The organism is Cellulosimicrobium sp. SL-1 (genome assembly GCF_011033075.1).
GTDB lineage: Bacteria > Actinomycetota > Actinomycetes > Actinomycetales > Cellulomonadaceae > Cellulosimicrobium > Cellulosimicrobium funkei.
In genome coordinates this window covers 171,089-226,332 of record NZ_JAACJC010000003.1, presented here as the reverse complement: position 1 = coordinate 226,332, position 55,244 = coordinate 171,089, and the positions used below count along the sequence as shown (strand labels likewise).

Here is a 55,244-nt window from a genome sequence, read left to right as displayed (position 1 = left end):
GTCGCCGACATCGCCGAGGAGACCCGCGTCTACCTCAGCGCCGCGCTCACCCCCAACCTCACCGCCGACGGCGTCCACCTCTACGCCCTCTGGGTCCTCGCCAGCGCCGCCAACGCACCCCTGCCCAAGTTTGATCACGCCGCGGCGCTCGCGACCGCTGCGCTGCGCGGCTGGGCCGAGCGGACCCGACTCGCCGGCGGTGCCCGATGACCGGCCCGACGACGCCGCCGCTCCGGCTCACCAAGGCCGAGCTCGACGCGCTCCCGCTCTACGCCGCCGTGCTCTGCGTCGACCAGAAGTACCGGCGCGTCTACCTCGCCCTCAAGGTCGGAAACCCGCCGGGCACCGGCGGGCACACCTGGCGCACGACCGACTACTCGACCATCCCGGACTCAGGCCGACTCGCGGCGGACTACGCCCTGCTCCTCGACCCCGGCCTCACCGCGGTCCTGCTCATGGGCTTCGCCCAGGACGCGGCGCTCGCCGCCACGTCCACCAAGGCGGACGCCTTGACCGAGCCGGATCAAGCCTCGAACGTCGTACATGTACGACGCGAGCCGGATGTCGTGCATTCCCGACACCACGCCCCGCGGGATATCCCGTCACCCTCGGTTGGACCTGCAACGACGCCCGCCCTGGCCCGCGCTGACGCGACGTACCGGGCGCACCGCGTGGTGGTTGACGAAGACGGCGCGGCACCCTCGTGCGCCGGGTGCGAGTTCGTCACCCCGCTCGCCGCCGACGGCCAGTGGGACCACCCGGCGTTCCACAGGCACCGCATCGCCGCGACCGTGTACGCCGCCCTGCGCGACCCCGACGACCCGGACGCGCTCGCGCGTGAGTACGTCGCCCGGCTCGCTCACGAGAGCTGGGACACGGGGTGCCAGCGAGTCTGCTTCCACGCCACGTGGGACGACATGACCGAACTCGACCGGAACGTAGTCCGCGCCCAGCTCGCCGCGATGACGTCCACGGTCCTCGGGCGTTCGTCATGAGCACCGTCGACCTTGTCCGCCCGCTGGGAGGACAACCTCGCGCCCCTGCGCCGCCCCGAGCCCGTCGTCATCGACCAGGCCCTGACCGACGAGCTCGTCGACCAGGCCAAGAAGGCGCTCGCGGCCGAGGCGGACCGCAAGGGCGTGAAGCTCACCGTCGTCCGCGTGGGCGACCCCAACCCGAAGGAGACCCGATGACCATCCCGACCAGCCCGTCCACGCCCCCGACACCGACGAAGTACCGCAAGAAGCCCGTTGAGGTCGAGGCGCTTCTCTTCGACGGGACGAACGGCGCCGAGGTCGCGCGCTGGTGCGGCGGTCAGTTCTTCGCCGAGTCGAAGGCGAGCGACCCGACCGACGTCTCCCAGGTCGTGAAGATCCCTACGCTCGAGGGGACGATGTTCGCGCGCGTGGGCGACTTCGTGATCCGCGGCGTGCAGGGCGAGTTCTACCCGTGCAAGCCCGAGGTCTTCGTGGCCACGTACACGCCCGTCCAGGAGACCTCGCCGGGGTACCTCGGTGACATGCGCCGCGACATGCTCGGGACGTTCCATGGGACTCCTGATGCCGCGGTCCACCGTGCCGAACGCGCCGACGCCCTCCTGCGCGCCGTAGAGACGATCAAGACGGCCGGGGGCGCGGTCCAGATCGCTGGCGTCCGAATCGAGCCGTGTGACACCTACGGGGCGACGGACACGACGCGCCGAGCCGACCGTGTCGGGGACGAGCTCCTCGCGCTCCAGGCCGCCGACCGTGGCGACGTGCGCACGTTCGAGCTCCACCGCGACGTCGACGTTTCCGGGATCTCCGGCACGGGCGTCGTCGCCGATGGCGCGGTGTTCCCCGACGCCACGACCGTCGTGCGCTGGCGCGACGTCGACGGCCCGGCAGCCGAGCGGGGCGTCCTCCCGACGACGGTCTTGTTCCCGTCCGTGGACGCCGTCGAGGCGCTCCACGGCCACGCCGGCGCGACCCGCCTCGTCTGGACGGGGGCCTCGGCATGAGCTTCACCGTCACCTCCCGCGAAGGCGCCCGCGCCCTCAAGCCCGGAACCGTCGCCCGATCTGCGGCCGGGACGATCGCCGGCCGCGTCGACTCCTGGCACGGCGCCGTACTCGGCGACGAGCGGTCCTTCCCCTGGGACCGCCTCGAGCTCCCGCTCACCGTGCTCTGGCCGCAGGAGTGCCCCACCTGCTCCTGGCCGCGGCGCGAGACCGTGAACATGGTCTGCCAGACGTGCGGCACCGACTACGCAGCCCCACCCACGCCCGAGCAGACCGCCCCCGCCGAGCTCGCCGAGCTCCGCGCGGCGGTCGCGAACGGCGAGGCGTCGGACGGCTTCCACACGCACGCCGAGCTGTACGCCTACCGGCGGGTCTACAACGCCGCACTCTTCAACGAGTGGCACCGCCTCGGCGAGTGGGACGTCGTGAAGTCGTGGCGGCACTCCGACGGCGAGCTCGCTTTCGGTGGCGGGTGGTTCATCGTCGTCGCGACCCTCCCCACGGGCCAGATCTCGAACCACTACCAGGCCGAGCACTGGAACCTCTTCCAGATCCCCGAGCGTGACCTCGCGCCCGACTACGACGGCCACACCCCGGCCGAGGCGCTCGAACGCCTACAGGAGTTCATCGGCCCCGAGACCTATGCCCGCGGGGGGATCGTCCCCGCAGGTGCCGAGCCCATCGATCCCGGCAACCTCGGCGGGTACCTCACGGCCTCCGCAGCCGCCGACTACGGCCGGCGGTTGCTCGCCGAGCTCAACTCGGCCGTCGTGAACCCGGACTGCAGAGACGGCAAGCACAGGGCCTGCTCCGGTGACGGATGGGATACCCGAACCGACCAGCCCGCGCCGTGCCCCTGCTGGTGCCACGCCACGACCCCCCACGCACCAGAGGCGGGCCGTGGGTAACACCAAGGACGCGCCGACGTCCGACCGCGTGCGGCTGTGGTGCCACGACTGCAAGGCGTTCGTCGAGCACCACGCGACATCCGTCGACGTCTCGCGCAAGCCGCACGTCCTCCACGTCAGCCCCGAGGCGCTCACGGCACACCGCGCGACCCACAAGTCCCCACCGACGCGGCCGCGCCCACGACGGCGCGGCCGCCGCGGTGGACGAGCCCGCGGCGGGCCGACCTAGTGCACGGCGCCCTCGACGGGTACCAGCTGCTCGAGTGCTCGATCTGCGGCGGCTGGTACACGACCCGGCCCGGCGCACGCGAAGCCCACCACAAGGCGATCGGCCACTGGCCGCGCCCGACCGTCCCTTCCCAACGACCCGCACCATCCCCCAACCGAAAGGAACCACCCACCTCGTGAAGCCCTACTACCAGGACGAGCTGATCACCCTGTACGTCGGCGACTGCCTGAAGATCCCCGCCTGGGCGAGCGCCGACGTACTCATCACCGACCCGCCCTACGGCGTGGGCGGCAACCTCACCACCACCTCAGCCGTCCAGGAGTGGGACAAGACCCTCGCCGTCCGCGACGCCGCGCTCGAGATGTTCCTCTCGGGCGGCGCTCGCGGCGACGAGCTCGACCGGCCCTACGCGATGTTCGCCTCGCCACGTCGTCTCGACGCCGCGGTGCCGTACCGGCAGACGCCTCTGGTGTGGGACAAGGGCGAGGGCGTCGGCATGGGCGACACCCGGTTCCCGTGGCGCCCGTCCTACGAGCTCATCTACGTCTCGGGCTCCGGCTGGTCCGGGCACCGCAGCTCGGCCGTGCTGCGCGTGCCGCTCGCGTCGAACGCCGCGACGAAGGCCGGCCACCCGACCCCGAAGCCGGTCGCGCTCATGCGGATGCTCATCGAGAAGGCCCCGGGCGGCGTGATCGCTGACCCGTTCGCCGGCACGGGCTCGACGCTCGTCGCCGCGAAGGAGCTCGGCCGCACCGCCGTCGGCGTCGAGCTCGACCCCACCTACGCCGCCCTGGCAGCCGACCGGCTCGCCCAGGACGCGCTGGACCTCGGCGGCATCTGACCGCCTCCCCGACACAACGACCCGAGGAGGACCCGCACCTCATGACGTGGCTGCGACTGACCGACACCTACGCGACACACCCGACGGTGCTCGCGGTGCTCGAGCACCCGGATGCTGACGAGCGTTCGGTCGACGAGGTGTGCGGGTTCATGACGCGCCTGTCGACGCAGGCGGCCCAGCACTTCACGGACTACGTCGTGTCGTTCGGGACCGCGGTGACGATGGCCGGCACCAGAGCGCGCGCCGAGAGGCTGCTGCTGCTCGCCGAGTTCGCCGGGTACGGCGTGCTCGAGCAGGACGACGAGACGGGACGGCGCCGCTTCAAGCTGGTCGACGACCCCGAGTTCGTTCACATGATCACGGCCGAGGAGTACGCCTGGCAGAAGCAGCGCAAGGCCGACAACGCGAAGCCGGAGATCATCGCGCCCGTGCGGTGCCGCGACGGCGACGTGTGCCGGTACTGCTGGAACGTCGTCAACTTCGAGATCAAGCGCGGCAAGAAGCGCGGCACCTACGATCACCGCCCGCCCGGCAAGCCCGGCTCGGCCGAGACGACGGTCGTCGCGTGCGGTGAGTGCAACGCCAAGCGCGGGAACCGGCCGCTCGCGGTGGCCGACCTGGAGCTCCCGCTCCTCGACGTCCCCGCGGAGCCGTACTACAACGCCAAGACGCGCGACTGGCTGCAGGGCTACGCGCAGATCCTTCGCCAGCACGGGATGGTCCCGCCGCCTTCGGCGCCGGACCAGAAGAACCTCGTCGCGGGCCGTCCTGCCCCTGGCGCGCCGGCAGCTCCTCGTGAGCGCCGCGCGACGGGCACCACGGCCCAGGCAGCAGCGGACACCGCACCCTCGCGTGTGCGACCCGCAGCGCCCGCGAAGGACGCGCGCACGGCCCCGCGCCGACCGCGTCCGGCAGAACCCGGCAGAAGCCCGCAGAAGTCCAGTCTCCAGGATCCGGATTCGCCGGGTCGGGTCGGGACGGGTCGGGACGGGTCTCTTCTGGATGGGTCTCCACCAACAACACCCCCAGCCGCCAGACCAGACCAGCCCACCGCCCGACCGAGTGCGAACCCCCAGCGTCGAAACCGCCGCGGCCGTCGAGGTGGACGCACGCGCACGCCCCAACGAGGAGACACCTGATGCCCACGCCCCAGCAGGCGATCGCCACCTGCACCGCCCACTCGTGGATCGAGACCACGACCTACGACGACGCCCGCCGCGTGTACGCCTGCACGGCCTGCCCCGAGACGACGACGGGGTGCCAGGACTGCGACCGTCCGCTCGTGGCGACCGCGCTCCTGATCTGCAAACGGTGCCTCGCCCGCGCCTACGGCCTGCTCGACGACATCGCGACCTACCTCGCTGAGATGACCGACGTCGCCAAGGTCGCCGTCGGCCTGCGTGCCGTCCGGTACGACCTCACCGGAACGTCCTCGGCCGTGAACACGGACCGGCTCCCGCACGGCCTCGACCCTGCGTACCGCGAGGATGCCTTCCGGTCCGGGCCGTCGTCGATCCGCACCCAGGACGGCGCGCTCGACCTGCTCGAGGCATGGGTCGATGACTGGTCCGAGAAGGTGGGCGACACCGAGGGCGCCTGGGACACGCTCGAGTACTTGCGCTCGCACACGGTCTGGGCCGCCCAGAACCACCCGGCGTGGCCTACGTACCTCGATGAGCTGCGCGCCACGCGCGCCGTGGTGCGCAGGCTCGCGGGCCTCGCCCCCGAGCGCGAGGCCGCCCCGTGTTTCCACTGCGGCGGCGCCATCGTGCGCGACTGGCACGTCGCCGAAGGCCTGTCCGACGTCGTGCGGTGCACGAGCTGCCGGCGCTCGTGGGCGAGCGAGGCGCACCTCGCGCTCGCAGCACGCTGGCACGTGCACGCGCTGCCTCACGAGCGTCCCGAGACGCTCGTCACGGCCGAGCAGGCGCGGACCATCTTCCCGGACCTGAACCCCTCGACGTGGCGGTCCTGGATGCGTCGCGACCGTGAAATGCCGGTCCCGTTCGCCCAACGCATCCCGGTGCGCGGCTTCGACGCCCGCGGTCGCGAGCTCTTCGCCGTCGCCGACATCGCGACCCGGGTCGAGGCGTCGCGGACATGAGTCGCGTGCCGCTCGCACGACAGGCCGACGACCGGCTATAGTCGCTGCAACGCTTCTGAGGTTCTCGCATGCCTCGGACCAGGACCGCCCGGTTGAGCATCCCGCTCCCGGGCGGTCTTTGCGTTCCCAGACACCCGGGGTTGGGGCTCCGGGCCGGCCGAGACCCGCCGCGCGCCTTCCTTCCCGCGCGGCCGTGGCAGGCCAGAGGCCGGCGGCGATCGAACGCACGCGATCGCCGCCGGCCCCACACTCTCCCCGCCGTCGCCCGGACCGTGCGGCACACAGACCACGGGATCTAGGCACGGGTCACCGGCGACGGCGGGGGAGGTACTCGGGTGCGGATCAGGCTCAGGCTGCAGGTCGACGTCACGCGGCGGACGAGCGCGCGACGAGCGCGCGACGGGGCCGAGGCGAGGGGGGTGTCCGAGCTGGACGCCCTGGTCGAGCATGCCGACCCTGCGCCCCGGCCCGAGTACCCGATCGGCTTCCGCCCGAACGACCGGGACGACGACTGATGCCGAGCCCTGGGCGCAAGCGCAACGGGCACCGGTGGCGGGAGGTCGAGAGGCGGGTCCTCGCGGAGGAGACCCGCTGTGCGCTGTGCGACGAGCCTGTCGACAAGACGCTCGACCGCACGCGTGACCGGCGTTCGGCGGCGATCGACCACGACGTGCCGCTCGACCGTGGTGGTCCCGAGTACGACAGGTGGAACGTTCGCCTGATGCACCGCGGCTGCAACCGGTGGAAGTCGACGATGACGTTGGAGGAGGCCCGGGCGAAGCGCGCGGGTCTCCTGGCGCGTCCCGCGATCGTCTCCTCGCCCGGTTGGTGACCCCGGGGGACACCCCCTCCCCCGTGGGGGGAGGCCACCCCGGGGGGATACGGCCGATCCCTCCCCCCGACGTTTTTTCCACACGATATGCCGTCTGACCTGGGAGGATGCCGTGAACCTGGCCGAAGCGCTCGCGCTCACGAAGAGCGGCAAGACCGTCGTCGTCGTCCACGAGACTCGGATCGCCGGCGTGCAGCTGCTCGAGCGCATGCCCGACGGCGTGCTCGACGGCGCAGCGCGCATTAACCGGACCAACGGGGACCAGTTCGTCCGGTTCGACGGCGGCGGCCTCCTCCGGTTCCTCAACGTCCACCAGGTCCGGACCGGCTACGCCCGCGGGATCTCGGCCGACGTCGTGCTCGTCGACGCGGCGGTGCCGCTCGACGGCCGCCTCGTGCTCGAGCTCGGGCCGGTGATCGGACCGGACGGCGCGTTCGCCGTCGGGCCGCTCAGCTGATGCCCACCCCGGGCGATCCCGTCGAGACGGCGGCCGAGGAGGAGAAGCCGGCGACGATCCTCGACGCCACGGAGAACGACGACTCGCTCGCGATGCTGATCGCGCTGCGCCGGCGCCTGGCCCGCGGCTGCGACGACGAGCGCACCTCACCGCGCGACCTGGCCGCGCTCTCTCGCCGCCTGGTCGAGGTCGACCGCGACATCAGGTCCCGCAAGGCGCAGGAGGAGGCCGAGAGCGGGCCGAAGGAGGGCGGCGACGGTGGCGGTGGCGACGAAGACGAGGGGTTCGACCCCGAAGCTGTCTGACGTCGCCCGGCACGTCGTCTACCCCGAAGGCATCGTCACCACCGCGTGGCCGCGCGTTGTCAAGAAGTGCGCCGAGCTCGGCGTCACGTTCGACGAGTGGCAGCACGGCATCGGGCGGATCTCGCTCGGCAAGCGCGCCGACGGGAAGTACGCCGCGACCGTGGGCGGCGTCGTGCTGTCCATCCCGCGCCAGGTCGGCAAGACGTTCCTCGTCGGCATGATCGTCATCGCACTGTGCCTGCTGAACCCGGGCCTGACGGTCCTGTGGTCCGCGCACCGCACGAAGACCTCGACGAAGACGTTCGGCTCGCTCAAGGGCATGACGTCGCGCCGCAAGATCAAGCCCCACATGCTCGAGCCCCGCAACACCAACGGCGAGCAGGAGATCCGGTTCCGCAACGGGTCGGTCATCATGTTCGGCGCGCGCGAGGGCGGCTTCGGCCGAGGCTTCGACGAGGTCGATATCGAGGTGTTCGACGAGGCGCAGATCCTCACGGAGAAGGCGCTCGAGGACATGATCGCCGCGACGAACCAGACCCGCCGGCCCGAGGGCGCGCTGCTGTTCTTCATGGGCACCCCGCCGCGACCCTCCGACCCTGGGCAGGAGTTCGCGAACCGGCGCAAGAAGGCGCTCGCGGGCAAGTCGAAGAACATGGTCTACGTCGAGTTCTCCGCGGACCCGCAGACCGGCAAGCCCGGCGGGCCGTCGCTCGACAACCACAAGCAGTGGAAGAAGGCCAACCCTTCCTTCCCGAACCGCACGCCGGTCGAGTCGATCGAGCGCCTGCGCGAGAACCTGACCAACGACGCGTCGTTCCGCCGCGAGGGGCTGGGCATCTGGGACGAGGACAACCCGTCCTCGCGCCTGATCACCTCCGACCAGTGGTACAACACGCGCGTCCGCAAGGCGCCGGACGGCATCAAGTCGTTCGGCGTCGCGTTCTCCCTCAACGGCGACCGCGTCGCGCTCGCGGGCGCGCGCAAGCACGCCGGCGGTGTGCACGTCGAACTCATCGACGCGATGTCGGGGGGCATCGACGACGGCATGGGCCCGCTCGCCGCGTGGCTCGCGGAGCGGTGGCGCCAGACGGCCGAGATCGTCATCTCCGGCCGGTCCGGCGCGGCCGCGCTCAAGGCCGCGCTGCGCAAGGCCGGCGTCCCCGAGCGCGTGATCCGCCTCGCGACGACCGAGCAGTACCTCACGGCGTGCTCGACGTTCCACGAGGCGATCCGGTCCGGCAACGCCACCCACCTCGACAGCGACGGCCAGGCCGCGCTCGACGACTCGATCGCCGTCTCGGACAAGAAGATGCGCGGCACCTCCGGCGCGTGGGGCTGGATGGCCACGACACCGGACGGTGACGAGACACCCGCCGAGGCCGTGAGCCTGGCGCACCACGGCGCGCTGACGACGAAGCGCAACCCGAATCGCAAGGCGAAGGCGGTGGTCATGTGACGACGGGCTCGGGCCTCGCGTTCTTCCCAGCGATGTGGGCGACCCCTCAGGTGCTCGGGCTCAACGCCGACACCCAGCAGGTCCTGAACGAGCTCGGTGAGCAGTGGGCCCGGTGCCTGCCGCGCAACATCGAGCGGATGATGTACCTCGACGCGAAGAACCGCCTCAAGGACCTCGCCGTCTCGATACCGCCGAACATCCTCGACAAGCTCGAGACCGTGCTCGGCTGGCCCGCGAAGGCGGTCTACGAGCTGTCGAACCGCATCGTGTTCGAGCGCGTCGCGGGCGTCGACGAGACCGACCGCGACCCGTTCGGGCTCGCGACGCTCCTCGAGGACAACCGGTTCGAGATCGAGTTCCCGCAGGCGGTGAGCAGCTCGCTCGCGCAGTCCGTCGCGTTCGTCTCGACGACCAACGGTGACACCGCCGCCGGCGAGCCCGACGTGCTCGTCGCGTTCCACTCCGCCCTGTGGGCCACCGGGCTGTGGAACCGTCGCACGCGCTCGCTTCGCGCCGGCATGCTCGTGAACGACGTCGACGAGCTCGGCGTCCCGACGATGCTCACCGTCATGGTTCCGGGCGAGACGATCGTCTGCCTCAAGGGCACGGCCGGCTGGTACGTCGCCGACGTCTACCGCAACCACCTGCGCGGGCGCATCCCGATGGAGGCGATGCCGTTCCGGCCCACGCTCGAGCGCCCCTTCGGCCGCTCGCGCATCGACCGGCCCGTCATGTCCGTGACCGACCGCGCGATGCGCGCCTCGGCCCGACTCGAGGTCCACTCCGAGCTGTTCTCCGCGCTCAAGCTCATCCTGCTCGGCGCGGACGAGAAGGCGTTCCAGAGCAGCGACGGCAAGAGCATCCCGCTCTGGTCGTTCTACATGGGTCGCCTCAACACGCTGTCCAAGGACGAGGACGGCGACCTGCCCAAGCTCGAGCAGATCGCCGCGCAGTCTCCCGAGCCGCACATCGCGGTCCTGCGCCAGCTCGCCGCGGAGTTCTCCGGACACACCGGCGTCCCGCTCGGCTCGCTCGGCATCGCGACCGACAACCCCGAGTCCGCCGGCGCGAAGCAGGAAGCCCGACAGGACATCGTCGGCGACGCCGAGAACCAGCACGTCGTCTACGGCGCCGCCCTCAAGCGCACCTTCGCCAACGCCGTCATGCTCCGCGACCGGCTCACCGAGCCGCCCGCCGGCATGCGCGACCTCAAGCTCCGGTTCCGGCCGCCGTCGAAGCCCACGCTCGCCGCGCTCGCGGACGCCGGGTCGAAGCAGCTCGCCGCGCTGCCCGAGCTCGCGCAGGACGAGGTCGGGCTCGAGCTCGCCGGCCTGGACTCCGGGCAGATCGAACGCGTGATGGCCGGACGTCGACGTCGTGCGGGACGCTCTGCGCTCGAGGCGGTCGCCGCGATCGGCGCCACCCGGGAGCAGGGCCAGCCCGCGGCCGCCACGGCGACCGAGGACGCGCAGCGGCTCAAGGTCCAGTTCGAGGCGCTCGGCCTCGGCGTGCGCGCCGGCGTCGACCCCGGCGAGGTCGCCGCCCGTGTCGGTCTCCCGGGGATCAAGTTCACGGGCGCGGTGCCGGTCTCGCTGCGCCAGCCCGAGGACGAGGCCCGCGGGCTCGAGGAGAAGTAGCCGATGGTCACCCAGGCCCAGGCCGGCGAGCTCCGCGACGCCCAGGCCGGCATCCTGACGCTGCTCTCGCGCGACCTCGGGGCGTTCTTCGCCTCGCTCGACCTGGACAAGCCCGAGCTCGCGCGCGACGCGCTGCTCGAGTACCTGCCGCTCCTGGTCGCGCAGTACGGCGAGGCGGGCGCGGCGGCCGCGGCCGACTGGTTCGACGAGGCCCGCTCCGAGGAGCGCGTCCCGGGCCGGTTCCGTGCCGAGGTTGCCGAGCCCGTCGCGCCGGAGATCGTCGAGGCGTCCGTCCGGTACTCCGCCGGGCACCTGTTCAGCGCGACGCCCGGGCTCACCCTTCCGTCGTTGCAGAGCGCGGCGAGCAAGCAGGTCCTCCTGCCCGCTCGCCAGACGATCGTCCAGGCGACCGGACGCGACCCTCGTGCCGTGGGCTGGCGGCGTGTGACCCGCGCCGGGTCGTGCGACTTCTGCCGGTTCCTCGCCCAAGGGGGCCGGTACTACAAGGAAGCGACAGCGCACTTCGCCTCGCACGGCGACTGCAACTGCGCCGCAGTCCCCTCCTGGGACCCCGACGCGCCCGAGGTCGACGTCGACGCCTACGTCGCCTCCCAGCGCATGGAGTCCGTGCGCCGCCGCGCGGCAGCCGGCGACGCCGCGGCCGCGAGGCAGCTCGAGGAGCACACCGCGCGCGTGCGCGACTACGTCGACGCGTTCGTCGCCGTCGACTGATCTTCCGGCCGCACGGCCGGGACACCACCCATCCACCACCGCGGAACCCGCACGGGTGCCGTGGCGATCCCGCACGGGAGGACAACCCCAGATGAGCACCGAGAGCGAGCCGCGCACGACGGCGAACGTCCTCGGCAAGTTCCGCAAGGAGCTGACCGAGAACGGCATCCCCGACGACGTCGCGGACGACCTCGTCCGCGAGGCCGGCATCACCGAGATCCGCAACGACGGCTGGAGCGTGAAGCGATGACCTTCCCTCCGACCCCGACCCCGGCCGCCCCGACCCCCCCCGAACCGGGCACGCCGACGCCGTCGGCACCGCCCGTGCCCACACCGCCGCCGGCTGCACAGGCTCCGGCGAACGCCCCCGCCCCGACCGACCCGCCGGCTCCTGCACAGGAGCCGGACTGGAAGACCGAGGCGCGCAAGTGGGAGGACCGCGCGAAGGCGAACAAGGCCGCGGCCGAGGAGCTCGAGCGGATCAAGGCCGAGAAGATGACCGACGAGCAGAAGGCCGCAAAGGCGCTCGCGGACGCGCAGTCCGAGCTCGCGCAGTACAAGACGCGCGAGCAGGTCGCGACGTGGTCGGCCGAGATCGTTCAGGGCTCGAGCGTGCCGGCGTCCGCGCTGCGCGGCTCGACCCGCGAGGAGCTCGAGGCGCACTTCGAGGAGCTCAAGGCGCTCATCACCCCCCAGCCGCCCGCGGCCCCACCGGTGCCGAGCGTCACGCAGACGCCGTCGACGCCGCCCGGGAACGTGCCGCTGCGTGACCAGATCGCGGCCGCGGAGGCGGCCGGGAACAAGGACCTGGTCGCGACGCTCAAGGCGATGCAGCTGGGGTCCGTCTCTCCGTAACCACGACCCCCAGGAAGGGGTGGCCTGATGGCCGGTATCACCGGGCAGGGAACGACGTTCAACCTGCCGAACTACGTCGGCGAGCTCTTCGCCGCGTCCCCCGAGGACACGCCGCTGCTCTCCTCGATCGGCGGACTCACCGGCGGCGAGTCCGTCGGCGCCACGCTGTTCGAGTGGCAGGGCTACGACCTGCGCGACGCGCAGAACAACCGCCAGCGGCTCGAGGGCGCCGACGCGCCGACGGGCGAGGCGCGAGTGCGCTACAACGCGCAGAACGTGGTCGAGATCCACCAGGAGGCCGTCTCGATTTCCTACACGAAGCAGGGCGCCACGAAGCAGCGCGGCGTCGGTGCGACTGCGGTCACGGTCGGCACGACGGTCATCCCGGCCGACGAGCTCGCGTGGCAGCTGCAGCAGCAGTTCAAGCAGATCGCGCGCGACGTCGAGCTGACCTTCTGGACGGGCACCTACGCCCGCCCGGCGGACAACACCGCGCCGCGCAAGACCCGCGGTCTGATCGAGGCGACCACGACGAACGTCGTGACCGCCGAGTACGCCGCGGGCTCGACCCCGGGCTCCGCGCTCACCGAGGAGCTCGTCCTCGACCTCATGCAGGAGTGCTGGGAGAACGGAGGCATCCAGGAGGGCGAGACCCGCACCGTCGGTGTCAACGCCGGCCTCAAGCGCGTCCTGACGAAGATCTTCATCAAGGACCGCGGGTACGAGGAGCAGTCGCGCAACGTCGGCGGTGTGAACCTCCAGACGTTCGAGACCGACTTCGGCCGGGTGAACATCATGCTCAACCGGTACATCCCGACGAACGTCCTGCAGGTGGTCTCGCTCGAGGAGCTCAAGCCGGCGTTCCTCGAGATCCCCGGCAAGGGCCACTTCTTCGCCGAGCCCCTCGCCAAGACCGGCTCCGCCGACAAGGTGCAGATCTACGGCGAGATCGGCCTCAACTACGGCAACGAGCGCAAGCACGGCAAGATCGTGCTCACCGAGGGGGTCTGATCGTGGGTGTCATCGTCCGGTCCGAGAAGTACAAGGGCCTCATCGTCGGCGACGTCGGCCTCCGGTTCGTCGACGGCGAGCTCGAGGTCGAGGACCCCAAGGTCCTCGCCCGGCTGCGCCGCCTCGCCCACCTCGGCGTCGTCGTCCCCGACGACACCCCGAGCGGGCGCCGCAGCGGGCCGCGCAGCGGCACCAAGGCGGGTCAGGGCGCCACGGGCAAGGGCAAGGCCCCCGAGCCCGCCAGCACCCCGCAGAAGCCCGCCGACGCGCCCGAGGGTGGCGTCGCCGAGCCGAAGGGCAACGCCTCGCGCGACGAGTGGGCGGCCTACGCCGCACACCTCGGACTCGAGGTGCCCGACGACGCGGGTCGCGACGCGATCAAGGACCTCGTCGCCGCGGCGGCCGCCGAGTCGCTCGGTGGTGGCGAGCAGCCCGACGACGCCGGCACCGAGGAGTCGGAGGACGACGAGTCCGACGACGACGCGGACGCCGGCGAGACCAGCGACGAGTCCGACGCCGGCGACAAGGGCGACGGCGAGACCGACTGGTGAGAGAGGGGAGGCCCGACCATGGCATACGCCGACGTCGATGACCTGAGGCTGCGATGGCCGGGCCTCCCCGACACCGAGGAAGCGGAGGCGCGCGCCGGCGCGCTTCTCGGCGACGCCGCCACCGTGCTCGACGCCGAGAAGGCGCCGGTGCGCGACGAGAACGACGTCGTGACGGACCTCGCGGTCCGGATCATGATCTCGTGCGCGATGGTCGAGCGTGCCATGAAGTCCGACGGCGCGAGTCAGGCCGGCGTGACCCAGGAGTCGAAGACGATGGGTCCGTTCTCGCGCTCGTTCACCTTCGCAAACCCGACGGGCGACCTCTACCTCACCAAGCAGGACCGCCGGCTGCTCGGCGTCCTTCGACAGCAGGCAGCCTCGATCGATCTGCTCGCGGGTCTTGAGGTCGCACCGTGAAGGTCGAGCGGTTGCCCGCAGAGTTCACGCCGCACGTCGTCAAGGTCCGGGACCTCCTCGAGGACACAGGCATGGGCACGACCTACCGAGACGCGCGCGACGTCGACGCGTTCGCCGAGGACGAGCAGAAGGTCGTCCGCAACCGTGACGGCGCCGAGATCGTCTCGACCTCGCAGGTCCACGTGAACTTCGACGAGGTGATCCCGATCGGCTCCCTCGTCACCGTCTGGCCCGGCCTACCCGGTGAGCGCGAGGCCGAGGTCCTCGCGATCGGCCGCCACCACGCGCCCGGCTGGCCCGCGTTCCAGACGCTCTCGCTCACTTAGGAGTTGTGCGTCCAGTTGGAAGGCAAGAGCGAGGCGTCCGCGTCCCAGAGGAACAGCTCGTAGTCAGTGTCCACGCTCTGCTCCTGCGTGATCTTGCCGTCACCGTCCGGCACCCAGGACGACACCTTGAGCATCGTCAGCGCCTCGTGCGACGGGTCCGCGTAGATCGCCTGCGCAATCGTCGTAGCGACCGCCGTGAGTTCGTCCTCGGTGAGCGAGTCGCTGCAGATCCGCGCGACCGCCTCCACCATGCCGGGGTCATCGACAGAGTCGATCACCTGTGTTCCCAGGCGGAACGTCACCCCGTTCGGCATCTCGGCGCTCGCGGCCGCTGTCGCCACGGGCGAGTCCGCTGTGCCGGCCGGATCGGACGTGTCGCACGCAGCCGGGTACCCCGCCGCGCCCACGGTCGCGTCCTCGGTCGGCTCCTCCGTCGCCGTGGGTGACTCCTCCGGAGCCGTCGACATGCTTGCCTCCGGTGACGAGACGACAGGCGACGGCTCGGCCGCCTCGTCGGCGGCCGTCGTAGAACACCCCGTGATTGCGGCGATGAGCAGGGCGGGAGGAGCGAGAGTCCGTAGGCGCATGGCGCCGAGGGTACCTACGCCGAGGAGGCGATTTCGGGTGAAGTTCTACCTCCCCGTCCTATCGACGATTGAGCAGGCCGCTCAGGACGGTCTGCGCGAGGCCGGTGAGGCGCTACTCGAGGAGTCGAACGATCGCGCACCCGAGGGTCTGGGCGACCTCAAGGAAGCCGGCGACGTGCAGGTCGAGGACCTGACGGTCTCGATCTCCTACCAGACACCGACACGCCCCGGCCACAAGAGCCGCTACCCGTACATCGCGCGTCAGCACGAGGACCTGTCCTACGAGCACGAGAGCGGCGGCCCCAAGTTCCTCGAGTCCGCCGGCCAGGACATGCAGAGCGAGCTCGTGCAGATCGTCGCGCACCGGATCCAGAAGGAGCTGGGCGGATGACGGATGCAGAGCTCACGCGCGTCGTGTGCCGCCTGCTCGCGCTGCGGTGCGGCTGGGCGTGGATCCCGGGAGGGATCAACCCGACGGCGGCCGTGCGGCTGTTCTACGGCCCGATCGGCACGTCGCCGAACCGGGCGGTCGGCGTCTCCGTCTACGGCGGCGCGGACGAGCTCGAGAACGGCCTCAAGACCCGCCGGGTGCAGCTCATGCACCGCGGCGAGCAGAACGCCCCGGACGGGGCTGACGCGCTCGCGGACGCCTCGTTCGCGGCGCTGCAACGGCTCTCCCGCGTGGAGGGCCTCAACACCGTGTTCCGGCTGTCGTTCGCGCGGCTGGGACCGGACGCGACCGGTCGTCATGAGCGGTCGGACAACTACCAGATCATCATCGACAACCCGGAGGCCTAGTCATGGCACCTACCCCTCCCGCGGTCCCGGCTGGGACCTCCCTCGGCAAGTCCTACGAGTACGGGCTCGACATCGACACCGCCTACCCGGCCACGCCGGCCACCTGGCAGCCGATGCGCCGTATCGCGGACTTCCAGCCGAACATCACCCCGATCACCCAGGACGCGCAGACCTACGACGACTTCGGCGCGACGAACGAGGACAAGACGGGGGAGTCGTGGGTCCTGTCGCACTCGGTCCTCGGCAACCGGTCCGCGACGACCGGCAAGTTCCTGCCCGAGGTTCAGACCGTCGTCGACGCGACGAAGCCCTCGGCCAAGGGCCAGGACGCGGTGGTGCACCTGCGGTACTACCACAAGCCCGAGACCGGCACCCCGGACCCCGAGGACGCCTTCGAGGGCTTCGCCACGGTCGCGGTTCAGCGCGCCAACACCGGCGCTGACGGTGCCGTCGAGCGGCTCAACATCACCTACACGGGCAAGGGCCCGCGGCGGGAGATCGCGAACCCGTTCACGAGCTGGGACGCGGAGCCCGTGGAGCCGTGACCGTCGACTTCTCAGAGTGGGCGGTCCCCTCGCTGCCCCTCACGCTGGGCGAGCGCACCTACACGGTGCGCCCGCCCAGCGTGGGCGACATGGGCAAGCTGCTCGCGTGCGCCGTGCGCGCCGAGGTCAACCTCGGCATCGCGAAGGGCCCCATCCCCACCGACGTGCAGGCCGTGCTCGACACCATCGGGCCCGGCGATCACCCGGCACTCGGCGCCGACGTCTACCAGCAGATGGTCGACGACGGCGTGCACCCCACGACCATCGACCGCATGGCGTACTACGCCGTCTTCTACTGGACCCGGGGCAAGGCCGTCGCGGACATCTACGCCACAGCCCTGTGGACACCGCGTGACGGCGCGAACGCCGCGCAGACCGACGAGGACGACCTCCCAAAAGCGCCGCCGACCTCACGCCGGAACAGTGGGCGCGGTTCGGGGTCGGCGAACCCATCGACCACGACGAGCAAGGGATCCCGATCTTCGCGGACTACCGGGTCCCGGCGCACCTGAACCAGGCGCGCCCGGCCCGGCGCGGAGGCCCGATCGTCGACGACTCCTGGACAGCGATCACCCGGCACTGGGGCCTGCTCCTCGCGGACCTGTCCGAGCTGCACCGCCTCGACCTGTTCGACCCCGCCGTGCGCGCGCGCCCGTGGGTGGGTGTGCGCGGTCTGATCCTCGACCTCGTCCACGACCCGCGCAGTCGCCTGCACCAAGTCCTACCCCGGAGGTGAGTGATGAGCCTTCGCGCGGGCGAGCTCGAGTTCCTGTTCACGGCCGACACGAAGCAGGTCGAGAAGGCCGAGAAGGACGTCAAGCAGATCGGGCAGCGCATCGAGCGCAACCCCGCGAAGGTCAAGGTCGACGCCGACGCCAAGGGCGCCCTCGACGGCATGGACCGCGTCGAGGACGCGGCGAAGAAGCTCGTCTCCGAGAACGTCGTCACCCGCATCGAAGCCGACATCTCCCAGGCCGAGCAGCAGTCAGAGAAGATCCGCGGCGAGCTCGAGTACCTCAACTCGGTCAAGGGCGAGCTGCAGGTCGACGCCGACATCACACGCGCGGAGGGCAAGCTCGAGCGCGTCGAGCGCACCCTGCAGGGCCTGCGCTCCGCGCGCGCCACGATGGAGGTCGACGCCGACACCGCGGCCGCCGAAGGCGCGCTCGACGACCTCGCCGACGACGCCGGCGACGCCGGCGCCGAGGGCGGACAGAAGGCCGGCGCCGGCCTCTCCGACGGGATCGTCGCCGCGCTCGCCACGATCCCGATCGCCGGCGCCGTCATCGGCATCGGCGTCGCCGCCGGCAAGGCGCTCGCGGACGCCGTCACGGACGGTCTCGGCGTCGAGCTGCGCCAGGACCGCCTGCAGGGCCTGACGGGGATCTCGGAGGGCGAGGCGGCGAAGCTCGGCCGCGCCGCCGGCGAGGCCTACGCGAACGTGTTCGGCGAGTCCGTCGAGCAGAACATGGACACGGCCCGCATCGCCGTGCAGCAGGGCCTGCTCGACCCGGCGCAGACGACCCGCCAGGCCCAGCAGGTCATCCAGTCTCTCGCCGGCATCGCGGACGTCCTCGACGAGGAGGTCCGGCCGGTCTCCGTCGCGGTGACCCAGCTGCTCAAGACCGGCCTCGTGAGCTCCGCAGACGAAGCGTTCGACCTGCTCGCGACCGGCGCCCGTGAGGGTGTGAACGCGCAGGAGGACCTGCTCGACACCTTCACGGAGTACCCGTCGCTCTTCCAGCGCCTCGGGCTCTCTGGCGCCGAAGCGCTCGGGCTCATCAACCAGGGCCTGAACGCCGGCGCGCGCAACAGCGACCTCGCGGCCGACGCGCTCAAGGAGTTCCAGATCCGCGCGACGGACGGGTCGAAGGCGTCCGCCGAGGGCTTCCAGCTCCTCGGGCTCAACGCCGAGGAGATGACGGGAAAGATCGCCGCCGGCGGGCAGTCGGCACGAGACGGCCTCGACATCGTGCTCGACCGGCTCCGCGACATGGAGGACCCCGTCGCGAGGAACGCGGCCGCGGTTGCGCTCTTCGGCACCCAGGCCGAGGACCTCGGTGAGGCGCTCTTCGCCATGGACCTGACGAACGCCGTCGACCAGCTCAACGGCGTCCAGGGCGCGGCACAGCGCATGTTCGACACCCTCGCCGACAACGACGCCACCAAGCTCGAGGAGGCTCGGCGCAACATCGAGGTCGCCGGCGACGGCATCAAGGGCGCGCTCGCCGCGGCCTTCTCCGACCCGCTCGGCGAGCTCGCGACGACCGTGTCGGAGAACCGGTCGCTGGTCGTGCGCTTCATGCTCGACATGGCCAACGGGGCGCTCGACGCCGGACGCGGGGTCGTCGAGTTCACGGCGACCGGCGCCGAGGCGATCGGCACCTTCATCGCCGGCCCACTCGCCGACCTCGTCGACGGACTCGGCGGGGTGCTCGACGGGCTCGAGAAGATCCCGGGTGTCGACCTCGACGGCGCCGCCGACTCGATGCACGACCTCGCCGGGTCGATGCGGGAAGCGGGCGAGGACGCGGCCGACATCGCCGACACGATCCGTACCAACCTGATCGAGAACGGGATCGACCCCGCCCAGCAGAAGCTCAACGAGTTCGGGATCCCGCAAGTCCTGCAGGCCGAGTTCCACGACGCGAGCATGGCGGCCGCCAAGTCGCTCGACCAGGTCGGCTACTCGGCCGATGGCGCGACGCAGCTCGTCGACGCGTTCACCGTCGCGCAGGACGGCACGGTCACCGCCGGGGCGGAGCTCGAGCGGCAGATGCAGGCCGCGGTCGCCGCGCTCGACGCGGAGGCCGCCGCAGGCGCCCGGGCCGGTGAGACCCAGGACTCGCTCGCGCAGAAGTACGAGACCGGGCGCCAGGCGCTCTACAACCAACTCGTGCAGATGGGCCTCACAGAGGACCAGGCGTGGGCACTGATCGACTCCTACGGCGCGGTCCCGTCCAAGGTCGATACCGCGATCTCGTCGAACGCCGGCGCGGTCACGACCGAGGTCGGTGGCCTGGCCTACAGGGTCGAGACCCTGCCCGACGGGACGGTCACCTTGACGGCGATCGGCAACGCCTGGGACGCAGTCTCGACAGTCCGTCAACAGCTCGACCTGCTCGATGGGCGGCGCGTCAACGTCACGGTCCAGTACAACGCGTCCGGTGAGCAGATCACCGGCGTCGGGTACAACTCGCGCCGGTACGCCTCCGGCGGGTGGGTCACGGGCGGGATCCGCGGTCAGGACTCGGTTCCGATCATGGCGATGCCCGAGGAGTTCGTCGTCCGGGCCGCGTCCGCGCGCAAGTACGCGGCGCTGCTCGAGGCGATCAACGCCGACCGACTGCCCGGGTACGCCAACGGCGGGCAGGTCCAGTCCGCGCAGCCGGCAGCCCCGACCGTGAGCCGGTCGTTCTCCGCGCCGGTGACGATCATCTCGCGCGAGCGGGTCCGTCCCCGTGACGTCCTACTCGCGCTGCAGCAGCGCGAGCTGCTCGAGATCTGAGGAGGCAGCGTTGTCCTTCTTCATCCTCGCGTCGGTCCGCACGGCACCCCCGACCGAGCCGCCCGTCTCCGAGGACTCGCGCAAGATCTGGCTCGAGTCCTCGGACGGGTCGCTCGTCGTGCCCGTCAACGGCCCGATCCCCGCGCGCAGGGTGTCACTGCTCAACGGGTTCACCGGCCTCGAGGTCGCACCCTCCGACCTCGAGACGTCGGGCACGCCGGGCGTCGAGGGCACGAACCTGTCCAGCGTGTACTTCCCGGAGCGCGACGTCCTCCTGCCGCTGTCGATCCTCGGCTCCGACCAGACCGAAATGTGGGCGCTGCGTCAGCGGATCCGGGACCTGACCGACCCCACCCCGCCAACACCCGCAGATCCGCCCCGCACGTTCCGGATCGTCGCCGAGTCGGCCAGCGGACGCCGTCAGCTCGAGGTCTGCTACGTCTCCGGACTCGAGGGCAACGAGCTCGGCATCCCGGTCTACGACCGGTTCGTGCTGCAGGCGCTCGCGGCCCAGCCGTTCCCAGAGGACCGGGAGGCGGTGCGCCGGCCGTTCCCGCTCGGGACCGCAGAGCCCTTCCTGTCGTCCTCGCCGGGCACCGACCGCCCGTGGGGCACGCGCCAGCTGGCCCCGTCGACCGTGATCGGGGAGGACATGCGCGTCGAGATGTCGTCGGGTCGCCCGTTCTACCCGACGATCGAGCTCCGCGGGCCAGCGACGTCCGCGACGATCACCTCGAGCACGGGCCTGTCGATCCACGTGCCGGGCGCGATCGCGGCCGGTGCCACGTTGCGGATCGTGACCGACCCTCGGCACAAGTCGATCCGGCTCGACGGCGCGCTCGCTGCCGGGCGCGTCGCGCGCGGGAGCCGGTTCGCGCCGTTCCGCCCGGGCGAGAACCTGCTCGACGTCACCGTGCCTGGCGCGACGACGCAGACGCTGCTCACGCTCGAGTGGCGCGGCCGGCACAGGAGCATGTGGTGAGCGGGGCCTGGGAGATCATCCCGCGCGACGCGGACCTCGGGCGCACCTTCGACCCGGTCACGCGGTGGTCCGCGCTCGACGTCGTCGAGCGGTACAACATCGCGAACACGTGGGTCCTCACCGGCCCGTCGTCCGCCCTGCGCGTGTTCACGGCCGGCATGGGCTGCATCCTCGACCGGGACGGCGACCAGGTCACGTCCGGGCAGGTGCGCTCGATCTACCGGCGCATGGAGGCCGACGAGGAAGGGCGCGTGGCAGACGTCACGACCCTCGGGTTCATCTCAGACCTCGACGAGCTCGGCAGCCGGCGCGCGTTCCCCCAGCCGTCCAAGGTCCTGACGTCGACCCCGTCGACCTTCACCGCGGCGCACGACGTGCGCACTGGACCGATCGAGACCGTGCTCCTGGCGTACATCGCGGCCAACCTCGGCCCGGCCGCACCGGTGGCGAACCGCCGGCAGACACGACTCGTGCTGCCGATCTCGCTCGGACGCGGGGGCACGACGACGGTCTCAGCGCGCATGGACGAGCTCGTGCGCCTGGTGCACGACCTCGGCGAGGCTGGGAGACTGCGCGTCGACGTGCAGCACGACGAGTCCACGGGAACGCCGCGGCTCCTGCTCACGATCTCCGACGTCCCGGACGTCTCCGAGAACATCAGGTTCGGCCTCGCCGAGTCCACCGCCACGGGAACGATCTCCTCCTGGTCGTACAAGCTCGAGGCGCCCGAGCTCACGCGCGCGATCGTGTTCTCCGCCGGTGAGCTCGAGGCGCGCTCGGCCGCGCAGTTCATCGACGCCGACGCCGAGGCGCTGTGGGGACGCGCCCGCGAGGGACTCGTCGACCAGCGACAGACCGACGACGTCGACGAGATCACCCGTGCCGGCACCGAGGCGCTCGCGGAAGGCGCGACCCCCGTCACCGTCGAGTTCACCGTCGCCGACGGACCGGACGTCAAGGTCCGCCGTGACTACGACGTCGGCTACCGGGTCGGGGTGGAGCTGCCCGACCTGCCCGAGGCGGTCTCGGACAACGTCGTGCGCGAGCTCGCGACCTCCGTGCGGCCGAACGCCGCCGAGCAGGTCTCGGTCGTCGTCGGCACGCCCGGCGCGACATCGCAGTCCACGAAGCAAGCCGCGCGCCTGAACCGCGCGCTGCGCGACATCGCCCTACTGAAGAGGAGCGCATGATGCCCCAGGAGTCCGGTCCGCTCGCCGGGCAGAACTTCACCGACGACGTGTGGCGGGCGATCAACGGGCCCGAGCCCGCGATCGTCGGCGACGTCGACGGGTCCGCCTACGCGCTGACCCTGCCCACCGGCACCGACAACGCTCTGCTGGGCTCACCGACCCAGGACTCGACGTCCATCGTCGCCGGGTTCATGCACCGCATCCCGGCGGGCCAGACGCAGCAGATCGAGATCCCGCCGTCGACCGACGCCGCCACCGGACGCACTGACATCATCGTCGCCCGGTACGACCCCGCGTTCTCGACCGTCCCCGGCCCGTGCCGCCTCGCCCGAGTGCCCGGCGTCGAGGGATCGTCGGCGCTGCCCTCGCTGGACGAAGCACCTCCCGGCGTCGAGGACTTCCCGCTGTGGGCGGTGACCCGCAAGAAGGGCGAGTCCCTCAACCAGGCCGCACGCCGCTGGCTCGGACGCCGCACGGGCCCGAGCCTCGACGTGCCGGCCCGCGAGCCGCTGCCGCCGAACGTCCCGCTCGGCACCCGCGCCCGCCGCGGCCGCGGGGAGTACGTGCGCGAGCTCGACGCCCAGGGCGCCCCGACCTGGACGAGCGCCGGCGCGGGGCGCCTCATCGCGGTGTACCAGTTCGCGTTCGCGAACCTCCCGCCGTCGGGCATCCCGGGCCGCGAGGAGACCTGGCAGGTGTGGGGTGCGTCCCCGCAGATCGTCGGCTCCGTCGCGATCCCCGACCCTGGCGTGCCGTACCGGGTCGAGGCGGTCGTCGCGGGCTTCTTCGGCAACGAGGCGGACAACAACAACACCCGGTGGGACTTCGACGCCATGGTCGGCGCGACGCAGATCAGCTCATGGGTCGGGTCGAACGCGTTCAACCAGTCGAACCAGTGGAAGGAGTACCACGCCGCGGTGTCGGCGCAGGTGTTCACCGGGGCCCAGACGTTCTCCCTGCGCACGCGCCGCATCTACGGCACCGGGTACGGCGCCGTCGCACGCGCGAACCGCGGCGGCCGCGTCGCGATCTACGAAGCGTGAGGGCGGCGAGCATGGGGAGCGGAGACGCCATCGTTCGGGCGCTGCGTCGCGCGTGGCAGAAGGTCCGCGAGCCGCGGGTGATCTCGGTGGTGTACTTCGCGATGTACGCGAGCGGCGTCGCGGCGGGCGTGTACGCGACGATCTCGCCGCCGGCGTCGATCGAGGGTCAGATCGGGTCGTCCGCCATGGCGGCGCTGACGGTGCTGCTGACGTTCGGGTGCGCGCTCGGCTCGGTCGCGGCGCTGCCGGGCATCTACTGGCTCGAGCGGTCCGCGGTGCTGTCGATCGCGCTCGCCGCCTTCATCTACCTCGCGATCCTCGCGACGTTGCAGGTGCAGCAGCCGGGGAACCGGATGCTGCAGGCGTGGTTCGTGGCGTTCGTCCTCGGCATGCAGCTCGTCAGGTGGGTGAGGGTGCGCGAGCGACCGTACCGCCCGGTCAACGCCCGTCCGGCAGACGTCTGACGAGGGGGCACGAGTGGAGACCTGGGCACTACTGCTCACCGCGCTCGGCGCGGGCGGCATCATCACCAAGCTCCTGGACAACGTCGTCGCCTGGCTCAAGGGCCGCCAGGCCGAGGAGCGCGACGCCTGGGCCGAGCGCGACAAGGAGGCCAAGGCCCGGCGGCTGCTCGAGGAGTACGCCCACCGGCTTCGCCGGATGCTGTTCCGCCTCGGCGCGCGAGAGGGCGACGGCGAGGACGACGTCCCGCGCTGGCCCACCTACTGATCGATCACCCACCCACCAGCCCCGGCTGCCGCACGGCGCCGGGGCTTCGTCATGCCCAGGAGGTTCCACCCATGGTCACCACACGCCAGGACCTCGCGCCCGCGTCGGTCATCCGCTCGATGACCGACGGCCCGGGCTCGAAGGCCGTCGGCATCCTGTTTCACGAGACGGCGAACAAGAGCCGTGGCGCGAACGCCGCGGCGCACGCCCGGCTGCAGAAGCGCGGCAACGTGCGCAACGCGTCGTGGAACTGGACGGTCGACGACACCGAGGCGGTGCAGTCGTTCGCGAACGGGATCAAGACGTGGTCGGCCGGGCACGGCGGGCTGCACTACGTCTCGGTCGAGATGTGCGTGAACCCCGACGGCGACTACGCCCGCACGGTGCAGAACGCGATCGAGCTCGCGCAGTGGCTGCGCTCGATCGGCGTCGGTCCCCAGCTCAAGAACCACCACGACATCACCGGGAAGAACTGCCCCACCCAGCTCCTGGCCGGCGCCGAGGGCGGCTGGGCAGGCATGGTCGCGCGCATCAACGGCGCGACGGCCCCGGCGCGCCCCGTCCCGGCCCAGCCGAGCGGGAAGCTCGACGAGGACGGGTTCGAGGGCTCCGGCACGCTCGGCGCGATGCAGCGCGCGATCGGCTCGGCGAACCCCGACGGCACGCTCAGCGCGCCGTCGAACTTCACGCGCGCGCTGCAGCGCTTCCTCAACGCCCGCGGCTTCCGCGACTACGACGGGCGCGCGCTCGACGTCGACGGCGTCGGCCACCGGCAGAACGTCCCGTCCGCGGTCATCAGCCGCACGCGCACGGACTACGCGTTCCAGCAGTACCTCGAGACCACGCCGACCGGCCGCGCCCGCGGCTACGTCGGCGACGGCGAGTGGGGCCGCCCGAGCGCCGGCGTGAAGGTCATCCAGGCCGAGCTCAACGCCGGCCGCCTCTTCCGGTGACCCCGCGCTCTCGCCAGCGCGCCGCACGCCTGGTGCGGCGCGTCGCTGCCGCGGCCGCCATCGCGGCCGCGGCCCTCGCTCTCGGCACCGCGCTCGCGGTGCTCGCCGTCCACCTGTTCGTCCTCGAGCCCCTGCGGGTGCTCGCCCACCTGATCGGAGCCACCCCGTGAACACCCTCACCCCCGCCCGCCCGCGCGTCCTGACGGCCGCGTTCTGGCAAGCCGCCGGCGCCCGCGCGCTGCGCACAGTGCTCGTCGCCGCGCTGCCGTTCCTCGCCCCGCTCGTCGGCGGGGACTGGACCGCCGTCGGGCAGGCCGGGCTCGCGTTCGCGTTCGCCGCCGTCGCGTCCCTCGCGACGTCGCTCGCGTCCCTGCCCGAGCTCGGCGCCACCCGCTCCCGGTGGGCCGCGCTGCTCGACCGCTCGCTGCGCACCTTCGGCCAGACCTTGGCCGCGTCCATCGGGTCCGCGCTCGTGTGGTCCGACGTCGACTGGCGCCTCGCCCTCGTCCAGGCCGCGACCGCAGCCATCACGACCGCGGTCCTCGCGATCGTCGAGCAGCTCCCCGAGACCGTCCCCGCCATCGAGGCAGAGCCCGACGACGACGGCGTCTACGACATCTCCTCGCTCACCCGCAACGAGCGTGCGATGGTCGACGACCTGCGCGCGAGCGAGGACCGCGACCCGCTCGAGCGCTGACCGCGCCCACTCCCGCCTCCCAGAGAAAGGGCGACCCGCCATGGTGATGTACCGGATCGACGGCGCGCAGGTCCGTGACGCGGACTCCGGCGAGTTCAAGCGCGAGCTCGCCGGGGAGCCGATCACGATCGTCTCTCGCGACACGACCGCGCCGTTCCCGATCTACAACGAGGTCGGCGACCAGATCACCGGCTCGGTCGTCCGGATCATGCCGACGATCGAGGTCCCGCGGATCTGGATCAACGACGCTGACGCCCCGGCCGGCGGACTCGCCGACCTCTACCTCGACTGGCTCGACGAAGGGTCCGGCGCTCGCGGCCCGGTGAACTTCGAGGCGGTGCTGCGCGCCTACGCGGCCGCGTCGGCAACGCGCGCGCACGACGCTGCCGACGCGGCAGTCGGTGCCCGCGTGGCTGCTCAGGATGCGGCGAGCGCGGCCGCGCAGCGCGGTGTGCCCGAGGGCGGCCTCCCGGGGCAGGTGCCGGTCAAGTCGGGCCCGAACGACCACGAGGTCGGGTGGGGGAACTTCGTGCGACGGATGGGTGAGCAGCCGCTGCGCCTGTGGGGCGTCGCGTCGTCGCTGCCCCCGGCCGGGTCGGGACAGGAGCCCGGTGACGTGATCTTCGTGATCGGGGGTGGTGCCTGATGGCGATTTACCTGAACACCGCCGAGTCCGGGGCTGCGCCGGGGACGCCCATCACCTCACTGGCGCAGACGGGCGGGACGGCAGGCACGGCGTTCGAGACCGCCCGCAGCTTCAACCAGAACGCCGGTGGCGTGTCGTTCTCGAGCGAGGGCGCCGCGCATGGGGCGCTGTGCTACGCGCTGGGGATCGGCACGTCGGCGACGCTCGGCCGTCACTTCGGCTGGACGGCCCGGCTCTCGACCCAGGTCGCCTACCGGTGGTACTCGAGGGTCTCGGCGCTCGGGTCGGCCGGGTCGCTGGGGATCTTCCAGGCGTCAGCCGGTCGAGAGGGCAACGGCAACTACAGTCCGCTGCTCGGGCTCGTGCGTCAGGCCGACGGCACGGTGCAGGTCGTGCGGGGCCTGTCCCGGGCGGTGGTGTTCACCTCGGCACCGATCGAGGCCGGCGTGCTGTACCGGTACGAGGTGCGGATCAAGTACGCGACGGCGGTGGGCGCGGCGAACGGCGTGGAGGAGTTCGCGATCTTCGTCGGCGACTCCCCGGAGCCGCTGCCGGGCTGCTACTGGATCGACACCGCGGTCGCGAACTTCGTCGCGGACATGCTCCCGGGCGCCCGCCAGTTCTTCGGCGGCACGGAGGACGCCGGGCAGACGTACTACGCGCACACGCACTACCTCGACGACGTCGCGATGGCGACCGGCGCGGATGCCGCGGCGTTCATCGGGCCGGTGCTCCCGGCACCGGTGTCCACGGCGCGGCCCTACGTCGTGACGGACAACGCGGGCCAGTGGTTCGCGCGCGGGGGGAGCGACCTGGTCACGGTCGTGTCCGACGGCGTGCCCGAGACGCTGATTGAGTCCCCGGGCGTCCAGCCGGACGAGTCGATCACCTACGCGCTGCCGCCCCTGACGTCGGGGGCGCTGCGCATCGGGGTGGACGCGAACCGCGGCACGTCGACGTCGTCGATGCGCGTCGAGCTGCTGCAGGGCGCGACGACGGTCATCGCCACGCGCACGTTCGCGCTCGGCGCGGCCGAGGCCCACTTCGAGCTCACCTGCACGCAGGCCGAGCTCGCGGCGATCACCGACCGGTCCAAGCTGCGGGTCCGCGTTACCGGGAACCCGTCGTGACGACGTGGCACGGCGCCGTCCAGGCGAGCGAGGACGACGGGCGCGCGACCACCCTGGACGCATCCGGGTCCGTCGTCCTGACCGGCACCCTTTACGGGATCTCGACCGGCACGCTCATGTTCCGCATCCGGGCCATGGACGTGCCCCAGGGCGCCCAGATCGACGCCGCGACGATCACCCCGACGATCGTGCTCGGCTCCGGCTCGGGGTCGGGGTTCGTCAACGTATTCGCCCCGCTGGTGCCAGACGTGCCCGCCCTCGTCATCGGGCTCCTCGGCGAGCCCCGCGCGACCTCGCACGTCGCCGAGATCCCCGCGGCCGGGACCGTGCCGATCGACATCACGACGGTCGTCCAGGAGATCGTCGACCGGCCGGGCTGGGTCGCGGGCAACGCGATCGCGATCCTCATGACCCAGGCGCCGGGGCGAGCGGTCAGCGCCCGTCAGTACGACGGCAGCCCCACCTACGCCGCGACCGTCTCGGTGACGTGGAGCGAGGCCGCCCCGCCCGGGGCGCAGGTGCGCGAGATCGTCGCGACCACGGTCGGGGCCCAGCCCTCGGTCCAGGTCCGCGAGATCACAGTGCGCACCGACGCCCCCGAGCCGGGGCCCGGCGGCGCGGGCCGCGCCTGGCTTTCCGACCAGTGGGGCGTGGTCCGCCCGTACTACTGGCCCGGCGACCAGTGGGCGCCGCTGCGGCCCTACGTCTGGACCGGCGATCAGTGGCAGCCCCTCGGCTGACTCCCAGCACGACCGCGCCCCGTCCTCCTCCGGGAGGGCGGGGCGCTTCGTCGTCTGCTGGTGGCGGTGCTGGTAGGAGATGGAGGTGCACTGGCCGCGGCTTCATCACGGAACCAGTGCCCCCGCGGCTCCGTTGCCGCGCGACCACTCTACGAACCGGTTCCGGGCGTGCGCCACCTCTTGCGCTTCGAAGGGGCGACGGTACGGTCGAAGGATCGAGTCTGGACCTGGCTCGCCGCCGCCTCCGAAGAAAACCGGAGCAGGACATGTCTGTGGAAAACACCTCTAGGAGTCATCACCGCACCCGCGACGCTGGGCAGAAGACCGGCCCATTCCGCCTCGACCTGGGTACCGGCACCTGGTGGTGGTCGTCTGAGACGTACCGGGTGCACGGGTTCGAGCCGAGCGAAGTGGTACCGACCACCGAGCTCGTCCTGGCGCACAAGCACCCCGACGACCGCGAGCACGTGCGTGCGGTCCTCGACCACGCCGCGACCACGGGTGAGGCGTTCTCGAGCGTGCACCGCATCATGGACGCCCACGGCATCGAACGGTACGTCGCCCTCATGGGACAGGGGCGCCGGGACCGGGAGACGGGCGAGGTCGTCGAGCTGATGGGCTACTTCACCGACATCACCGCGACGATCACCTCCCGTGCGAACGAGCGAACACGCCGCGACATCGCAGCGGCGGCCGAGGGTCGCGGCCCGATCGAGCAGGCGAAGGGCGTCCTCATCGCCACGCACGGCGTGAGCGCCGACGAGGCGTTCGCCCGCCTCAAGCAGGCGTCGAACGACAAGAACGTCCGGCTGCGCGACCTCGCGTCCGTCGTCGTCGACGAAGCCATGTGCGCTGGCGGGGACTGCGCCGAACGCGTGGACGCAATCCTGCGCTAGAACGGTTCGCGTCGACAATCCGCCCAAGTACCTCGCCCGCACGCGACCGCGCCCCGCTCCTCCCACACGGGAGGAGCGGGGGCGATTCGTCGTCGTGGCGGTGGGTCGGCTAGGACGCGTCTTCTCGTGTCACGAGTCGGCTAGGACGCGTCTCCCCGTGTCACGAGTCGGTGAGGCCGCGGGCGAGGTCGGCGCAGTTCGCCAGCTCGTTGGCGTACTCGACGCCGTCGTACCCCGGGGTCAGCGGCGTGACCGTGTCGAGCCCGCGGAGCGTGAGGCATTCGTCGTACTTCTCCTCGAACTCTGCCTCGGCCACACCCTGGCGCCACAGGACGAACGCGACAACGGCGAGCACGACGAGCACGACGTTGAGCGCGAGGGCGGCGACGGCGATCCGCTTGGTGGGCATGGCGCTGAGGGTACGCGGGCGTCGGCCTAACCGACCTAGACCTCGGTGCATGCCTCCCCGTAGGACGGGTGTCCGGCGACGACGAACGTCGAGCCGTCGGCTTCGAGGACGCTCACGTGCTCCGCGCCGAGACCCTTGACGGCCTCGCAGACGGCGATCGCGCTCTGCCCCTCGGCGCCGCCGGCGTCGCCCCGCGGGTCGGCGATCGTGGTCTCAACCTCGATGCGGCCCGGCTCGGTCTCGGTGGCCTTCGTCACGACGTCACCGGCCGCGGCCTGGACATCGGCGGTCCGGTCGACGGCGGCGCTCGTCTCGGCCGCGGGCGAGGTCTCGGTCGCGGGAGCCGCGGTGGCCTCGTCGGGCGCGTCGCCCGAGCACGCGGACAGGGTCAGCGAGAGGGCCAGGATCGCGCCGGCGGCGGCGAGGGTTCGTCTCATGCCGGGGAGCCTATGGCGGCGCCTGGTGCGCGCGGGCGCCGCGTCCGGAATTCACCCGTCTGTCCACGCCTGTCCGCGGCGGACGCGAGCGCGAGCGCGCCCCCGTCCTCCTCCGGGAGGGCGGGGGCGCTTCTGTCGTTCTCAGGACTCGAAGTCGAGCCCGTCTTGCGCCGAGAGGACTCGCACGAACTCCAATCGGCCAGTGGACTCGCGTCCGAGGCGGTCTCGCGTGCGCTTCTCCCGGACCTCGAAGTGCGCGGTCTCCCCAAGCGAGAGACCGAGCGCGAGCAGGTCCTCAGAGTCGATATGGACCTCGTGAGTCGGGCTCGTCCGCCCCCGTCCGGTCTTGAGCTTCACGTAGCCGGACTCTCGTAGCTCAGTGACGCGTCCGCTCACGGGTATGAGGTTCTCGTCCGTGGTGGAGGTCTTGAGACTCCGGAGGTACCCGCGACCGCTTGAGGTCAGCCGGGCACCCGCGAGGTAACCACCCATCGAGCTCCACACAAAGTCCGCGTCAAGATCGTGCTGGTCGAGCACCTCGGAGACGTCCTCGAGTCCACTGACGTAGGTGCGCCACTGGCGCACGTCGGTCGACTCCTCTACGGCCTTCACAACCCGGACAAGCGTCCGGCCGACGTCGTCTGCGGGGGACGCCTCCACCGGTGCGGCCGAGCTTTCAAGTACCGGCTCTTGCTCCTCAGTCTCCACCGGCCGGAAGTACAGGACGGTGCTACCAGTGCCGACGTCCGAGAGCCCCAAGTTGACCGATTTCGCCTCGACGAAGATGCGCCGGAGTGCAGTCAGGATCGGGGAAAGCTCAAGGTCCAGGATGCCCCGGTGGGCGAAGTCCCCGCTGAGCCGAACCGTCAGTTGCTCGGCGAATCTCGCACCGGGGTCGAAGTCCCGCAGGGCGTCGAGGTAGTTCCGGCGCGACGAGATCTCGAGTTCGAGTTCTTCGGCGGGGCCGTCCCCGTGCTCGGTGAGCCAGCCCTGACTCTCGGACTGGTACTTCTCGAGCAGGCGGCGGCGAGTTGGTGAGGTCACAGGGTCACCTCCACATAGCCGCGTCGTGCAACCGATGACTCGACAGTCGGGTGGCGAGCAGCACCCTCGCCGGTGAGCCGGCATCGCTGCCACCAGTCGTCCCACCCGCCTCGGCGCTGCAGGTAGGTCCTCTCGTGCTCTTCGAGAGTATCGGGCCGGAACACGGAGGCAACCGGATAGTGGAGCATCTCGATCGGGGAGAGCCCGTACTTCCGCTTGATCGACTCGCGCTTGAACGCCTCCGTCAGCCAGGCCGCCCCGCTCTTACCGCGGAGGGCCCCGCGTGCCGTTCCGTCCAGGCAGACGGTGAGGTCGATGTTGCGCGGGTTGAGCTCAGTACTGACGAAGCTCCCGCCGAGCCACAGGTAGTGAAGAAGTTGGCGGCCGCCCAGGTGATCGCCGTGAGCCTCCTCGAGCGCGAGGAAGCGAGCGACGTACTCCTCGAGCCCGGCCCAGAGGTTCCGGCGCGTTGTCGACTCGTGGAAGGCGGCGTCGGCGACGAGGAGCGCTTCTGCCTCGTCGAACGGCACGCGGACGCGACCGGGAGGCGGATAGCCGGTCTCGTGGTCGAAAGTCAGCACCATGTCAGTGATGGCACGGCGATGGGGCAGGCATGCGGCGGAACCTAGCAAGCGGCGATGCTCCGGAGCAAAGGTGGGGAGGGATGAAAACACGTGTTCGACTCCTACCCTCGCGCGTGACTAGGGGCATGAGTGTACCGCCGAATCGAACATATGTTCGATCCTGTGTCAGCATGATCCGGTGGAGTCGCGGCCCTGGCCCGGGTGGGTCGAGGTGCGGCGCGGGCGGTGGCTCAAGGTCCCGCCGCGCCAGTGTCCGGCGTGCGCGTCCGCGTGGGGGTTGCACCGCGACCGGCCTCGCGAGGGGTTCGTCCGGTGCGGGTGCTCTGAGCCGTGGTGGCACACGCTGTGGACGTGTCCGGCGTGCGGGGCGCTCGCCGCGGAGGGGTGCGCCGACGTCGGCCGGTGGCAGAACCACACGACGCCGATCGGCGCGGCCCCCTCGCGGCGGTGGACGATCCCCGCGTGGACGGACACCTAGACGGCGAGCAGAACGGCGTCCGTGTCCGGTGTCCGGGCGTCCGTCCGCTCGGCCCGGACGGCGGACACGCGGGCGCAGACGCTCGTCCGGCCGAGGCCGAGCTCGTCCGCGATCGCGCGCCCGGACATGTCCGTCGTCCGCGCGAGACGGTCGATCTCCTCGAGGCGCTCGACCACGCGTCCGCGGGCGCCCGTCCGGAGCGTCCGGACGCCGTCCGGGTGTCCGCCGTCCGTCCGGGCGTCCGCCGTCTCGGTGTCCACGGCGTGCAGCTCGGCCGTGCGCTCGACGACGAGCGCGACCGGCGCGAGGTCGCCGACGACATCGGCCGCGTCCGCCTGTCCGGCGCTCGCGGTGACCGTCGTGGTGTCCGCGTCCGTCGCGGTCTCGGCGTCCGCGTGCGTCGCCGGGGCGGTGTCGGTCAGCGGGCCGAGCGCGACGCCGGCGACGACGTGCGCGGCGGCGAGCGTCATGAACGGGAACCCGGCGGCGAGGGCGGCGCCGACGATGCCCTGCCAGCCCTTGGGCCCGGCGTCCCAGGCGTGCGCGGCGTTGATCGCGGACGAGACGGCGGTCAGGGCCCAGACGAGCGTCCAGGGCAGGCGTGCGCTCTGACCGCGGTGGGTGCGGACGAACGCGGCGATGACGTACCCGAGCATGGCGACCTCGAGCGCGACGGGCACGAGCCAGGCGAGGCGGACGGGGATCGCGGCCCACGGCGCGGCCGCGGACAGGCCAGTGAACGAGAGCGTGAACGAGGCCGCGGCGACGGCGACGAGCACGACGAGCAGACCGGCGAGCACGAGGCGGTTGTCGGGGTTGATCCGGGCGGCCGTCGTCGGGCGGGGCGTGGCGGTGGTGGTCATGGCGGTGGTCCTCTCGTGCGGGCGGTCAGCGGGCGGTGCGCCAGGCGGCGGCGCGAGCGGCGGCGAGCGTCTCGGGCGACGGGGGCGCGGCAGCGTGGGCGGCGTCGTCCGCGGCGAAGAGATCGCGGGTCGTGGTGACGGGGCGGTCGGCTGCCCGGGGCGCAGGCGGAGGCGTGGGACCTGACTGCGCGAGCGCGGTGAGGCGGTAGCGGAGCAAGCCCGCACTGCGGGCCCCGGTGAAGTCCTGCGCGGCGAGCTCGCGGGCGACGTCGTCAGGCGTCCACCCGGCGGCGCGCAGCTCGCGGGCGTGACGGCGGACCGCCGTGGCCGCCAGGCCACGGGCGAGGGGGTGGGAGCGGATCTCCTCCACCACCCCGTCGAGCAGGGCGTCCCGCTCGGCCGCGACGTCCTCGACGACGGCGAGCGACCTGGTGAGGGGATGGGGCAGGGGATAGGACAGGGGATCCGGCACGCCTTGCGACACCCTTTCGTCGCGAGGCGACACGAGTCCGTCGCGAGCCGACACCCGCCGCGGCGCTCGCGGCTCGTGCTCCTGGTGTTCGACGAGGTCTACGTCGTCGGCCTGGTCGCCGTGCTCGGCCATGGCACCAGGCACGGTGAGCGCGTAGCGGGCCGTGGAGCCGCGCACTCCGGCGCTGGTGAGGGTGAGCCACCCGGCGTCGCGCAGGCGCCGCACGGCGGCCATCGTGGCCGTCCTGCCCAGGCTGGTGCGGGCCTGCAGGCGCTCGGCCGCGACCCACACCCGCAGCGGCCCGGTGGACGCGTGGTCGGCGTAGGCGAGGGCGACGAGCTTGTCCGTCGCGGAGAGGGTCGACGTCCACACCGCGTCGCGCCACGCGTTCACGTGGCGGCGCGCGGACGTCGTCGGGTCGGGCGCCACCGGCGCTACGGGAAGGGTGCTGCTAGCGTGAGCGAGAGCCATCTCGGAGGGTCCAGTCCTCTAGTGGTGGTCAGGCCCCGCTCGGTGTTGCAACCACCGGTCGGGGCCGTTCTGTTGTGGGCCTACGGGGTCGCGGGCGACCTCGAGTTGGTGAGCCGCGAGAGGCGATAACGCGGCGCGTCAACGCCGTCGGGGTCGACGAAAGGGCCCGCGGCGGCAGGTGCCGCGCGAGGCGTCATGTGGTGGGGGAGCGGGGCGCTCACAGGGCGGCCGTGCCCAGCATTTGCCCAGCAGGATCGAACGAAAGTTCGATGGATGGGGTGTTCTCGCAGGTCAGAGAGTGGGCCCCGTGGGGTTCGAACCCACAACCTACGGATTAAAAGTCCGCAGCTCTGCCGATTGAGCTAGAGGCCCTGGACGCCGGTGGCGTCCACGCACAGGCTACCCGCGCCCCGACGTCGGCAGTCCCGACCGAGTTCGGCAGCCCCGACCCAGATCGGCACGTGCGACTGCCGAACGCGGCAGAACGTGCCGACCCCGGCAGCGGGTGCCGATCTCAGACCCCGACCCCCGCGGGCGCGCACCCTATGCGGCGCTCCGCGACGTGTCACCCGCGGTCTTGCTCCGTGAGAAATTCGGTGAGAACCGGGCGTTTCGCTTGCGCCGGTCGCGGGTTCTTGTTTCGGTGGAGAAGACCGAGGAGCCCGCGGGAGGGTGCACCGACGGCAGGTCACGCCGGCCAGGCGTGGGCCGCACGGACGTGTCCCGCAGGTTCCGCCCGGCGACGAGAGGAGCTCTCGTGCTTACCCTGACCGACAACGCCCGTACCGCTGTCCACGACCTGCAGACCCAGGCCGGCGTCCCCGAGGGAGGCGGTCTGCGGATCGCCGAGTCCGCGGACCAGGCGGGCAGCTTCGAGCTCGCGCTCGTCCCCGCCCCGCAGCCCGACGACACGGTCGTGGAGAACGGCGAGGCGAAGGTGTTCGTGGAGTCCGCCACGGCCCCGACCCTCGCGAACCTCACGCTCGACACGGACCCGAACGCGCAGGGACCGGCGTTCGTCCTGACGCCGCAGGGCTGACGGGACGTTCCCGGCGTTCGCGCCGGACCATCTCGACGACGCGTCCTCCTCCCCCAGGCGCGTCCTCGGTCCCACGACGGGCCGCTCGCTCCGGCGGGCGGCCCGTCGTCGTGTCTCGACCGGTCCGCGAGGTCCGCTCGACCGGGGTGCGGCAGGGTCGCGAGGGTCAGGCGGCGGGCCCGACGATCCACGACCCGCCGAGCACGGCGGCGCCGACCGTCACGACGAGGAACACCCCGACCCAGAACAGGCCGGGCAGGCGGGTGAGGCGCGCGAGGATGTCGGCGTCGGAGGTGCTCGCCCTGCCGCGCGACCGCTCGGACTGCAGCTCCAGCACCGGCCGCACGGCGCCCAGCAGCAGGAACCACGTCACGGCGTAGGCGACGGCGCTCTGCACGGGCGGCGTCGCCCACCACGACACCCCGACGAGCGCGGCCCCGGTGACGAGCACGGACCAGAGCCCGAACCAGTTGCGGATCTGCAGCAGCATGAGGGCGAGCAGCACGACGAGCAGCCACAGCAGCCCGACGGCATACCCCTGGCGGAGCAGCGCTGCAGCGCCCAGGCCGATGAGGCCGGGGCCGACGTACCCCATGAACGCGGTGAGGACCATGCCGAACCCGCGCGGGCGCCCGGACGACACGGTGAGCCCCGACGTGTCGGAGTGCAGGCGGATGCCCGCGAGCCGACGGCCCGTGAGCAGGGCCGCGATCGCGTGCGACGCCTCGTGCGCGATGGTCACGACGTGCCGGGCCACACGCCACACGGGCGTGACGAGCACGACGACGAGCGCGAGGGCGCCCATCGCGACGACCACGGCGGCCGCCGGGGGAGGGACGGGCGTGGTCGCGGCCTCCCACACCTGCCCGACGACGTCCCCCACGGACGCGGCGACGTCACCGCCCGCGGTGGAGGCGTCGTCGGGCGCTCCCGCGACCCCTCCGCGGGGGAGGGCGGGCAGGACGGTGAGGGCGTTCGCCAGGGCGTGCACGCGCGACATTCCACCACAGGGCCCTGTGCCCGAGAGTGCCGAGACGCACCTCACCCGGCCGCCCGTCGTCGGGCATGAGACACTGGACGTTCGAGGGCAGCGCGATCCCGCGCGCCCGACGTCGTGGAGATCCCCCCGGATTGCGTGCGGCGGACCCCGACCTTGAGCCCCGAGAGGCCCATCACCTGTGACTTCCTTTGCCGACTTCGGCCTGCCCACCCCTGTCGTGCGCGAGCTCTCGCGCCAGGGCATCGACTCCCCGTTCCCCATCCAGACCGCCACGCTGCCCGACTCGCTGAAGGGCCGTGACGTCCTCGGCCGCGGCCGCACCGGCTCCGGCAAGACGCTCGCGTTCTCGCTGCCCACCGTCGCCCGCCTGTCGTGGGCGAAGTCGTCGCGCCACCCCCGCCGGCCCCGCGCGCTCGTGCTGTGCCCGACGCGCGAGCTCGCCAACCAGATCAACGCCACGATGGAGCCGGTCGCCAAGGCGCTCGGGCTCGTGACGACGACGATCTTCGGCGGCGTCGCGCAGTCGCGCCAGGTCGCCGCGCTCGACAAGGGCGCCGACATCGTCATCGCGTGCCCGGGCCGCCTGGAGGACCTCCTCAACCAGCGCCTGCTCACGCTCGACGGCATCGAGATCACCGTGCTCGACGAGGCCGACCACATGGCCGACCTCGGGTTCCTGCCGGGCGTGAAGCGCATCATGGACAAGACGCCGAAGCAGGGGCAGCGCATGCTGTTCTCCGCGACGCTGGACAACGGCGTCGACCAGCTGGTCAAGCGCTACCTCAGCAACCCGGTGCGCCACTCGGTGGACGACGCCGCGGCCGCGCCCCCGCAGATGACGCACCACATCCTCGCGGTGCGCGACGCGGACGCGAAGAAGCAGATCGTGCACGAGCTCGCCTCGGGCACGGGTCGTCGCGTGCTGTTCATGCGCACCAAGCACCAGGCGAAGAAGCTCGCGAAGCAGCTCACCGCGGCAGGCGTCCCCGCCGTCGACCTGCACGGCAACCTCGGCCAGGGCGCGCGCGAGCGCAACCTCGAGGCGTTCTCGTCGGGCGCGGTCAAGGTGCTCGTCGCCACGGACATCGCGGCGCGCGGCATCCACGTCGACGACGTGGAGCTCGTCGTGCACGTCGACCCGCCGGCGGAGCACAAGGCGTACCTGCACCGCTCGGGCCGCACCGCCCGCGCCGGGTCGGAGGGCGTCGTCGTCACCGTCATGCTCCCGGAGCAGCGCGGCGACGTGCGCGACCTCACGCGCAAGGCGAAGATCACGGCCCAGCCGCAGCCGGTCGCCCCGGGCGACGCGACGATCAAGGGGCTCGTCGGCGAGGTCGCGGAGTACGTGCGCCCGTCCGACATCACGCCGCCGCAGACGCAGGCGAAGCGCGGCACGGGCTCGTCCAACGGCGGGTCGCGCGCCTCGCGCCGTGGCCGTGGCGGCCAGGGCGGCGCACGCCCGGCCGCGCAGCCCGCGGGCCAGGGCACGACGGCGTCGCGCGGCCAGGGCGGTCAGCGCCCCGTGCAGCGCGCGACGGGCGCGGGTCGCCCCGAGGGCGCCCGGGACGGCCGCGGCACCTCGGGCACCGGGAACGGCGCGGCAGGCCAGGGCGGCGGTCGCCGTCGCGGTGGCCGTGGCCGCGCGCAGCGCCCCGCCGGCGGGTCGAGCACCGTCTACTCGACCTCCAGCCCGCGCTGACGCCCCCACGCTGAGTGCAGGAATAAGTCGCGGTCGAACCGTTTCGGCCGCGACTTTTTCCTGCACTCAGCGGGTGGGGCGGGGCGGGAACACGGGAGCGGTCGGCGTGGTTGGGACCGTCGGAGGTGGACCATGACCAGCCAGACCCACGAGAACCAGCCCTACGAGGTCGTGAAGACCGACGACGAGTGGCGCGCCGAGCTGTCCCCGCAGGAGTACGCCGTGCTGCGGCAGGCCGGGACCGAGCGCGCGTGGACGGGCGAGCTGCTCGACGAGAAGCGCGTCGGCGTCTACGCGTGTCGCGCGTGCGGCAACGAGCTGTTCCGCTCCGACACGAAGTTCGACTCGCACTGCGGGTGGCCGAGCTTCTTCAGCCCGCTCGCGGGCGACCGCGTCGAGCTCCTCACCGACCGCAGCCACGGCATGGTGCGCACCGAGGTGCGCTGCGCGCGCTGCGGCTCGCACCTGGGCCACGTGTTCGACGACGCGCCGCAGACCCCGACGGGCGACCGGTTCTGCATGAACTCGGTCAGCCTGACGTTCGAGGCCGGCGCGGAGTAGCCGACCGGGCGCCGACGCCCGCGTCGACCACGCACGCGAGCGCCACGCCCACCAGATAGCAGACCAGGTCCCGCACCGCGAACGTGCTGCCCAGCAGCCACGCCGCGGGCGGGACCGCGTCGTTCACGGCGGCGGCGACGCCCGTCGCCTGGAGCGCCTCGACCGCCCAGCACCACCCCAGCGCGACGGCGCCCGCGACGAGCGGGCGCACGCGCGGCGCCGCGAGGACCGCGAGGGCGTAGGTCGCGACGGCGTAGAGCACGTCGCCGCCGACGTCGCCCCACGGGTCGGGGACGCGCGTCGCGACGACGAGGCCCGCCACCACGACCACCGCGAGGACGAGCGCGACGACGGGCCGCCGTCGGACCCGGGCCGCCCCGCGACCGCGCGGGGCGACGTGGGGCGGGCGGGCGCCGTCGGGCACGGTCATGCTGCGCCGGGGGCCAGGGTCACCGGTTGGCGGCCCAGCGCACGACGTCCTCGGAGTACCGGTGCAGGAGCGTCGCGAGCGTCGCGACGTCGCGTTGGTCCCAGCCCTCCAGCGCCTCGGTGATCGACGTGACCCGCCCGCTGTGCGCGGCGTGGAGCCGCGCCTCGCCGTCGGGCGTCAGGGTGATGAGCTGGCCGCGCGAGTCGTCGGGGTCGACCTCGCGCGCGACGAGGCCGAGGTCGTGCAGGCGGCTGAGCTGGCGCGAGATCGTCGCGCGCCCCACGCCGAACTGCGCCGCGAGCTCCGAGCCGCGGACCCCGGGGTGGTCGGCGATGTGGGCGAGCAGCGGGTACGCGCTCGCCTCGAGGTCGGGGTGGATACGACGGGCCATGCCCGTGGCGACCGCGCCGGCGCGGCGCAGCAGGATCCGCAGCTCGCGTTCGAGGTCGACGTACGCGTCGTCGTCGACGTGCGCGGTGTCGGGAGCGGGGCGGGCCGGAGCGGTCTCGGGGGGCACAGGGCCATCATGGCGCGAAGGGCACGGCCCGGTCACCTTCCTCCCCGGAACCTCACCCGCACAGGGCGACGGGAGCTCCCCGCGCACGACCGAGGGGGCGGTCCCGGACGGTCCGGGACCACCCCCTCGGGGTGTGTCGGCGGTGCCCCCGTGCGGCGGGGACGCCGACCTCAGCGCGACCGGCGCGCGGTCGCCTCGTCGTCGACCACGCCCGCGGGCTCGTAGGCGCCGAGGAGCGTGGACTCTGTCTCCTCCGCGAGGGTCACGCGACCGGGGGTCGCGTCGACCGGGGCGTCCGTGCCGAGCAGGGCCGCCTCCTTCTCGAGGCGCTCCTGGAGGCCGGTCTTGGTGCCGAGCGGCACCTCCTTGAGGAACGACACGGCGATGAGCGCGACGAGCGCGAGGGGTACCGCGACGAGGAAGATCTCGGCGATCCCGTCGCCGTAGGACTTCTCCACGAGGTCCTTGATCGGCGCGGGCAGGGTCGAGACGTCGGGCACGGCGTTGCCGCCGCCCATCGAGCCGGCCGGGACGCCGAGCTGCGTGAGGCCGTCCTGGATCGACGTCGTGACCTTGTTCGCGAGCACCGCGCCGAGCACGGACACGCCGATCGCGCCGCCGAGGCTGCGGAAGAACGCGACGGTCGAGGTCCCGGCGCCCATCTCCTCCACGGCGAGCGTGTTCTGCACGGCGAGCACGAGGTTCTGCATGAGCATGCCCATGCTCACGCCGAGGAAGAACAGGTAGACGCTGATCAGCGTGAAGCTCGTGTGGTAGTCGATCGTCGACAGCGCGAAGAGCGACGCGACGAGGACCGCGCCACCGGTGACCATGAAGGCCTTGTAGCGGCCGTAGCGCGTGATGAGCTGGCCGAACAGGGTCGACGCGACGAACGTGCCGACGATCATCGGGATCGTGAGGAGGCCGGACTCGGTCGGCGTCTTGCCGCGCGCGACCTGCATGTACTGGCTGAGGAACACGGCGGTGCCGAACATCGCGACACCGACCGCGACGGACGCGACGACCGCGAGGACGAACGTGCGGTTCTTGAACAGGTGCAGCGGGATGAGCGGCTCGGGCGTGACGCGCTCGACGAGCACGGCACCGACGAGCGCGACGACCGCGCCGCCGACCATCGCGAAGGTCTGCCACGAGAGCCACTCGAAGTTCTGCCCGGCGAACGTCACCCACAGCAGGAGCGAGGACACGCCGGCGCTGATGAGGATCGCGCCCCAGTAGTCGATCCGGACGACGCGGCGCGCGACCTTCGGCAGGTGCAGCGTGCGCTGGAGGACGACGATCGCGGCGATGGCGAACGGCAGGCCGACGAAGAAGTTGAGGCGCCAGCTCACGGCGTCGGTGAGGACGCCGCCGAGGAGCGGCCCGCCGATCTGGCTGACGGCCATGATGCCGCCCATGAGGCCCATGAACTTGCCGCGCTCGCGCGGCGAGATGATGTCGGTGATGAGCACCGTGGCGAGCGCCATGAGGCCACCGGCGCCGATGCCCTGGAACGCGCGCAGCGCGATGAGGGTGCCGACGTTCTGTGAGAGCCCCGCGAGCGCGGAGGACACGACCGCGACGACGAGCGCGATCTGGATGAGGACCTTGCGGTTGGTGAGGTCGGCGAGCTTGCCCCAGATGGGGGTCGAGATCGTCATGGCGAGGAGGGTCGAGGTGACGACCCACGTGTACGACGACTGCGAGCCGTCGAGGTCGCTGACGATCTTCGGGAGCGAGCTCGAGACGATCGAGCTCGCGAGGATCGCCACGAACATGCCGAGGAGGATCCCGGAGAGGGACTCCATGACCTCGCGGCGGGTCATCGGTGCGGGGGCGCCGGCGCTGCCGGGCGGTGCGGTGCGTTCTGCGGGGGTGGTGGTCATCAGGCGTTGGGTTCCTTGCTCACGAGGCCGGGGCGGGGCGCACGCGTCGGGGGGCGGTGTCAGGTGGTCGGAGGCCGGTCCGCGGTGCGGCCGGTGGTCGGGGCGCGTGCCCGACGGCGCAGGGCCGCCGGGCGCCGTCGGTCACCCGGTGGTGCGGGGGGAGTCGTGGACCGCGACGACCGCCGCGGCGACGCGCTCGATGTGGCGCGTGGCCTCGACGATCTCCTCGTCGCCCCAGTCCGCGAACGTCGTCGCGGCGAGGACGTCGATGTGCTCGTACGCCCGCACCAGGAGTGCGCGGCCCGCCTCGGTGAGCTCGACGGTCCGGGCCCGCCGGTCGTCGTCGTCCACCGTGCGGCGCACGAGGCCCGCGTCGACCAGGTGGCTCACCTGTCGGCTCGCGACGGAGAGGTCGACCCGGAGCTTCGCCGCGACGTCCCCGAGCTGGACGGGGCCGCAGTGCTGGAGCATTCGGAGCAGGCCGAACGACGCCCGCGGCATGTCGAGGTCGCGGGCGATCCGGACGGCGGACTCCCGCTGGGCGCGCGCCAGGTCGTCGAGCGCGCGGACGAGTCCCGCCGCGGGGGACGGGTCCGGGGTGAGTCCGGGGTCGGCGACGTCGGTCGCGGGAAGGGCGGTCACAGGCACAGGCACTCCTTGGTTGCTACAGGCAAGCATACTCCGCGAAGTTGCTTTCAGCAACCATTGTGTGGGGCAAGGAATTCCCGGCCGTGAGAGGCGGTGGTGCGAACGACGGAGCCCGGGCCCGTCCCCGTCGTCGCAGCGGCGTGGGAGGACCCGGGCTCGGCGCGGACCCGGAGGGGGGATCAGCGCCCGGAGCGGCTCTTGGCCTGGTCGCCCATGTCCTCCAGCTCGACACCCTTCGTCTCCGGCACCTTGCTCAGGACGAAGACGAACGAGAGCGCCGCGAAGATCGCGTACATCAGGTAGGGGATCGAGGCGCCGAAGGCGGCGAGCATCGGCGGGAACGTCAGGGTGATGGCGAAGTTCGCCAGCCACTGCGCCATGGCCGCCACGCCCAGGGCGGCGGCCCGGATCCGGTTCGGGAACATCTCGCCCAGGAGGACCCAGACGAGCGGGCCCCACGACGCCCCGAAGAACACGACGAACGCGTTCGCGGCCACGAGGGCGATCGGGCCCCACGGGTCCGGCAGGCTGATGTTGTCCCCGCTCCCGCTGGCCTGCGTGAAGGCGAGCGCCATGATCCCGAGCGAGAGCGTCATCCCGGCGGAGCCGATGAGCAGGATCGGGCGTCGCCCCACCTTGTCGACGAGCGCGATCGCGATGAACGTCACCGCGACGTTCGTCACGGACGTGATCGTCGAGACGAGGAACGACTGGCTCTCGTCGAAGCCGACGGCCTGCCACAGCGTCGTCGAGTAGTAGAAGATCACGTTGATCCCGACGAACTGCTGGAACACCGAGAGCAGGATGCCGACCCACACGATCGGCTTGAGGCCCAGCGCCGAGCCCTTGAGCGTGCCCTCCTGCGCGTTCTTCTCGTCGACGGCGATCGAGCGGTGGATCTGCGCGATGCGGTCGTCGACGTCCTCGTCCGGCCCGAGCACGGACTCGAGCACGGCGCGCGCCTCGTCGTCCCGGCCCTTCGCCACCAGGTATCGGGGCGACTCGGGGATGCGCAGGGCGAGGATGCCGTAGACCGCCGCGGGGACGACGCAGACGAGGAACATCCAGCGCCACGCCTCCCACCCGAGCCACAGCTCGTTGGACGCGCCGCCAGCGGTCTCCGCGAGGAGCTGGTCGGAGAGCAGCGCGGCGAAGATGCCGATCGTGATGGCGAGCTGCTGGAGCGAGCCCATGCGGCCGCGCAGCCGGGCCGGCGCGATCTCCGCGATGTACGCGGGCGCGATGACCGACGCGATACCGATGCCGACGCCCGCCATGAACCGCCAGATCGCCAGGTCGAAGGCCGACCACGCGATCGCCGAGAGGATCGAGGAGACGAAGAACAGGACGGCGCCGAACACCATGACGCGCGTGCGGCCCCACCGGTCGGCGAGGCGGCCGCCCGACCACGCGCCGAGCGCGCAGCCGAGGAGAGCGATCGCGACGACGAGGCCCGTCACCGCGGAGTCGAGGTCGAACTGGCCCTCGATCGCCGCGACGGCGCCGTTGATGACCGAGCTGTCGAACCCGAAGAGGAAGCCGCCGACCGCGGCCGCGACGGCGAGGCCGATCGCCTTCCGGTGGGCGCTCCGCTCGCTCACGGTCCTCTGACCTGCTGCGCCGCTGCTCGACATCTCGCCCTCCGCTCCGTCCCGGAGCCGGTGGCAGCTCCTGTCGTCCCTCTGTCGTCACTGTAGGGCGGGGTGCGGACCGTGGCGCGGCGAACGAGGTCCGGCCCCGAGCACCCCCCGGAGGCTGCGCGCGTCGCGGGCCCGGGTGGAGACTGGGCGGGTGCCAGACGACGTCCCCACCCCCGGAGCCCGGCCCGACCCCGGTCGGTCCGACCGCACGCAGCGACCTCGCCGCCCCGCCATGCTCGACCCGCGCGACGCCGACGAGCTGCCCGGCGAGCTCGACCCCGCGCTCCGCGACCGGGTCGCGCACACCACCGCGCACGCGATCGTGCACCGCGCCCGCGACACCGAGGACCCGGAGGTCGTCGAGCGGCTCGTCCACCTCGTCGAGACCGAGGGCCTCGACGTCGTGGCCGGCCTGTGGTCCGACGCCGCCCCCAACTCCCTGCCGGGGGCACTCTGGCGGCTCTACGTGCTGCGCGAGTGGGTGCGCCGCGACCCGCAGACCGTCACCCTCCGCTACCGGCTCGGCGTCGACGCGGCGCCCGTCCACGAGGCCATCGCGGGCGTGCCCCGGCCGCCGGGGCCGCAGGACGTGCGCGACCTCGCCGACGCGGTGCTGTCCGGCGTCTTCACGGGCGACCTCGCGGTCGCGCTCGAGCGCGCCGGGTCGTTCTGCCGCATCCTCGCCACCGGCGCCGCGTTCGACGCCGACGCGCGCGAGGTCGCCGACCCCGACGGCGCCCTGCGCACGACCCGGGGCGCGGGCTCGCTGCTGCGGACCGCCCAGGAGCTCGAGCACGCCGCCGAGCTCTGGCGCGCCGACCGCCTCGACTGAGCGCGCGTCCCTCCCCGCCGCGGAGGCCCCGGTCGTCGCCGAGCAGGCGAACCTGGCGCGTCCGTGCCACCTGACGCGCCCGGACCGCCTGCTCGACCGACCGGGACCACCTGGTCGGGCCCGTCCGGACCCCGCGGGCGCGAGGGTGCGGGATCGACGGCGCGCCCGCACGGCGGGCGAAGGCGGTCTCGCGGAGCGCGAACACGGGTACCCCGAGCGGGGTGCGGCACGTACGATGGATCTCGACGCCGGGCCGCGGTAGCCCCGGGCTCCACACTCAGCCGCTACGAGCGGCCACGCGCCGAGAGGCGCTCCCGGTCCGGCGTCACTAACTTCCCCCTCGCGCCCACCGCGCACCGCCTCTCGTGCGGTGCGCGGGCGCGGTGGTCGCACCGGCGACGAGGCCGGGCGCAGGCTGTGGGGCGTCCTGAGCATCCGGGACCTTGGGCCCGACGATTCCAGCATCGCTCCGCGCGTCGGCTACATTTGACGAGAGTTCGACGTGCGTTCACCGAGAGATCATCCGACCAGAGATCGTGACCACCCCGGCCGTCCGGTCCTCCCGGCGGTCGAGCGGCCCCCGCGGCCGACGCCAGCTCAGACCCCTACCCCGCGTCCCTTCCGGAGCCCCCCGTGCGCCTGCGCCTGACACCGCGCGACACCTCGTTCTTCGACCTCCTCGCCGCCTCGGCGCAGCACCTGGTCACAGGGTCCACGCTCCTCGCGGAGCTGCTGGGGGCGGACCGCCCCACGCGCAAGCAGCTCGCGAAGCAGCTGAGCGAGACCGAGCACCTCGCGGACGACGCGACGCACTCGATCATGCGACGCCTCAACCAGACGTTCGTCACGCCGTTCGACCGGGACGACATCTACGCCCTCGCGTCGGCGCTCGACGACTGCATGGACTACATGGAGGAGGCGGCCGACCTCATCGTCCTCTACAAGGTCGACGAGCTCCCGGCCCGCGTGTCCGAGCAGGTCCAGGTGCTCCAGCGGGCGTCGGAGCTCACGGCCGAGGCGATGCCGCGCCTGCGCTCGATGGACGACCTCCCCGAGTACTGGGTCGAGGTCAACCGCCTGGAGAACCAGGCGGACAAGGTCCACCGCAAGCTGCTCGCCGAGCTCTTCGACGACGTGTCCGACCCGGTCCTCCTCATGAAGCTCAAGGAGATCGTGGAGGTCCTCGAGCAGGCGGCCGACGCCTTCGAGAAGGTCGCCAACACGGTCGAGACCATCGCCCTCAAGGAGTCCTGAGCCCCGTGGAGGCAGTGCTCGTCGTCGTCGTCGTGGCCTTCGCCCTGGCGTTCGACTACACGAACGGGTTCCACGACGCCGCGAACGCCATCGCGACCTCGGTGTCGACCCGGGCCCTCACACCGCGCGCGGCGCTCCTCATGGCGGCGGTGTTCAACCTCATCGGCGCGCTGCTCGGCACGGCCGTGGCGCAGACCATCGCGGAGGACATCGTCGCCGTCGGCGACGTGCCACCCCACCAGGGTCTCGTCATCGTCCTGTGCGGGCTGGTCGGCGCGATCACGTGGAACCTCATCACGTGGTGGCTGGGCCTGCCGTCGTCGTCGACGCACGCGATCATCGGCGGCCTCGCGGGCGTCGGCCTCGCGTCCGGGATCACGGTGCACTGGGACGCGATCCTCGACAAGGTCGTGCTCCCCATGATCTTCTCGCCGCTGATCGGCTTCGGCCTCGCGTTCGCGCTCATGGTCCTGCTGCTGTGGGTGTTCCGGAACGCGGCGCCCGCCCGGGCGTTCCGCCGGTTCCGGATCGCGCAGACGGCCTCCGCCGCCGCGATGGCGCTCGGCCACGGTCTGCAGGACGCGCAGAAGACGATGGGCGTCATCGTGCTCGCCCTCGTGGCGGGCGGGTTCCAGGACGACAACACGATCCCGCTGTGGGTCAAGCTGTCGGCGGCGACGGCGATCTCGCTCGGCACCTACGCGGGCGGCTGGCGCATCATGCGCACGCTCGGCCGCAAGATCATCGAGCTCGACCCGGCGCGCGGCTTCGTCGCCGAGTCGGTGTCCGCCGTCGTGCTCTACGCCAACGCGTTCATCTTCCACGCGCCCGTCTCGACGACCCACACCATCACCTCGGCGATCATGGGTGTCGGCGCGACCAAGCGCCTGTCCGCGGTGCGCTGGGGCGTCGCCAAGAACATCGGCGCCGCGTGGGTGCTGACGATCCCCGCCGCCGCGCTCGTCGCGGCCGTCGTCTACTGGATCCTCAGCCCGATCCTGCTCTGACCCCAGGGCACCGGGGACGCCGGTCCCCCGCAGGACGACGGCGCCCCGTCGGAGGCCTCGCGGCCGCCGGCGGGGCGTCGTCGTGCGACCGGACGTCGCCCGCTGGGGGACGCCGGCGCGCGGTCTCAGTGCAGCGGCGGGGCGACCTTCTCCGCCGCGACGACGCGCGGGCCCTTGGGCGTGCGTGCCACGTGGGCCACGATCATCTCGCCGGGCTCGAGGAACGGGTCGTGCGCGGGCAGGGCGTTCGCGACCGGCCGCCGCGAGTGCTGGCCGAGGACGTCGAGCACCGTGGGCAGCACCGGCCGGTGCGTGCACAGCACCGACGACCGCTCGGCCTCGAGCAGCTCCCGGACCGTCCGCGCGACGCGCGCGGGCGAGCGCTCGTGCTGCGCCTCGGTGAGGTGGTCGATGCTGACCGTGGCGAGCCCGGAGGCGGTCGCGTACGGCGCGATCGTCTGGGCGCAGCGGTCCCACCGGCTCGTGACGATCGTCTCGACGCCGTAGGCCGCGAGCACCGGCACGAGCGCGACCCCTTGGGCGTGGCCCGCGGGCGTGAGCGGGCGGTCCTGCTCGTCGCCGTGCCACGCCGACCGCGCCACGGCCTTGCCGTGGCGCGCGATGACGACGACGTGCGTCGCGAGCCGGCCCTCGTCGCGCTCGCGCACGAGCGCCTCGAGCGGCGCCCGGTCGGCCTGCCGCGTGAGGCGCCGCGCGGCGTCGTCCGTGGAGAGCCACGCGGCGCGGTCGATCTCCTGGGGCGACACCGGTGGGACGGGGGCACGCGCGGCGAGCGCGCCGGCGTCGGACCGGCTCGACGCCCGGCGGGCGGCCCAGTAGTGCACGCGCTTCACGCGGCCCTCGGGCGTGAGGTACTGCAGCCCCGGGAGCGGGACGCCCAGCACGACCGGCTTGCCCGTCTCCTCGGCGACCTCGCGCGCCGCGGCCGCCTGGAACGTCTCGCCCGGGTCGAGCTTGCCCTTGGGCCACGACCAGTCGTCGTAGCGCGGCCGGTGGACGAGGCGCACCTGCAGCTCGTCGTCGCGCACGCGCCACACGAGAGCACCGGCCGACTCGATGACGGGCGCGTGCGACACGTGCGTCGGGCCGAGCGTGTCCACGAGCGGCACGCCGCCGCGGAGCGCGGAGGACGGCACTCCCATCCGCTACCGCCTCCCGACGAGCCGGCGGCGCTGTCGCTGGACGAGGCTGGCCTGGAGGTCGACGAGCGGCGAGCCGTCGGGCGCGGTGTCGGGGCGGTGCCACGTGCCGTCGGCGTCGAGGTGCCACGACGCGGTGCGCTCGGACATCGACGCGTCGAGCAGGTCGAGCAGCTCCATGACCTGGTCGGGGTCGGTGATGCGCACGAGGGCCTCGACGCGGCGGTCGAGGTTGCGGTGCATGAGGTCGGCCGACCCGATGAACACCTCCGGGCCGCTCTCCGGCCCCTCGCCGATGGCGGGGCCGGCGGAGTTGGCGAACGCGTAGATGCGCGAGTGCTCGAGGAAGCGCCCGAGGATCGAGCGCACGCGGATGTTCTCGCTCAGCCCGGGCACGCCCGGGCGGACGGCGCAGATGCCGCGCACCACGAGGTCGACCTTCACGCCGGCCTGCGACGCCCGGTAGAGCGCGTCGAGCGTCGTCTCGTCGACGACGGAGTTGACCTTGATCTTGACCCACGCCTCGTGGCCCTCGCGCGCGGCGACCGCCTCGCGGTCGATCCGCTCGACGAGGCCGGAGCGGACGGTGCGGGGCGCGACGAGCAGCCGGTGGAACCGCGACTGCGGCGCGTACCCGGAGAGCTGGTTGAACAGGCGCGTGAGGTCCTGCCCGACGTCGGGGTCGCACGTGAGCAGGCCGTGGTCGGTGTAGAGGCGCGCCGTCTTCGGGTGGTAGTTCCCGGTGCCGACGTGGCAGTAGCGGCGCAGGCCGTCCGACTCCTGGCGCACGACGAGCGAGAGCTTGCAGTGCGTCTTGAGCCCGACGATCCCGTACACGACGTGCACGCCCGCCTGCTCGAGCTTGCGCGCCCACGAGATGTTGGCCTGCTCGTCGAACCGGGCCTTGATCTCGACGAGCGCGAGCACCTGCTTGCCCGCCTCGGCCGCGTCGATGAGCGCGTCGACGATCGGCGAGTCGCCCGACGTCCGGTACAGCGTCTGCTTGATCGCGAGCACCGCCGGGTCGGCCGCCGCCTGCTCGAGGAAGGTCTGCACCGACGTCGAGAACGAGTCGTACGGGTGGTGCAGCAGGACGTCGCGCTCGCGGATCGCGGCGAACACGTCCGTCGGTGACGAGCTCTCCACCTCGGCGAGGAGGCGGTGCGTCGTCGGGACGAACGGCGGGAAGTGCAGGTCGGCGCGGTCGAGGTCGGCGATGACGTTGAGCCCGGTGAGGTCGAGCGGCTCCGGGATCTCGTACACCTCCTCCTCGACGACGCCGAGCTCGCGCACGAGCAGCGCGCGGATGCGCGGGCTGATGCCCGGCGTGAGCTCGAGGCGCACGGGCGGGCCGAACCGGCGGCGCAGCAGCTCCTTCTCCATCGCCTGGAGCAGGTTCTCCGCGTCGTCCTCCTCGACCTCGACGTCCTCGTTGCGCGTGACGCGGAACAGGTGGTGCTCGCGCACCTCCATGCCGGGGAAGAGGTGGTCGAGGTGCTGCGCGATGACCTCCTCGATCGGCACGAACGACGTCGGCCCGCGGTCGGGCGACGCCGTCTGCGACGTCGGCGCGCTCGGGCGTCCTCGCGCGTCCACGGCGATGAACCGCGGCAGCAGCGGCGGCACCTTGACGCGCGCGAAGTGCTCCTTGCCGGTCGTCGGGTTCGCCACCACGACCGCGAGGTTGAGCGAGAGCCCCGAGATGTACGGGAACGGGTGCGCCGGGTCGACGGCGAGCGGCGTGAGCACGGGGAAGATCTGCTTGCGGAAGAACTTGTGCAGGCGCTCCTGCTCGCGCGTCTCCAGCTCGTCCCAGTGGACGAGCGTGATGCCCTCGGCGGCGAGCGCCGGCTGGACGTCGTCGGCGAAGACCCGCGCGTGCCGCGCCATGAGCTCGTGCGCGCGCTCGCTGATCGCGTCGAGCACCTGGCGCGGCGACAGCCCGGAGGCGGCCGTGACCGCGATGCCCGTCGCCATGCGGCGCTTGAGGCCGGCGACGCGGACCATGAAGAACTCGTCCAGGTTCGACGCGAAGATCGCGAGGAACCGCACGCGCTCCAGGAGCGGCTGGCTCGGGTCCTCCGCGAGCTCGAGCACGCGCTGGTTGAACGCGAGCCAGCTGAGCTCGCGGTCGGCGAACCGGTCGTCGGGCAGCGGACCGAGGTCGAGCTCCGCACCGACCGGTTCGATCTCGGGTTCCTCGGCGATGTGCTCCGCGATGTGTGCGGCGAGGTCCGGGTCGAGGGTGCGCTGCGTGGACGTGTCGGTCATGGGTTCATGGTGGCACCAGTTGATGAACGGTGCGTGACGCGGGTCACCGTTCGGCCGGTGCGCGGCTCAGCGGGCAGGTCGGGCGTACTGCACGTGCACGGCGCGCCGCACGAACCCCGCCCGCTCGTAGGTCCGCACCGCCGGCACGTTGTCGCCGTCCACGTACAGCACCGCCGTGCGTGCCCCGCGCGCCGCGAGGTGCGCGAGCCCGACGGCGGTCAGCAGCCGCCCGAGCCCCTCGCCCTGGGCGGACGGGACCACCCCGAGGACGTAGATCTCGCCCTCGCGCGCGGCGTCCGGCTGGCCCGTCGGGATCTTGGTCCAGACGAACCCGACGAGCTCGGGCGCACCGTCGCCGGGCGCCGGGTCGCGCTCGAGGAGCAGGAGACCGGCGGCGTCGAACCAGTCCTCGCGCATCCGCGCGCGCAGGTCGTCGACCGTGAGCCGCCCCTGCTCCGGGTGGTGCGCGAACGCGAGCGCGTTGGCCCGGACCCAGGCCGCGTCGTCGTCCCCGGGCACGAACGCGCGCAGCCGCAGACCCTCCGGGACGGCGGGGCGCGGGTGCTCCGCCGGGCCGCCCAGCGGGCGCTCGAGCACGAGCAGCTCCCGCACGACGCCGTACCCCGCCCGCGCGGCGAGGGCCTGCGCCGCAGGCAGGTCGCCGTGGGCCCACACGCGCAGCGGCGGGACGTCCCTCACGGGGGAGGGCGCGTCCGTGGCGCGTTCGTCCGTGGTGCGCTCGGAAGGGCGCGGCTCGACGGCGCGGTCCGCGGCGCTGCCCAGGAGGTGGAACCCGAGGCCGTGGCCGCGGTGCGCCGGGCGCACGACGAGCTCCGCGCTCGGCGCGTCGCCGCGCTTGTCCACCTGGGCGTAGCCCGCGAGCTCGCCCCCGCGCCACGTGAGGAGGTGCACGACGTCGTCGGTCGCCTCGCGCAGGTTGAGCAGCGGCTGCTCCGAGAGGGGCGCCACGCCGTCCTCCCGCTCCGCCGCCGCAGCGAGGTCGTGGACCTGCGCGATCTCGACGTCGTCGATGAGCGGCCCGGTGTGCCAGAGGATCGCGGTCTCCACCGGTCCATCTTGCCCCCGGCGCCCGCGCACGACCGAACGCGCGCCGCCGGCGCCCGCGGGACGCCGTCCTCGTGGCGGGAAGGTTCGGAACCGAGTGACGGTTGTCACGTCCGTGAGCGAGCGGCCGTGAGGCGCGGGACCCGGGGGGGCCGCGTCGGCCTGCCCGCCCCGCCGACCTCCGGCCGGTCGGACGGCAGCGAGGGGCGGAGAGGCAGGGCGGCATGGGCGCGTGCGCGGTCGAGGAGGCGGCGGAGGCCGCAGCAGGGCGGGTCCCCGTCCCGGTGACGGTCCCGGCCCGGCCGGTCGGGGAACCGACGGAGCCGACCGTCTGGTCGCGGGACTTCCGGTACTACTTCACCGCGCGCAGCGCGGGGCTGCTCAGCTGGGCGATGCTCCCGGTCGCGGTCTCGGCCGGGCTGCTCGCGTCGGGCTACGGGCTCGCGGTCGCGGGGTACGCGATGGCGTTCCTCGTCGCCCCGTTCGCGGGGCTCGTGCTCTTCGGCGGCGTGCTCGCCGACCGGTTCACCGCGCGCCGGATGATGATCGTGGCCGACCTCGCGAACCTCGCCGCGCACGTGCTCCTCGCGGTCCTGTTCGTCCGGGGGATCGACCACCTCTGGCACCTCTACGCCCTCCTCGCCGTCGCCGGCACCGCCAACGCGCTGTTCCAGCCCGGCGCCGCGTCGACCGTGCCGCTCGTCGCGCGCGACGTCCAGGGGGCCAACGGCGTCCTGCGGACCTCCGAGGCGATCACCGGGCTCGGCGGCCCGGCGCTCGCGGGCGTCCTCGTCGGGTTCGGGTCGACCGGCGGGGTGATGATCCTCTCCGCCGTCGCCTACGCGACGAGCGCGCTGTGCCTGCTCGCGCTCCGGCTCGGCGTCGTGCCGGCGCCCCCGGCGGGCGCGGGCCTGTGGCGCAGCCTGGCGGTCGGGTGGCACGAGTTCCGCTCCCGCACGTGGCTGTGGGGCGTCGTCGTCATCTGGATGGTCTACGCGGTGCTCGCCTGGGGGCCGCAGCTCCCCCTGGCGGCGAGCGTCGTCGTGCCGACGCACGGGGCGACCGCGTTCGGCGTGCTCAACAGCGCGCTCGGGGTCGGGACCGTGGTCGGCGGGCTGCTCGCGATCCGCTACCGGCCGCGGCGGCCGCTCGCCGCGGGCGCCGTGGCGCTCGTGGCCTACCCGCTCTACCCGCTCGGCCTCGTGCTGGGCTGGCCCGTCTGGGCGCTCGCCGTCGCGCAGGTGCTCGTGGGCGTCGGGGTCGGGGTGTGGGGCGTCATGTGGGCGACGAGCGTCCAGACGCAGGTGCCGGGCGACGTGCTCAACCGGGTCCACGCCTACGAGGTCGCGGGGTCGGTCGGGATGTACCCGATCGGGGCCGCGCTGGCCGGTCCCGCCGTCGCCGCGTTCGGGACGGACCGGGTGCTCCTGGTGGGCGCGGTCGTGGGGACGCTCACGGTGGTGGCGCTCCTCGCCGTCCGGCCGATCCGCACGCTCGGGCGGGTCCCGGACCTCTCCTAAACGCGGGCCGCGCGCGCGGCGGCGCGTCGCCGAGCACGGGGTTGCCCGCCGTCGACCACGGGGTTGTCGTCGTGAAGAGTGCGATGACGACGGCAACCCCGTGTTCGGCACCTCACCTCGGGCCGGGGAAGGTTCTGTCGGGGCGGGTCGTTGTGGTCGGCGTGAGCGAGCGGACCCACGGGCGAGAGACGGCGGCACCGGGCACGGCGGGCGCGGACCTGCTCGGCCCGGGCGGGGCCGTGCACGACGTCGTGGTCGTCGGTGCGGGCCAGGCCGGGCTCTCGGCGGCGTACCACCTGCGGCGCGCCGGGCTCGACCCGCTCGTGCTCGACGGCGGTCGCGGCCCGGGCGGCGCGTGGCAGGACCGCTGGGACTCGCTGACCATGGCCGAGACGCACGCGGTGCACGACCTCCCGGGCGTCCCGCTCCCGGCCGGCGACCCCGGCGAGCGCGCCAACGTCGCCGTCCCGCGCTACTACGCCGCGTACGAGCGGGAGAACGACCTGCGCGTGGTGCGGCCCGTCACGGTGCACGACGTGCGCGACGACCCCGACGACCCTGCGCTCCTGCTGGTCCGCGCCACGGTCGGCGCCGGGCCGGACGCGCGCGACGTCGTCGTCCGCACGCGCACGCTCGTCAACGCGACCGGCACGTGGACCCGCCCGTTCTGGCCGCGCTACCCCGGGATGGAGACGTTCCGCGGGCGCCAGCTCCACACGCACGACTTCCGCGCCGCCGAGGACTTCGCGGGGCAGCACGTGGTGGTCGTCGGCGGCGGGGCGTCCGCGACGCAGCTCCTGCTCCAGATCGCGCCGCACGCGTCGGGCACGACGTGGGTGACGCGCCGCGAGCCCGTGTGGGTCGAGGAGGAGTTCTCGCCCGAGCTGGGCCGGGCCGCCGTCGCGCGCGTCGCGGAGCGCACGGCCGCGGGGCTGCCGCCCGGGAGCGTCGTCTCGGTCACGGGCCTGCCGCTCACGCCCCGCTACCGCGCGGGGATCGCGAGCGGGGTGCTGCGGCGTCGGCCGATGTTCGAACGCGTCACGGCGACCGGCGTCGAGTGGGCACCCGGCGCGAACGACGACGGGCTCCTGCACCAGCCCGCCGACGTCCTCCTCTGGGCCACCGGGTTCCGGGCCGCGCTCGACCACCTCGCGCCCCTCGGCCTGCGCGCGCCCGGCGGCGGGATCGTGCTCGACGGCACGACGGCGGCGAGCGACCCGCGCGTCCAGCTCGTCGGCTACGGGCCGAGCGCCTCGACGATCGGGGCCAACCGGGCGGGACGCGAGGCGGCGCGCGGCGTGCTGCGGGCGCTCGGCCGACAGCCCGGTCGCAGCCCTGCGGCAGGATCTCGGCGACCGGTGGCGGTGTGAGGGCTCGTCAGCGCCCGCCGCGGAGCCCTAGCGTGCACCCGTGAGCACCGAGTCCTCCCCGCCCCCTGACCCGCACCCCGCCCGCGGGCCCGCCCCGACCGCCGTCGACGCGCCCGCCCTCCCGACGCAGCGCCGCACCCTGACGACCCTCGCCGCGACCCAGGTGCTGTCCGGTGTCGGGGTCGCGAGCGGCATCGCCGTCGCACCCCTCGTGGCGTCGGCGCTGTCCGGGTCCGACGCGATCGCGGGGCTCACCTCGACCTCGGGCGTCGTCGGCGCGGCGCTCGTCGCGCTGCCGCTCGCCCAGGTCGCGGGCCGGCGCGGCCGGCGGCCGTCGCTCCTGCTCGGCTTCGGCCTCGCGACGGGCGGCGCGGTGCTCGCGACGGTCGCCGTCCTGCTGGGCTCGTGGCCGCTGCTCGTCGTGGCGATGCTGCTGTTCGGCTCCGGCACGGCTGCCGGTCTCGCCTCCCGCTTCGCCGCGACGGACCTCGCGACGCCGCAGCGCCGGGCCCGCGACCTGTCCGTCGTGGTCTGGGCGACGACCGTCGGGTCCGTCGTCGGGCCGACGCTCGCGGGCGTCGCCGACCGGGTCGCCGGGCCCGCCCTGCGCCTCGGGGACGCGCACGCCGAGCACGGGAGCACTGCGGGGAGCACCGCCCCGAGCGCGGCCCCGTTCGTGCTCGCGACGCTCGCGTTCGCCCTCGCGGCGACCGTCGTCGCGGTGTGGCTGCGCCCGGACCCGCTGCTCGCGTCGCGCGCACCGTCGGGGGCGGGCGCGGCGGGGTCTGTCGCGGAGGGTCCCGGCGCGGCGGGCTCCGGTGCGGCGGGTGGCGACGGGGGTGCGCCGGGTGCGGGCGGTGCGCCGGGCCCGGCGTCGTGGCGCGACGGCCTGCGCGCCGGCTGGGCCGTCGTCGCGGCCAGCCCGACGGCGCGCCTCGCGCTCGGCGCGATCGTGCTGAGCCACCTCGTCATGGTCGGCCTCATGTCCATGACCCCGGTCCACATGAACCACGGCGGCGCGACGCTCCAGGTCGTGGGGCTCGTGATCAGCGCCCACATCGCGGGCATGTACGCGCTGAGCCCCGTCGTCGGGTGGCTCGCGGACCGGCTCGGGCACGCGCGCGTGCTGTACGCCGGGGGCGCGCTGCTCCTCGCGGCGGCGGTCGTCGTGGCGGGCGCGCCGGGCGAGGACTCCGCGCGCCTCACGGTCGGCCTGGTGCTGCTGGGGCTCGGGTGGTCGTGCGGGCTCGTCGCCGGGTCGGCGCTGCTCGTCGACGCGACGCCCGGGCCGTCGCGCACCGCCGTGCAGGGCCTGTCGGACCTCGCGATGAACACGGGCGGCGCCGTCGGCGGCATCCTCGCCGGGGCGATCATCGGGTTCTCGTCCTACGGCGCGCTCGCGTGGGGAGCGGCGGCGCTCGTCGTCGTGTGCGCGGTCGTGGTGGCCCCGCTCGCGCGGCGGGCCGCGCTCCGCTGACGACCG

The 55,244-nt window shown here is 72.8% G+C and carries 62 protein-coding genes and 1 tRNA gene (1 of these 63 cut by a window edge); 46 read left to right on the top strand and 17 right to left on the bottom strand.

What is annotated here, in order from left to right:
• The 20 genes from GWJ10_RS05765 to GWJ10_RS05665 form a co-directional block, all read left to right on the top strand.
• Nucleotides 1–210, top strand: partial view of a hypothetical protein gene (locus GWJ10_RS05765; protein ID WP_163186019.1) — the final stretch only. It extends 300 nt beyond the left edge of the window; 210 of the gene's 510 nt are visible here — the last part of the coding sequence; the start codon falls outside the window, past its left edge; the stop codon is at nucleotides 208–210.
• Nucleotides 207–995, top strand: a complete 789-nt coding sequence (locus tag GWJ10_RS05760) for a hypothetical protein (RefSeq protein WP_163186016.1) — start codon at nucleotides 207–209, stop codon at nucleotides 993–995. The genes GWJ10_RS05765 and GWJ10_RS05760 overlap by 4 nt, the downstream gene beginning before the upstream one ends.
• Nucleotides 996–1,007: 12 nt before the next feature.
• Nucleotides 1,008–1,193 carry a hypothetical protein gene (locus GWJ10_RS05755; RefSeq protein WP_163186013.1) on the top strand — a complete coding sequence of 62 codons (186 nt, stop codon included), beginning with the start codon at nucleotides 1,008–1,010 and terminating at the stop codon, nucleotides 1,191–1,193.
• Entirely contained in the window at nucleotides 1,190–1,999 is an 810-nt protein-coding gene (locus tag GWJ10_RS19580) for a hypothetical protein (RefSeq protein WP_206158350.1), read from the top strand. The genes GWJ10_RS05755 and GWJ10_RS19580 overlap by 4 nt, the downstream gene beginning before the upstream one ends.
• Complete coding sequence (locus GWJ10_RS05740) at nucleotides 1,996–2,907, top strand: hypothetical protein (RefSeq protein ID WP_163186010.1); 912 nt, start codon at nucleotides 1,996–1,998, stop codon at nucleotides 2,905–2,907. Before GWJ10_RS19580 ends, GWJ10_RS05740 begins: the two co-directional genes overlap by 4 nt.
• A gap of 404 nt (nucleotides 2,908–3,311) precedes the next feature.
• Nucleotides 3,312–3,977: a site-specific DNA-methyltransferase gene (locus GWJ10_RS19780; RefSeq protein ID WP_241005682.1), complete on the top strand. Its 666-nt coding sequence runs from the start codon at nucleotides 3,312–3,314 to the stop codon at nucleotides 3,975–3,977.
• Between the two features lie 41 nt (nucleotides 3,978–4,018).
• Nucleotides 4,019–5,116, top strand: a complete 1,098-nt coding sequence (locus GWJ10_RS05730; RefSeq protein ID WP_163186004.1) for a hypothetical protein — start codon at nucleotides 4,019–4,021, stop codon at nucleotides 5,114–5,116.
• The gene (locus GWJ10_RS05725; RefSeq protein WP_163186001.1) at nucleotides 5,116–6,081 is read left to right on the top strand and encodes a hypothetical protein; all 966 of its coding nucleotides are present in this window, start codon (nucleotides 5,116–5,118) and stop codon (nucleotides 6,079–6,081) included. Before GWJ10_RS05730 ends, GWJ10_RS05725 begins: the two co-directional genes overlap by 1 nt.
• 514 nt (nucleotides 6,082–6,595) lie before the next feature.
• The gene (locus tag GWJ10_RS05720; protein ID WP_163185998.1) at nucleotides 6,596–6,913 is read left to right on the top strand and encodes an HNH endonuclease; all 318 of its coding nucleotides are present in this window, start codon (nucleotides 6,596–6,598) and stop codon (nucleotides 6,911–6,913) included.
• Nucleotides 6,914–7,025: 112 nt separating this feature from the next.
• Entirely contained in the window at nucleotides 7,026–7,370 is a 345-nt protein-coding gene (locus GWJ10_RS05715) for a hypothetical protein (RefSeq protein ID WP_163185995.1), read from the top strand.
• Nucleotides 7,370–7,675 carry a hypothetical protein gene (locus GWJ10_RS05710; protein WP_163185992.1) on the top strand — a complete coding sequence of 102 codons (306 nt, stop codon included), beginning with the start codon at nucleotides 7,370–7,372 and terminating at the stop codon, nucleotides 7,673–7,675. The genes GWJ10_RS05715 and GWJ10_RS05710 overlap by 1 nt, the downstream gene beginning before the upstream one ends.
• Nucleotides 7,635–9,131, top strand: coding sequence for a terminase family protein (locus tag GWJ10_RS05705; RefSeq protein WP_163185989.1), 1,497 nt, complete (start codon nucleotides 7,635–7,637; stop codon nucleotides 9,129–9,131). The genes GWJ10_RS05710 and GWJ10_RS05705 overlap by 41 nt, the downstream gene beginning before the upstream one ends.
• Entirely contained in the window at nucleotides 9,128–10,768 is a 1,641-nt protein-coding gene (locus GWJ10_RS05700; protein ID WP_163185986.1) for a phage portal protein, read from the top strand. The genes GWJ10_RS05705 and GWJ10_RS05700 overlap by 4 nt, the downstream gene beginning before the upstream one ends.
• Nucleotides 10,769–10,771: 3 nt before the next feature.
• Nucleotides 10,772–11,500, top strand: a complete 729-nt coding sequence (locus tag GWJ10_RS05695) for a hypothetical protein (RefSeq protein ID WP_163185983.1) — start codon at nucleotides 10,772–10,774, stop codon at nucleotides 11,498–11,500.
• A gap of 91 nt (nucleotides 11,501–11,591) precedes the next feature.
• A complete protein-coding gene (locus GWJ10_RS05690; protein ID WP_163185980.1) occupies nucleotides 11,592–11,750 on the top strand; it encodes a hypothetical protein in 159 nt (52 codons plus the stop codon).
• A 74-nt stretch (nucleotides 11,751–11,824) separates the two neighbouring features.
• On the top strand, nucleotides 11,825–12,355 hold the full coding sequence (locus tag GWJ10_RS05685; RefSeq protein WP_163185977.1) for a hypothetical protein: 531 nt from the start codon (nucleotides 11,825–11,827) through the stop codon (nucleotides 12,353–12,355).
• A gap of 27 nt (nucleotides 12,356–12,382) precedes the next feature.
• Nucleotides 12,383–13,366, top strand: a complete 984-nt coding sequence (locus GWJ10_RS05680; RefSeq protein ID WP_163185974.1) for a DUF5309 family protein — start codon at nucleotides 12,383–12,385, stop codon at nucleotides 13,364–13,366.
• A 2-nt stretch (nucleotides 13,367–13,368) separates the two neighbouring features.
• Nucleotides 13,369–13,917 (top strand): hypothetical protein, encoded by a 549-nt coding sequence (locus tag GWJ10_RS05675; RefSeq protein ID WP_163185972.1) that lies wholly within the window; start codon nucleotides 13,369–13,371, stop codon nucleotides 13,915–13,917.
• Between the two features lie 18 nt (nucleotides 13,918–13,935).
• The gene (locus GWJ10_RS05670) at nucleotides 13,936–14,334 is read left to right on the top strand and encodes a Gp19/Gp15/Gp42 family protein (RefSeq protein ID WP_163185969.1); all 399 of its coding nucleotides are present in this window, start codon (nucleotides 13,936–13,938) and stop codon (nucleotides 14,332–14,334) included.
• On the top strand, nucleotides 14,331–14,660 hold the full coding sequence (locus GWJ10_RS05665; protein ID WP_163185967.1) for a hypothetical protein: 330 nt from the start codon (nucleotides 14,331–14,333) through the stop codon (nucleotides 14,658–14,660). Before GWJ10_RS05670 ends, GWJ10_RS05665 begins: the two co-directional genes overlap by 4 nt.
• Here GWJ10_RS05665 and GWJ10_RS05660 read toward each other — a convergent pair.
• Nucleotides 14,657–15,127, bottom strand: coding sequence for a hypothetical protein (locus GWJ10_RS05660; protein ID WP_163185964.1), 471 nt, complete (start codon nucleotides 15,125–15,127; stop codon nucleotides 14,657–14,659). The two genes, GWJ10_RS05665 and GWJ10_RS05660, sit on opposite strands and share 4 nt — an antisense overlap.
• A 157-nt stretch (nucleotides 15,128–15,284) precedes the next feature.
• Here GWJ10_RS05660 and GWJ10_RS05655 point away from each other — a divergent pair, with 157 nt between their 5' ends.
• The 17 genes from GWJ10_RS05655 to GWJ10_RS05575 all read left to right on the top strand — a co-directional run bounded on the left by GWJ10_RS05655 (nucleotide 15,285) and on the right by GWJ10_RS05575 (nucleotide 29,104).
• Nucleotides 15,285–15,638, top strand: a complete 354-nt coding sequence (locus GWJ10_RS05655; RefSeq protein WP_163185961.1) for a hypothetical protein — start codon at nucleotides 15,285–15,287, stop codon at nucleotides 15,636–15,638.
• Entirely contained in the window at nucleotides 15,635–16,045 is a 411-nt protein-coding gene (locus tag GWJ10_RS05650; protein ID WP_163185958.1) for a minor capsid protein, read from the top strand. Before GWJ10_RS05655 ends, GWJ10_RS05650 begins: the two co-directional genes overlap by 4 nt.
• A gap of 2 nt (nucleotides 16,046–16,047) precedes the next feature.
• Nucleotides 16,048–16,590 carry a hypothetical protein gene (locus GWJ10_RS05645; protein ID WP_163185955.1) on the top strand — a complete coding sequence of 181 codons (543 nt, stop codon included), beginning with the start codon at nucleotides 16,048–16,050 and terminating at the stop codon, nucleotides 16,588–16,590.
• A complete protein-coding gene (locus GWJ10_RS05640) occupies nucleotides 16,587–17,102 on the top strand; it encodes a hypothetical protein (RefSeq protein WP_163185953.1) in 516 nt (171 codons plus the stop codon). Before GWJ10_RS05645 ends, GWJ10_RS05640 begins: the two co-directional genes overlap by 4 nt.
• A gap of 227 nt (nucleotides 17,103–17,329) precedes the next feature.
• Nucleotides 17,330–20,098, top strand: coding sequence for a phage tail tape measure protein (locus GWJ10_RS05635; RefSeq protein ID WP_163185951.1), 2,769 nt, complete (start codon nucleotides 17,330–17,332; stop codon nucleotides 20,096–20,098).
• Between the two features lie 10 nt (nucleotides 20,099–20,108).
• Complete coding sequence (locus GWJ10_RS05630) at nucleotides 20,109–21,080, top strand: hypothetical protein (protein WP_163185948.1); 972 nt, start codon at nucleotides 20,109–20,111, stop codon at nucleotides 21,078–21,080.
• Complete coding sequence (locus tag GWJ10_RS05625; RefSeq protein ID WP_163185945.1) at nucleotides 21,077–22,270, top strand: hypothetical protein; 1,194 nt, start codon at nucleotides 21,077–21,079, stop codon at nucleotides 22,268–22,270. Before GWJ10_RS05630 ends, GWJ10_RS05625 begins: the two co-directional genes overlap by 4 nt.
• Nucleotides 22,270–23,313: a hypothetical protein gene (locus GWJ10_RS05620; protein WP_163185942.1), complete on the top strand. Its 1,044-nt coding sequence runs from the start codon at nucleotides 22,270–22,272 to the stop codon at nucleotides 23,311–23,313. The genes GWJ10_RS05625 and GWJ10_RS05620 overlap by 1 nt, the downstream gene beginning before the upstream one ends.
• An 11-nt stretch (nucleotides 23,314–23,324) precedes the next feature.
• Nucleotides 23,325–23,777 (top strand): hypothetical protein, encoded by a 453-nt coding sequence (locus GWJ10_RS05615; RefSeq protein ID WP_163185939.1) that lies wholly within the window; start codon nucleotides 23,325–23,327, stop codon nucleotides 23,775–23,777.
• Nucleotides 23,778–23,790: 13 nt separating this feature from the next.
• On the top strand, nucleotides 23,791–24,042 hold the full coding sequence (locus tag GWJ10_RS05610) for a hypothetical protein (protein ID WP_074809710.1): 252 nt from the start codon (nucleotides 23,791–23,793) through the stop codon (nucleotides 24,040–24,042).
• A 71-nt stretch (nucleotides 24,043–24,113) separates the two neighbouring features.
• Entirely contained in the window at nucleotides 24,114–24,995 is an 882-nt protein-coding gene (locus GWJ10_RS05605) for an N-acetylmuramoyl-L-alanine amidase (protein ID WP_163185936.1), read from the top strand.
• The gene (locus GWJ10_RS05600) at nucleotides 24,992–25,165 is read left to right on the top strand and encodes a hypothetical protein (protein ID WP_163185933.1); all 174 of its coding nucleotides are present in this window, start codon (nucleotides 24,992–24,994) and stop codon (nucleotides 25,163–25,165) included. Before GWJ10_RS05605 ends, GWJ10_RS05600 begins: the two co-directional genes overlap by 4 nt.
• Nucleotides 25,162–25,692 carry a hypothetical protein gene (locus GWJ10_RS05595; protein ID WP_163185930.1) on the top strand — a complete coding sequence of 177 codons (531 nt, stop codon included), beginning with the start codon at nucleotides 25,162–25,164 and terminating at the stop codon, nucleotides 25,690–25,692. Before GWJ10_RS05600 ends, GWJ10_RS05595 begins: the two co-directional genes overlap by 4 nt.
• A 40-nt stretch (nucleotides 25,693–25,732) precedes the next feature.
• A complete protein-coding gene (locus GWJ10_RS05590; protein WP_163185927.1) occupies nucleotides 25,733–26,338 on the top strand; it encodes a hypothetical protein in 606 nt (201 codons plus the stop codon).
• Nucleotides 26,338–27,468, top strand: a complete 1,131-nt coding sequence (locus GWJ10_RS05585; protein WP_163185924.1) for a hypothetical protein — start codon at nucleotides 26,338–26,340, stop codon at nucleotides 27,466–27,468. The genes GWJ10_RS05590 and GWJ10_RS05585 overlap by 1 nt, the downstream gene beginning before the upstream one ends.
• Nucleotides 27,465–28,208 (top strand): hypothetical protein, encoded by a 744-nt coding sequence (locus GWJ10_RS05580; RefSeq protein WP_163185921.1) that lies wholly within the window; start codon nucleotides 27,465–27,467, stop codon nucleotides 28,206–28,208. The genes GWJ10_RS05585 and GWJ10_RS05580 overlap by 4 nt, the downstream gene beginning before the upstream one ends.
• A 266-nt stretch (nucleotides 28,209–28,474) precedes the next feature.
• A complete protein-coding gene (locus GWJ10_RS05575; RefSeq protein ID WP_277394942.1) occupies nucleotides 28,475–29,104 on the top strand; it encodes a PAS and ANTAR domain-containing protein in 630 nt (209 codons plus the stop codon).
• Nucleotides 29,105–29,264: 160 nt separating this feature from the next.
• Here the strand turns inward: GWJ10_RS05575 and GWJ10_RS05570 are convergent, their stop codons facing one another.
• From GWJ10_RS05570 to GWJ10_RS05540, 7 genes are all read right to left on the bottom strand, one after another.
• The gene (locus GWJ10_RS05570) at nucleotides 29,265–29,513 is read right to left on the bottom strand and encodes a hypothetical protein (protein ID WP_163185915.1); all 249 of its coding nucleotides are present in this window, start codon (nucleotides 29,511–29,513) and stop codon (nucleotides 29,265–29,267) included.
• Between the two features lie 35 nt (nucleotides 29,514–29,548).
• Nucleotides 29,549–29,950 (bottom strand): hypothetical protein, encoded by a 402-nt coding sequence (locus GWJ10_RS05565; RefSeq protein WP_163185912.1) that lies wholly within the window; start codon nucleotides 29,948–29,950, stop codon nucleotides 29,549–29,551.
• 141 nt (nucleotides 29,951–30,091) lie between these two features.
• Entirely contained in the window at nucleotides 30,092–30,994 is a 903-nt protein-coding gene (locus tag GWJ10_RS05560) for a hypothetical protein (RefSeq protein ID WP_163185909.1), read from the bottom strand.
• Entirely contained in the window at nucleotides 30,991–31,578 is a 588-nt protein-coding gene (locus GWJ10_RS05555) for a hypothetical protein (protein WP_163185906.1), read from the bottom strand. Before GWJ10_RS05555 ends, GWJ10_RS05560 begins: the two co-directional genes overlap by 4 nt.
• Nucleotides 31,579–32,052: 474 nt before the next feature.
• Nucleotides 32,053–32,919: a DUF2637 domain-containing protein gene (locus GWJ10_RS05550; RefSeq protein ID WP_163185903.1), complete on the bottom strand. Its 867-nt coding sequence runs from the start codon at nucleotides 32,917–32,919 to the stop codon at nucleotides 32,053–32,055.
• Between the two features lie 25 nt (nucleotides 32,920–32,944).
• The gene (locus GWJ10_RS05545) at nucleotides 32,945–33,820 is read right to left on the bottom strand and encodes a hypothetical protein (RefSeq protein WP_163185900.1); all 876 of its coding nucleotides are present in this window, start codon (nucleotides 33,818–33,820) and stop codon (nucleotides 32,945–32,947) included.
• Between the two features lie 341 nt (nucleotides 33,821–34,161).
• Nucleotides 34,162–34,234: transfer RNA gene (locus GWJ10_RS05540), tRNA-Lys, on the bottom strand.
• 385 nt (nucleotides 34,235–34,619) lie between these two features.
• On the opposite strand from GWJ10_RS05540, the gene GWJ10_RS05535 reads away from it, so the two are divergent.
• Complete coding sequence (locus GWJ10_RS05535; RefSeq protein ID WP_021479822.1) at nucleotides 34,620–34,901, top strand: iron-sulfur cluster biosynthesis family protein; 282 nt, start codon at nucleotides 34,620–34,622, stop codon at nucleotides 34,899–34,901.
• Nucleotides 34,902–35,067: 166 nt separating this feature from the next.
• Here GWJ10_RS05535 and GWJ10_RS05530 read toward each other — a convergent pair whose 3' ends face one another.
• On the bottom strand, nucleotides 35,068–35,784 hold the full coding sequence (locus GWJ10_RS05530; protein ID WP_232322825.1) for a M50 family metallopeptidase: 717 nt from the start codon (nucleotides 35,782–35,784) through the stop codon (nucleotides 35,068–35,070).
• A 295-nt stretch (nucleotides 35,785–36,079) separates the two neighbouring features.
• Between GWJ10_RS05530 and GWJ10_RS05525 the strand changes: the two genes are divergently transcribed.
• A complete protein-coding gene (locus tag GWJ10_RS05525) occupies nucleotides 36,080–37,600 on the top strand; it encodes a DEAD/DEAH box helicase (RefSeq protein WP_163185894.1) in 1,521 nt (506 codons plus the stop codon).
• A gap of 132 nt (nucleotides 37,601–37,732) precedes the next feature.
• Complete coding sequence (msrB, locus tag GWJ10_RS05520) at nucleotides 37,733–38,161, top strand: peptide-methionine (R)-S-oxide reductase MsrB (RefSeq protein ID WP_034652513.1); 429 nt, start codon at nucleotides 37,733–37,735, stop codon at nucleotides 38,159–38,161.
• On the opposite strand, the gene GWJ10_RS05515 is transcribed toward msrB, so the two are convergent.
• The 5 genes from GWJ10_RS05515 to GWJ10_RS05495 form a co-directional block, all read right to left on the bottom strand.
• The gene (locus GWJ10_RS05515) at nucleotides 38,130–38,591 is read right to left on the bottom strand and encodes a DUF2809 domain-containing protein (RefSeq protein WP_163185891.1); all 462 of its coding nucleotides are present in this window, start codon (nucleotides 38,589–38,591) and stop codon (nucleotides 38,130–38,132) included. The genes msrB and GWJ10_RS05515 overlap by 32 nt on opposite strands.
• 19 nt (nucleotides 38,592–38,610) lie before the next feature.
• Nucleotides 38,611–39,108, bottom strand: a complete 498-nt coding sequence (locus tag GWJ10_RS05510) for a MarR family winged helix-turn-helix transcriptional regulator (protein WP_034652516.1) — start codon at nucleotides 39,106–39,108, stop codon at nucleotides 38,611–38,613.
• A 170-nt stretch (nucleotides 39,109–39,278) separates the two neighbouring features.
• Nucleotides 39,279–40,994 carry an MDR family MFS transporter gene (locus GWJ10_RS05505; RefSeq protein ID WP_163185888.1) on the bottom strand — a complete coding sequence of 572 codons (1,716 nt, stop codon included), beginning with the start codon at nucleotides 40,992–40,994 and terminating at the stop codon, nucleotides 39,279–39,281.
• Nucleotides 40,995–41,135: 141 nt separating this feature from the next.
• Entirely contained in the window at nucleotides 41,136–41,636 is a 501-nt protein-coding gene (locus GWJ10_RS05500; RefSeq protein ID WP_021482815.1) for a MarR family winged helix-turn-helix transcriptional regulator, read from the bottom strand.
• 185 nt (nucleotides 41,637–41,821) lie between these two features.
• Nucleotides 41,822–43,276 carry a sugar porter family MFS transporter gene (locus GWJ10_RS05495; protein WP_021482816.1) on the bottom strand — a complete coding sequence of 485 codons (1,455 nt, stop codon included), beginning with the start codon at nucleotides 43,274–43,276 and terminating at the stop codon, nucleotides 41,822–41,824.
• 238 nt (nucleotides 43,277–43,514) lie between these two features.
• Between GWJ10_RS05495 and GWJ10_RS05490 the strand changes: the two genes are divergently transcribed.
• From GWJ10_RS05490 to GWJ10_RS05480, 3 genes are all read left to right on the top strand, one after another.
• On the top strand, nucleotides 43,515–44,114 hold the full coding sequence (locus GWJ10_RS05490; RefSeq protein ID WP_043655142.1) for a hypothetical protein: 600 nt from the start codon (nucleotides 43,515–43,517) through the stop codon (nucleotides 44,112–44,114).
• 633 nt (nucleotides 44,115–44,747) lie between these two features.
• Nucleotides 44,748–45,368: a DUF47 family protein gene (locus tag GWJ10_RS05485; protein WP_021482999.1), complete on the top strand. Its 621-nt coding sequence runs from the start codon at nucleotides 44,748–44,750 to the stop codon at nucleotides 45,366–45,368.
• Between the two features lie 5 nt (nucleotides 45,369–45,373).
• Nucleotides 45,374–46,375: an inorganic phosphate transporter gene (locus GWJ10_RS05480; RefSeq protein WP_021482998.1), complete on the top strand. Its 1,002-nt coding sequence runs from the start codon at nucleotides 45,374–45,376 to the stop codon at nucleotides 46,373–46,375.
• 125 nt (nucleotides 46,376–46,500) lie between these two features.
• Here the strand turns inward: GWJ10_RS05480 and GWJ10_RS05475 are convergent, their stop codons facing one another.
• From GWJ10_RS05475 to mshD, 3 genes are all read right to left on the bottom strand, one after another.
• Complete coding sequence (locus tag GWJ10_RS05475; RefSeq protein WP_083711228.1) at nucleotides 46,501–47,538, bottom strand: NUDIX domain-containing protein; 1,038 nt, start codon at nucleotides 47,536–47,538, stop codon at nucleotides 46,501–46,503.
• Nucleotides 47,539–47,541: 3 nt separating this feature from the next.
• Nucleotides 47,542–49,806 (bottom strand): RNA degradosome polyphosphate kinase, encoded by a 2,265-nt coding sequence (locus GWJ10_RS05470; RefSeq protein WP_076403461.1) that lies wholly within the window; start codon nucleotides 49,804–49,806, stop codon nucleotides 47,542–47,544.
• A 66-nt stretch (nucleotides 49,807–49,872) separates the two neighbouring features.
• On the bottom strand, nucleotides 49,873–50,874 hold the full coding sequence (mshD, locus tag GWJ10_RS05465) for a mycothiol synthase (protein WP_163185885.1): 1,002 nt from the start codon (nucleotides 50,872–50,874) through the stop codon (nucleotides 49,873–49,875).
• A 221-nt stretch (nucleotides 50,875–51,095) separates the two neighbouring features.
• Between mshD and GWJ10_RS05460 the strand changes: the two genes are divergently transcribed.
• From GWJ10_RS05460 to GWJ10_RS05450, 3 genes are all read left to right on the top strand, one after another.
• Nucleotides 51,096–52,391, top strand: a complete 1,296-nt coding sequence (locus GWJ10_RS05460) for an MFS transporter (protein ID WP_163185883.1) — start codon at nucleotides 51,096–51,098, stop codon at nucleotides 52,389–52,391.
• A 218-nt stretch (nucleotides 52,392–52,609) separates the two neighbouring features.
• Nucleotides 52,610–53,761 carry an FAD-dependent oxidoreductase gene (locus GWJ10_RS05455; protein WP_241005693.1) on the top strand — a complete coding sequence of 384 codons (1,152 nt, stop codon included), beginning with the start codon at nucleotides 52,610–52,612 and terminating at the stop codon, nucleotides 53,759–53,761.
• A gap of 40 nt (nucleotides 53,762–53,801) precedes the next feature.
• Nucleotides 53,802–55,238 carry an MFS transporter gene (locus tag GWJ10_RS05450; protein ID WP_163185877.1) on the top strand — a complete coding sequence of 479 codons (1,437 nt, stop codon included), beginning with the start codon at nucleotides 53,802–53,804 and terminating at the stop codon, nucleotides 55,236–55,238.
• Nucleotides 55,239–55,244 lie beyond the last annotated feature (6 nt).

Bases quoted from the DNA above. Each gene is read 5' to 3' on its own strand.
- GWJ10_RS05495 (WP_021482816.1), bottom strand. From the start codon at position 43,276: ATGTCGAGCAGCGGCGCAGCAGGTCAGAGGACCGTGAGCGAGCGGAGC.
- GWJ10_RS05690 (WP_163185980.1), top strand. From the start codon at position 11,592: ATGAGCACCGAGAGCGAGCCGCGCACGACGGCGAACGTCCTCGGCAAG.
- GWJ10_RS05710 (WP_163185992.1), top strand. From the start codon at position 7,370: ATGCCCACCCCGGGCGATCCCGTCGAGACGGCGGCCGAGGAGGAGAAG.
- GWJ10_RS05670 (WP_163185969.1), top strand. From the start codon at position 13,936: ATGGCATACGCCGACGTCGATGACCTGAGGCTGCGATGGCCGGGCCTC.
- GWJ10_RS05460 (WP_163185883.1), top strand. From the start codon at position 51,096: ATGGGCGCGTGCGCGGTCGAGGAGGCGGCGGAGGCCGCAGCAGGGCGG.
- GWJ10_RS05505 (WP_163185888.1), bottom strand. From the start codon at position 40,994: ATGACCACCACCCCCGCAGAACGCACCGCACCGCCCGGCAGCGCCGGC.
- GWJ10_RS05605 (WP_163185936.1), top strand. From the start codon at position 24,114: ATGGTCACCACACGCCAGGACCTCGCGCCCGCGTCGGTCATCCGCTCG.
- GWJ10_RS05470 (WP_076403461.1), bottom strand. From the start codon at position 49,806: ATGACCGACACGTCCACGCAGCGCACCCTCGACCCGGACCTCGCCGCA.
- GWJ10_RS05760 (WP_163186016.1), top strand. From the start codon at position 207: ATGACCGGCCCGACGACGCCGCCGCTCCGGCTCACCAAGGCCGAGCTC.
- GWJ10_RS05590 (WP_163185927.1), top strand. From the start codon at position 25,733: ATGGTGATGTACCGGATCGACGGCGCGCAGGTCCGTGACGCGGACTCC.
- GWJ10_RS05720 (WP_163185998.1), top strand. From the start codon at position 6,596: ATGCCGAGCCCTGGGCGCAAGCGCAACGGGCACCGGTGGCGGGAGGTC.
- GWJ10_RS05570 (WP_163185915.1), bottom strand. From the start codon at position 29,513: ATGCCCACCAAGCGGATCGCCGTCGCCGCCCTCGCGCTCAACGTCGTG.
- GWJ10_RS05575 (WP_277394942.1), top strand. From the start codon at position 28,475: ATGTCTGTGGAAAACACCTCTAGGAGTCATCACCGCACCCGCGACGCT.
- GWJ10_RS05680 (WP_163185974.1), top strand. From the start codon at position 12,383: ATGGCCGGTATCACCGGGCAGGGAACGACGTTCAACCTGCCGAACTAC.
- GWJ10_RS05725 (WP_163186001.1), top strand. From the start codon at position 5,116: ATGCCCACGCCCCAGCAGGCGATCGCCACCTGCACCGCCCACTCGTGG.
- GWJ10_RS05695 (WP_163185983.1), top strand. From the start codon at position 10,772: ATGGTCACCCAGGCCCAGGCCGGCGAGCTCCGCGACGCCCAGGCCGGC.
- GWJ10_RS19580 (WP_206158350.1), top strand. From the start codon at position 1,190: ATGACCATCCCGACCAGCCCGTCCACGCCCCCGACACCGACGAAGTAC.
- GWJ10_RS05660 (WP_163185964.1), bottom strand. From the start codon at position 15,127: ATGTCGACGGCTCCGGAGGAGTCACCCACGGCGACGGAGGAGCCGACC.
- GWJ10_RS05555 (WP_163185906.1), bottom strand. From the start codon at position 31,578: ATGGTGCTGACTTTCGACCACGAGACCGGCTATCCGCCTCCCGGTCGC.
- msrB (WP_034652513.1), top strand. From the start codon at position 37,733: ATGACCAGCCAGACCCACGAGAACCAGCCCTACGAGGTCGTGAAGACC.
- GWJ10_RS05645 (WP_163185955.1), top strand. From the start codon at position 16,048: ATGGCACCTACCCCTCCCGCGGTCCCGGCTGGGACCTCCCTCGGCAAG.
- GWJ10_RS05475 (WP_083711228.1), bottom strand. From the start codon at position 47,538: ATGGGAGTGCCGTCCTCCGCGCTCCGCGGCGGCGTGCCGCTCGTGGAC.
- GWJ10_RS05550 (WP_163185903.1), bottom strand. From the start codon at position 32,919: ATGACCACCACCGCCACGCCCCGCCCGACGACGGCCGCCCGGATCAAC.
- GWJ10_RS05650 (WP_163185958.1), top strand. From the start codon at position 15,635: ATGACGGATGCAGAGCTCACGCGCGTCGTGTGCCGCCTGCTCGCGCTG.
- GWJ10_RS05490 (WP_043655142.1), top strand. From the start codon at position 43,515: ATGCTCGACCCGCGCGACGCCGACGAGCTGCCCGGCGAGCTCGACCCC.
- GWJ10_RS05635 (WP_163185951.1), top strand. From the start codon at position 17,330: ATGAGCCTTCGCGCGGGCGAGCTCGAGTTCCTGTTCACGGCCGACACG.
- GWJ10_RS05585 (WP_163185924.1), top strand. From the start codon at position 26,338: ATGGCGATTTACCTGAACACCGCCGAGTCCGGGGCTGCGCCGGGGACG.
- GWJ10_RS05730 (WP_163186004.1), top strand. From the start codon at position 4,019: ATGACGTGGCTGCGACTGACCGACACCTACGCGACACACCCGACGGTG.
- GWJ10_RS05515 (WP_163185891.1), bottom strand. From the start codon at position 38,591: ATGACCGTGCCCGACGGCGCCCGCCCGCCCCACGTCGCCCCGCGCGGT.
- GWJ10_RS05620 (WP_163185942.1), top strand. From the start codon at position 22,270: ATGCCCCAGGAGTCCGGTCCGCTCGCCGGGCAGAACTTCACCGACGAC.
- GWJ10_RS05740 (WP_163186010.1), top strand. From the start codon at position 1,996: ATGAGCTTCACCGTCACCTCCCGCGAAGGCGCCCGCGCCCTCAAGCCC.
- GWJ10_RS05565 (WP_163185912.1), bottom strand. From the start codon at position 29,950: ATGAGACGAACCCTCGCCGCCGCCGGCGCGATCCTGGCCCTCTCGCTG.
- GWJ10_RS05615 (WP_163185939.1), top strand. From the start codon at position 23,325: ATGGGGAGCGGAGACGCCATCGTTCGGGCGCTGCGTCGCGCGTGGCAG.